The organism is Streptomyces sp. NBC_00667 (assembly GCF_036226825.1).
GTDB lineage: Bacteria > Actinomycetota > Actinomycetes > Streptomycetales > Streptomycetaceae > Streptomyces.
The window spans coordinates 1,799,568-1,856,865 of the sequence record NZ_CP109022.1 but is presented as its reverse complement, the minus strand read 5'-3'; the positions used below and the strand labels follow the sequence as shown (position 1 = coordinate 1,856,865).

Genomic DNA, 57,298 nt, shown 5'->3' with positions numbered 1-57,298 from the left:
TGGAGTCCGGGCAGGCCGGAGGCGGCCGGGTGGACGCCGCGGGCACCACCTTGCGGCCGATCCTCGGCCCCGTGCTCGACGGCAACGGCTTCGCGAGCATCAGTGACACCGACGGGGGCGCGTACGACGGCGACGCCCGCTACGACCGGGCCGTCGGGCCGATGCAGTTCATCCCGTCCACCTGGGCGACCTGGGGCCAGGACGGCAACGGCGACGGCCGGCGGGACCCGAACAACGTGTACGACGCGGCGCTGGCCGCCGGGCGCTACCTGTGCGCGGGCGGCCGTGACCTGCGGGTGGGCGCCGACCTGGACCGGGCGGTGCTGTCGTACAACCAGTCCGGGGAGTACCTGAGGACGGTGCGGTCCTGGTTCACGTACTACCTCGACGGTACGCGGGAGGTCCCGGACGAAGCCGGCCCGGGCGCGGGGACCCCCACGCCCGCGCAACCCGAGCCCACGCCGACGCCCACCCCGACACCCAAGCCGACGCCGACGCCGGTACCCACCCCGACGCCCACCCCCACCCCCACCCCCACCCCCACGCCCACGCCCACGCCGACGCCGACGCCGAGGCCGACTCCCACCCCCAGCCCGACGCCGACCCCGAAGCCCACGCCGACGCCTAGCCCTACCCCCACGCCGACCCCGACCCCGACCCCGACTGCGAAGCCCACGCCGGCGCCCACCCCCACGCCGACGCCGAAGCCCTCCGCCACCGCGAAGCCGTCCGCCACCCCCACCCCGAAGACCGGCTCCACCCAGGCCCCCACCCCCCGCCCGAGCCGCTCCGGAACCCTCTAGCCGAACGGTTCTCATCTCCGCCCGGCGTTGCTACGGTGCCCCCTCTCTGACACCCCATCAGATCCGGAGGCCCCGTATGCGCGCACTCGTCGCCGCCGCCGTCGGGCTGGCCGCCGCGCTGGCCCTCGTCTTCGCCGTCACGGCGCTCGGGGTGCCCGAAGGCACGACCTCGCCCAGACCCCTGCTCACCACCGCGCCCGCCGCGCCCGGAAAGTAGAGGAGGGCCGGCCGTGCGACGCAGAGCGAGCCTCGTCCTGCTTGCCGTAGCCGTGTTCTGCGCAGCCTTCGCACCGCTGCTGCGCTGGTACGCGTACCCCCGCCTCGCCAAGATCCCGCCGAACCAGTACCAGGAGATGGTCCTGGAGGCGAAGGATGCGACCCTGCTCGACTACACCGCCGGCATGCAGCCCAAGAAGGTCGACAAGGTCACCATCGTCCAGACGCTCAAGGGCAACGTCGAGGCGTCCCGGCAGATCGAGGCGAGCGCCGGCAAGGACGTCGTCGTCTGGGACACGCTGTCCTACATCATGGGCCCCGACGGCAAGATGGTCTCCCAGATCCCCGAGCGGTACGTCTTCGACGCCCACACCCAGGACCCGGTGCACGCCACCGGCGAAATGGTCGACGGGGACCCGGTCAGGCGCGAGGGCATCGAGTTCAAGTGGCCGTTCTTCACCGAACCGCGCGACTACCTCTACTTCGACGCCCAGACGCGCAGCTCCTCACCCATCCACTACGTCGGCCCGCGCACGTTCAAGGGCATGGACGTCTACTACTTCGAGCAGACCGTCCCGTGGACGAAGGTCCCCCTGCCGAAGAAGATGCCGATCGAGGGCATCGACCCCAAGACGTTCGAAGAGAGCACCGGCACCAGCCTCTGGTACACGGTCAAGGCCATGTTCTGGGTGGACCCGGTGACCGGCGCGCCCGTCAACGCCGAGCAGCAGATCCAGCAGGAGATGCGCGGCGGGATCGCGGCCGGAGCGCCCGACGGCAGGCTGACCGTCTTCGCCGGGGACGTGAGGATACGCCCGGACTACTCCGCGTACACCGTGGACCTGGTGCGGTCGAACCGCGTCAAGGTCCTCGCCCTGCACACCTACGCCCCCCTCGGGCTGACGGTCGGCGGACTCGCCTTCCTCGGGCTCGCCCTGTGGCTGGAGGCGCGCGGCCGGCGCCGCGACGCGGACCTCACCGCCTGAGCCGGGCGTTGGTGTGCCGGGTCGGCTCGGCGGTCGCGGGGTCTTCGGGCCAGGGGTGCTTGGGGTAGCGGCCGCGCAACTCGGCGCGGACGGCGCGGTAGCCGCCCTGCCAGAAGGAGGCGAGGTCGGCCGTGACGGCGGCGGGCCGCCCGGCCGGAGACAGGAGGTGGACGAGTACGGGAACCCCCGCCACCCGCGGGGTGTCGGCCAGCCCGAACAGCTCCTGGAGCTTCACGGCGAGTACGGGCTGCCCGTGCTCCGCGGTGTAGTCGAGGCGGATCCGCGAACCGCTGGGCACCTCCAGGCGCTCCGGGGCCAGTTCGTCGAGGCGGGCCGCCTCGCCGGTCGCCCAGGGCAGCAGCCGGTTCAGGGCCTGGCCCGCGTCGATCCTGCCCAGGTCGGCGCGGCGCCGGGCGCGCGACAGCTCGGGCTCCAGCCAGTCGTCGGCCCGCTCCAGCAGTGCCGCGTCGTCCGTCACGTCGGGCCACGCGCCGCCCAGCGTGCGGTGCAGGAAGCCGAGCCGGGCCCGCAACGCCCGCGCGTCCGGGGACCAGCGCAGCAACCCGAGCCCCTCGGTGCGCAGCCCGTCGAGGAGGGCGTCGCGGACCAGCGAGGGGTCGGGGTCGCGCAGGGGCCGGGTGACCAGCTCGACCGCCCCGAGCCGCTCCACCGCCCGGGCCACCACGTCCCCGCCCTCCCAGCGCACCTCCTCCCCGGAAGTCAGCAGATGTGCGGCGGCGGCCAGGGCGGTGTCCTCGTCCAGGGCCGCGGCGAGGCGGACCCGCGCGGAGGCGGAGTGCGGGCCCCGGTCTGCGACGGCCACGGCCAGCCAGGGCGCGGTGCGCAGCGGCGAGCCGTCCCCGACCTCGGCCGCCGTGCCGCCGGCCATGAGGAAACCTCCGGCCCCCTTGGCCTTCGCCACCCGCTCGGGAAACGCCAGCGCCGCGACGAGCCCGGCGGCGGCCTGGTCGGCGGGCTCTCCTGCCCCCGTCCCAGCCCTTCCCGAAACCGGGGCCGCACCCCGGGCCCCTTCGGGGGCTCCGTCCCCGGACCCCCGCGCCTCCGGCGCCCGCGCAGGCCCCGCGGGCTCGCCCAGAGCGCGCTCCAGACGCTTGGCCTCCGCCCGCCAGCGGGGCGCGTAGCCGTCGCAGCCACGGCGGGCGGCCCGCCAGGCGGCCGCCAGATCGTCCCCGTACTCCCGTGGCGGCTCCTCGCTGAGCAGGGCCACCAGCTGCGCGGCCCGCCGCGCGCCCAGCGCCGACGCGCCGTCCAGCAGTGCGCGCGCCAGCCGGGGGTGCAGCCCCAGCCGGGCCATCCGCAGCCCGCGCGGGGTCGGCCGCCCGGCCTCGTCCACCGCGCCGACCGCCCGCAGTACCTCCCGCGCGGCGGCCATCGCCCCGGCGGGCGGCGCGTCCAGGAGGGCGAGTCCCGACGCATCGGGCTCACCCCAGCAGGCGGCCTGGAGCGCGAACGCCGCCAGGTCCGCGAGCCGGATCTCCGGGGAGGGGTACGCCGTCAGCCGCGCGTCCTCGGCCTCCGACCAGCAGCGGTACACCGTCCCCGGTGCCTCACGCCCGGCCCGCCCGGCCCGCTGGCGGCCCGCCGCGCGGGACGCCCGTACGGTCGCCAGGGCGCCCAGACCCCGGGCGTGGTCCACCCGGGGCTCGCGGGCCAGCCCCGAGTCCACGACCACCCGCACCCCCGGCACCGTCAGGCTGGACTCCGCGACCGCCGTCGCCAGGATCACCCGGCGGTGCGGGGCCGGCGTCAGCGCCGCCTCCTGGACGGACGCCGGTGCCCGGCCGTGGAGCTGGAGCACCTGCGCGTCCACGCCGTCCAGCTGCCCGGCGACCCGGGCCATCTCGCCGACGCCGGGCAGGAAGCAGAGCACGTCGCCGGAACGTTCCGTCAGCGCCCGTCGCACCACCGAGGCCACGTGCGTCAGCTGCGCCGGATCCACCCGCATCCCGTGCGGCGGCCGCACCGGCCGGGCCGGGGGCGCCCACACGGCTTCCACCGGGTACGAGGCGCCCCGGGCCTCCACCACCGGCGCGTCCCCCAGCAGGCGGGCCCAGCCGGCCGCGTCCGTCGTCGCCGACGCGGCGACCAGGCGCAGCTCCGGGCGCAGGGTCGCGCGTACGTCCAGGAGGAACGCGGCGGCCGTGTCGGCGTCCAGGTGCCGCTCGTGACACTCATCCAGGACGACCACGTCCACGCCGGCCAGCTCCTGGTCCCGCTGGAGCCGCTGGAGCAGGACGCCGGTGGTCACCACCTCCACCGCCGTGCGGGGGCCGGCCACCCGTTCCCCGCGCACCGTGAAGCCGACCGACTCCCCGACGGCCTCGCCCAGCAGCCACGCCATCCGCCGCGCCGCCGCCCGGGCGGCGATCCGCCGGGGCTCGGCCACCACGACCCGGCGCCGCTCGCCGGCCCCCAGCAGCCCCGCCAGCACCAGCGGCACCAGCGTGGTCTTGCCGGTCCCGGGCGGGGCGCACAGTACGGCGGCGCCGCGCGCCTCCAGCGCCGAGACGAGCGCGGGCACGGCCTCCCGTACGGGAAGGGCGTCGAGGTCGGCGGTGCGGATCAAGGGCTCAGTCCCTCTCGCACACGAAGATCGCGGTGCCGGGGATCAGGTTCCCGCGCAGGGGGGACCAGCCGCCCCACTCCTGGCTGTTCCAGGCGGGCCACTCCGGCTCCACCAGGTCCACCAGGCGGAAACCGCCCGCGACCACGTCCCGGACCCGGTCGCCGATCGTGCGGTGGTGCTCCACGTAGACCGCGCGGCCCTGTTCGTCCTGCTCGACGTACGGCGTCCGGTCGAAGTAGGAGGCCGCCACGGACAGACCTTCGGGGCCGGGCTCGTCGGGGAACGCCCAGCGGATGGGGTGGGTGACGGAGAACACCCAGCGCCCGCCGGGGCGCAGCACGCGGTGGACCTCGCGCATGACGTTCACGGGGTCGGCGACGAAGGGGACGGCGCCGTAGGCGGAGCAGGCCAGGTCGAAGGAGGCGTCACGGAAGGGCAGCCGGCCGGCGTCGGCCTCCACGAGCCCGACCCCCGGCACGTCGCCGCCGCCGATGCGCAGCGCGTGCTGGAGCTGGCGGTGCGAGAGGTCGAGGGCCACGGGGCGGGCGCCCCGGGCGGCCAGCCAGCGCGAGCACTGGGCGGCGCCGGCGCCGATCTCCAGGACGTCCTTGCCGGCGAGGGAGGCGGCCGGGCCCAGGAGGGCCGCCTCGGCCTCGTCCAGCCCTTCGGGCCCCCAGACGAAGCGGTCGTCGCCGAGGAACGCGCCGTGCTCGCTCTGGTACTCGTCGGCGTTGCGGTCCCACCAGCCCCGGCTCGCCCGGCTGCTCTCGGCTTCGCCGGCCTCACGCCGGGTGGCCTCGGCGTCGTCACCGTCGTCCGCGCCGTCGGGGTCACCGCCCGGCTCGGTGATTTCGAACGCGTCTTCGGGGAGGTAGTCCTCTTGGTTCATGGGGCCCGTCGTCGTAGTCTGCGAGAAGTCGGGAGGCGGAGCCCATAGGGCCTTCCCCGCCCACGATTTGTGCCGGTAATGCGGCGATCCGCCCGGGGTGTGCGCCTTCGCGCATTGACCCTGTCCGGCTGCCCCCGTATGCTACAAGTTGCGCTGCGAGCCTGTGCTCCTCAGACCTAGCAGGCTGCGCTTGCTTCTGTTGATGTCCCCTCGGTTTTCGAGGCCCTACCGCTTCTGTGGATTCGGGGCTTCCTTGGCTGTCCGGCTTCGGCAGTTGCCGATAAGGGCTCCCGGCGTAGCAGTACCTACGACTTTCTGTCCGTAACCGGAGCCCTTTCCCACATGACGAGCAGCACCGAGACCACCGCCACCACCCCTCCGCAGGTAGCGGTCAACGACATCGGCGACGCGGACGCGTTCCTCGCGGCGATCGACGAGACGATCAAGTACTTCAACGACGGCGACATCGTCGACGGCGTCATCGTCAAGGTGGACCGGGACGAGGTTCTCCTCGACATCGGTTACAAGACGGAAGGCGTGATCCCGAGCCGTGAGCTCTCGATCAAGCACGACGTCGACCCGAACGAGGTCGTCAAGGTCGGCGACGAGATCGAGGCCCTGGTTCTCCAGAAGGAGGACAAGGAAGGCCGTCTGATCCTGTCCAAGAAGCGCGCTCAGTACGAGCGTGCCTGGGGCACGATCGAGAAGATCAAGGAAGAAGACGGCATCGTCACCGGTACCGTCATCGAGGTCGTCAAGGGTGGTCTCATCCTCGACATCGGCCTCCGTGGCTTCCTGCCGGCCTCTCTCGTCGAGATGCGTCGCGTCCGCGACCTCCAGCCCTACGTGGGCAAGGAGCTCGAGGCGAAGATCATCGAGCTGGACAAGAACCGCAACAACGTGGTCCTGTCCCGCCGTGCCTGGCTCGAGCAGACCCAGTCCGAGGTTCGCCAGACGTTCCTCACCACCCTGCAGAAGGGTCAGGTCCGCTCCGGCGTCGTTTCCTCGATCGTCAACTTCGGTGCCTTCGTGGACCTGGGTGGCGTCGACGGTCTCGTCCACGTCTCCGAGCTGTCCTGGAAGCACATCGACCACCCCTCCGAGGTTGTCGAGGTCGGCCAGGAAGTCACCGTCGAGGTCCTCGACGTCGACATGGACCGCGAGCGCGTCTCCCTGTCGCTGAAGGCGACGCAGGAAGACCCGTGGCAGCAGTTCGCCCGGACCCACCAGATCGGCCAGGTCGTCCCGGGTAAGGTCACCAAGCTGGTTCCGTTCGGTGCGTTCGTCCGCGTGGACGAGGGCATCGAGGGTCTGGTCCACATCTCCGAGCTGGCCGAGCGCCACGTGGAGATCCCGGAGCAGGTCGTCCAGGTCAACGACGAGATCTTCGTCAAGGTCATCGACATCGACCTCGAGCGTCGCCGGATCTCGCTGTCCCTCAAGCAGGCCAACGAGTCCTTCGGTGCCGACCCGGCGTCGGTCGAGTTCGACCCGACCCTGTACGGCATGGCCGCGTCCTACGACGACCAGGGCAACTACATCTACCCCGAGGGCTTCGACCCCGAGACCAACGACTGGCTCGAGGGCTACGAGACCCAGCGCGAGACGTGGGAGCGCCAGTACGCCGAGGCGCAGGTCCGCTTCGAGCAGCACCAGGCGCAGGTCATCAAGAGCCGCGAGGCCGACGAGGCCGCTGCTGCCGAGGGCGCTGCCGCCCCGGCCGCCGGTGGCAACGCCGGTGCGGGCAACATCTCGGGTGGCTCCTACTCCTCCGAGGGCTCGGACGAGACCTCCGGCGCCCTGGCGTCGGACGAGGCCCTCGCCGCGCTCCGCGAGAAGCTGGCCGGCGGCCAGAGCTGATCGCAGCAGCGCGTCACGCTCCGCGCCCCGGCGCACGAGAGTGAGCTGAGCTGAACGGTAAGGCCCGTCCCCTCCGGGGGGCGGGCCTTACCGCGTTCAGGGGCGGGTCCGGGTGGTCCCGCCGCGGGCAGCGGCCGGTGCGGGTGGGCCCACCGCGCTCCGCCTGCCGGGCCGATTACCGTGAAAGCCCTCAACTGGGGAATGGTGGCGCCACCTTGGGCGTTCTTGATGAGAACGCGGCGAGGAGGAGTGGTGGCGGTGCTTGATCCACAGGGTTTGTACGAATGGGACGCCAAGGGTCTGGCGGTGGCCGACCTGGCGCTCGCCCAGGATTCGGCCGGGCTGGTCATGCTCTATCACCTCGAGGGGTACATCGACGCGGGCGAGGCCGGTGAGCAGATCGTCGAGCGGCTCCTGGACACCCTGCCCCACCAGGTCGTCGCCCGTTTCGACGCCGACCGGCTCGTGGACTACCGGGCCCGGCGCCCGCTGCTGACGTTCCAGCGCGACCACTGGACGGACTTCGAAGAGCCCAGGCTGGAGGTGCGCCTCGTACAGGACGCCACCGGCGCGCCGTTCCTGCTGCTGTCCGGCCCCGAGCCGGACGTGGAGTGGGAGCGCTTCGCCGTCGCCGTCCGGCAGATCGTCGAGCGCCTGGGCGTGCGGCTCTCGGTCAACTTCCACGGCATCCCGATGGGCGTCCCGCACACCCGGCCCGTCGGCATCACCCCGCACGGCAACCGGACCGACCTGATGCCCGGGCACCGCAGCCCGTTCGACGAGGCCCAGGTGCCGGGCAGCGCGGAGTCGCTGGTCGAGTTCAGGCTGGGCCAGGCCGGGCACGACGTGCTCGGCGTCGCGGCGCACGTGCCGCACTACGTGGCCCGCTCCCCGTACCCGGACGCGGCGCTGACGGTCCTGGAGGCGATCACCGCGGCGACGGGTCTCGTCCTGCCGGCCGTGGCGCACGCCCTGCGCACCGAGGCGCACCGCACGCAGACGGAGATCGACCGGCAGATCCGGGAGGGCGACGAGGAACTGGTCGCCCTGGTGCAGGGGCTGGAGCACCAGTACGACGCGGCGGCCGGGGCCGAAAGCCGCGGGAACATGATCGCGGAGCCCGCCGAGATCCCCTCGGCGGAGGAACTGGGGCGCGAGTTCGAGCGGTTCCTCGCGGAACGCGAGGGCGAGGGCTGAGCCGCCGGCGCCCGCGGTCTAGGCTGCCGGGCATGCTGAAAGTGGGCCTGACGGGCGGAATCGGAGCCGGCAAGAGCGAAGTGTCGCGGCTGCTGGCGGGGTACGGGGCGGTCATCGTGGACGCCGATCGCATCGCGCGGGAGGTCGTGGAGCCCGGGACGCCCGGGCTCGCGGCCGTCGTCGCGGCGTTCGGGGAGTCGGTGCTGGGCGAGGGCGGGGCGCTGGACCGGCCCAAGCTGGGGTCGATCGTCTTCTCCGACCCGGAGAAACTGCGGATACTGAACGCGATCGTGCATCCCCTGGTCGGGGCCCGGTCCGCCGAGCTGGAGAGCGCGGCGGGCGCCGACGCGATCGTGGTGCACGACGTACCGCTGCTCGCGGAGAACGGCCTGGCGCCGCTGTACGACCTGGTCGTGGTGGTGGACGCGGCGCCGGAGACCCAGCTGGCGCGGCTGACCGGGCTGCGGGGGATGGCCGAGGGAGAGGCGCGGGCCCGGATGGCGGCGCAGGCCACGCGGGAGCAGCGGCTGGCAGTGGCGACCCTGGTGATCGACAACGACGGACCGCTGGAGGCACTGGAGCCGCAGGTCCGCAAGGTCTGGGAGACCCTGACCGAACGGGCGGCCGCGACCGGCGCCTGAGGCGGGCGGGGCGGCACGGGCAAGGGGCGTGAAGGCGCCCGGAGAGGGAAGGAAAAACAACGTGTCCGACACCACGCCTCCGTCGCAGCCGCCGTCGTCGGGACCGCCCGGCTCCTCGGGGCCGCCCGGCTCCTCGGGTGCTCCGGGTGCGGGCCCCGACTCCTCCGGCGCCACCAGCCCTGAGACGCACGTCATCGACTTCCGGGCCGCCGAGCAGCTCCTGGCCGCCCGTGACCCGCGGGGCGCCGTCAAGCTGCTGGACTCCGTGATAGCCGCCCACCCCGAGAACACGGCGGCCCGGTTGCTCCGGGCCCGGGCCTTCTTCGCCGCCGCGCAACTGCGCCCGGCGGCGCTGGAGTTCGAGCTGGTGCTGGAGCGCGAACCGGACAACGCCTACGCCCACTTCGCGCTCGCCCGGACCCATGAGCGGTCCGGGCGGCGCGCGCAGGCCCGCAAGCACTTCCGGCTGGCCGCCGCGCTCGACCCGCAGCCCGAGTACCTGGCCGCCGCGCGCTTCGAGGACTGAGACCGGCACGACGGTCGCCACTGGGGCGCCGCCGGCCGCAGCGGACACGGGAGGGGTCGGACGGGGCCCCGCCGGCCTCAGCGGAAGTGCGGCGGTTCGTACGGGGGCACGTCCCGGCCGGGCTGGTAGTGCGGGCCCTGACGGATGTGGTGGACGACCACGAGCGAGTCCACCGCCGCGAGCACCGCGACCACCGCGCAGGCGGCGGCCCACCCCGGACGCTCACCCAGCGAGAAGAGGGCCGCCCCGCCGGCGGCCCAGATCAGGCCCCACAGACTGAGCCACAACCGCAGCCGCAGCGGACTGCGGGCGGTCACCGGCTCGTTTCCGGTACGCATGACCATCGCCTCGGATCACCGTAGTCCTCAGCTCCATGGTCCCACCGCCGGGCCCGACCGGAGCCGGAGCGGGAGGCGCCGCGGCTACGGGTTCAGCTTGTCCACGGCCGTCGTGGTCGTTTTCCCGAAGGCGGCCACGGGCGCGTCGGGGAGCGTGCCCATCTGCCCCCACTTCACGACGGTGACCGTCGCGCCGTCCCGGCCGATGCCGAAGAGGTGCACGCCGGGTTCGGAGTCCGGGACCGCGGTGTGGACCCCGTAGACGTGAGCGCCCTCCTCGACGGGCAGCTTGCCGAAGTCCTGCCAGGAGGCGGTGCCGCCGGGCGTCGTACGCAGCCAGTCGGCGGCGCAGGCGGCGACCTTGCGCTCCAGGGACGCGGCCAAGGTGGCTGCCGCGGCGCCGGAGGCGGTACGGACGGAGAGCTGCGTGGCGCCGGTGTCGTAGTCGGTGCCGAAGGCGCGGTGCCAGCTGCCCGCGGCCGGGAGCGCCCCCTCCAGGCAGAACGGTGCGCTCTCGGGCAGGCCCTTGGTCACCTTTCCGGCGTGCCACGGCGAGGAGGGGTGCGCAGGGAGGTCGGTGCCGTCGAGGAAGCCGGGCGCGGTGGCGGCCGAGGCGGTGGCCGGGCCGGCGAGCAGGAGGGCGGCGGCCGCGGTGGCGGCGCACGCGAGGACGGTGGTGAAGCGTCGGAGCATGTCGGTTGGTCCCCGTTTCCGGTCGGTGGGTGGTCGCGGTGTACCTACCCCGGTGGGGACCTCGGGGCGCGGATCGGGACGGACCCGGGACACGGGAAGGTGAAGGGGCCGGTCCGCGACCCGGCCGGACCGGTAAAGACGCAGGTCGGGGGCGTTGTCAGCGGGCACACCTAGACTCGGCGGCAGAGGAACATCCGACCGCCGACCATCCGACCGCCGATCATCCGAGCGACCACCGGTCATCCGACCGCCGACCATCCGACCGCGTGAAGGGAGGGCCACCGTGGGCACCGCGACGTCCCGGCCGTACGCACCGCAGCCGGCGCCGGCACATCCGCACGCGCGGACACCGTCGTCGGGACCGCCGGACGCGCTGCTGCGTCATGCCGCCGTGTTCCTTCCCGCGGCCGTCCCGCGCCAGGGGCGGGTGGCCTTCTGGTGCCCGGAAGGGGATGCGCTGCCCGAAACCGGGACGGCGGCGCCGCTCGACGTGGTCCGGCCGCACGGTGAAGGCGTCCGTACCCGTACCGTTCCCTCCGTCAGCCTGCCGGTCAGTGCCGCGCTGCCGCTGCTGCTCCGGGCGGCCCGCAGCCCGGCCGCCCACCCCGCCACCCGTGCCTGGGGCACCGCCGCCGCGCAGGCGCTCACCCTGGTCGCCCGGGGTCGGCTGCTCCCGGGGCTCACCCCCGACGGCATCGACGCCTGGCGGGTCGGACCGCTCGATGCCGATGACGTGGCCCACCTGCGCGCGATCGCCGCCGCCCTGCCCCACGAGGGGTACGCCACCCCGCTCGCCGGTCGCCGCCCGCTCCAGCTGCCCGAACCCGAGGCCCTGGTCCGGGCCTTCCTCGACGCCGCCGCCGACGGCCTGCCCCGCACCCCGGCCGCGCCGGTGGCAGCCGGGCGGCCGTACGCGGCGCGGGAACCGCAGCAGGTCCCCGGGATACGGGAATGGGCCGCCCAGGTCGCGGCCGGAGCGGATACCGGGGTCGGGATCTCCCTGCGGCTGGACCTGTCCTCCTTCCGCCTCTTCGACGAGGCCGAGCCGCAGGACACCCGCCGCGCCGGCGCCGCCGTGGTCCAGGTGCACAGCCTCGCCGATCCGACGCTGGTCACGGATGCCGAACAGCTCTGGGCGGGGGCGGCCGCCGCCGGGTTCGGGCCGCGCGCCCGCATCGATGCCGTGCTCGCGCTGCGTCGGGCCGCGCGGGTGTGGCCGCCGCTGTTGCGCCTGCTGGACCAGCCCGTCCCCGACGTGCTGTCCCTCTCCGATCCGGAGCTGGGGGACCTGCTGGGTGTCGCCGCGACCCGGCTGGCGGAGGCCGGGGTCACCGTCCACTGGCCGCGCGAGTTGGCTCGTACGCTGTCCGCGACCGCCGTCGTACGGTCGGCGGCGCCCGGGTCCGCGATCGAGGGCACCGCGTTCTTCGACGCGGAGAACCTCTTCGCCTTCTCCTGGGAGCTGGCGCTCGGCAGCGACCGGCTCACCCCGAAGGAGATGGACGCGCTGGCGCAGGCCCACCGGCCCGTGGTGCGGCTGCGCGACCAGTGGGTGCGGGTGGACCCGGGCCTGGTGCGCAAGGCCCGCAAGCGGCAGTTGGGGCTGCTGGACCCGGTGGACGCGCTGGCCACCGTACTGACCGGGACGGCCGAGGTGGACGGCGAGCCGGTCGAAGCGGTCCCGGTGGGGGCGCTGGCCGCGCTACGGGACCGGCTGACCGGCGATCCGGCGCCCCTGCCGCAACCCGCCGGGCTGAAGGCGACCTTGCGCGACTACCAGGCCCGGGGCCTGGCGTGGCTGGACCTGATGACCTCCCTCGGCCTCGGCGCCTGTCTCGCCGACGACATGGGCCTGGGCAAGACCGTCACGCTGATCGCGCTGCACCTGCACCGGGACCGGCCCGAGCCGACGCTGGTCGTGTGCCCGGCGTCGCTGCTGGGGAACTGGCAGCGGGAGATCGAGAAGTTCGCCCCGGGGACAGCGGTGCGCCGTTTCCACGGCGGCGGCCGCAGTCTGGAGGGCCTGGACGGCGGGTTCGTCCTGACCACGTACGGGACGATGCGCGCCAGCGCAGCCAAGCTGGCGCAGCACAGCTGGGGCATGGTCGTCGCGGACGAGGCACAGCACGTCAAGAACCCGCACTCGGCGACGGCGAAGGCGCTGCGCACCATCCCGGCCCCGGCCAGGGTGGCGCTGACCGGCACCCCGGTGGAGAACAACCTCTCCGAGCTGTGGGCGCTGCTCGACTGGACCACGCCGGGCCTGCTGGGCCCGCTGACCACGTTCCGGGCCCGCCACGCGCGTCCGGTGGAGCACCAGAGCGAGGAGGACGGCGGCAACGAGGAGGCCGTCGCCCGACTGGCGGCCCTGGTCCGCCCGTTCCTGCTGCGCCGCAAGAAGTCCGACCCGGGCATCGCCCCGGAGCTGCCGCCGAAGACCGAGACCGACCACCCGGTGTCCCTCACCCGCGAGCAGGCCTCGCTGTACCAGGCCGCGGTGGATGAGGCGATGGCGGTGATCGCGTCGAGCGAGGGGATCCGACGACGCGGCATGATCATGAAGCTGCTGATGTCGCTCAAGCAGATCTGCAACCACCCTGCGCAGTATTTGAACGAGCCCAGCCTGAGCGGGCACAGCCTGAACGAGCCCAGCCTGAGCGGGCACAGCCTGAACGAGCCCAGCCTGAGCGGGCACAGCGTGAGCGGGCGCAGCGCGGCGCACCGCTCCGGGAAGCTGGCGCTGCTCGACGAGCTGCTCGACACGATCCTGTCCGAGGGCGGCTCGGTGCTGGTGTTCACCCAGTACGTGACGATGGCCCGCATCATCGAGCAGCACCTCGCCGCCCGCGGGATCTCCCACCAACTGCTGCACGGGGGGACGCCCGTCGCCACCCGGGAGCAGTTGGTCGACCGGTTCCAGGCGGGGGAAGTGCCCGTGTTCCTGCTCTCCTTGAAGGCGGCGGGCACCGGACTGAACCTGACCCGGGCCGGGCACGTCATCCACTTCGACCGCTGGTGGAACCCGGCCGTCGAGGAGCAGGCCACCGACCGGGCCTACCGGATCGGGCAGACCCAGCCCGTGCAGGTGCACCGGATCATCGCCGAGGGCACCGTCGAGGACCGGATCGCCGAGATGCTGGAGGCGAAGCGGGCGCTGGCCGAAGCCGTCCTCGGTTCGGGCGAGTCGGCGCTGACGGAGCTGACCGACCGCGAGCTGGCCGACCTCGTCTCGCTGCGGAGGCCGACGTGATCACCGCACGGGACGACCGCCGCCGTACCTTCGAGACCGTACCGCCCGGCGTCGAGGCCGAGACCTGGTGGGGGCGTGCGTGGGTGGCCGCGCTGGAGGAGCGCTCGCACGACGCGGCCCGGCTGGGGCGCGGGCGGGTGTACGCGGCCGAAGGCCATGTGGACGCGGTGACGATCACCCCGGGCCGGATCGTGGCGTACGTCCGGGGCAGCCGGGCGCGCCCGTACCGCACCGAGCTGGCGCTGCCGGCTTTCGAGGACTCCGAGTGGCGTGAGGTGCTGGAGGGCGTGGCGGCCGATCCGGCGGCGCTGGCCGGGCTGCTGGAGGGCGAGGTCCCGCAGTCCCTGGCGGACACGGTCCTGCCGGGCGCGGGCGAGCTGGTCCCGCGCTGCTCCTGCCCGGACGTGGGCCGACCGCCCTGCAAGCACGCCGCGGCCCTCTGCTACCGGGCGGCCCGGCTCCTGGACGAGGACCCGTTCGTGCTGCTGCTCCTGCGCGGGCGCGGTGAGCGGGAACTGCTCGCGGAGCTGGCCCGGCGCAATGCCGCACATGCCGCGCGCGAACGGCCCGATGCCGCGCCCGCCTTCCCCGGCGTCCCGGCACGCGGGGCGCTGGCCCGGACCGGCCTGCCGCCGCTGCCGGCCCCGCAGCGGGCGCCGGGCGCCGTGGGCCTGCCGCCCGCGTACCCGTCGGACCCCGCAGCACCGGATCCGCTGGCGCTGGACCAGCTCGCCTCGGACGCCGCCGCGCGGGCGCTGGCCCTGCTCCGGACCGGTGAGGATCCCCTCGCCGGGCTCACCGTGTGGCAGGACGCCGTCCGGCTGGCCTCCGCGCACGCGACGGCCGGGCTCACCGGTGCGGCCCGCGCCCTCTACCGCGACCTGGCCCGGGCGACCGGCCGCACCACCACCGACCTCGCGCGGGGTGCGGCGGCCTGGCGCCAGGGGGGCCTGGCCGCCCTGGTCGTCCTCGAAGAGGCCTGGGACCCGCCGGCCGGTCCCTTCGACCGGGCCCGGCCCGCCCTCGCCGCCGCCGGCTGCGGCTCGTTCCGGCCCGACCGCAACCGCCTCAGCACCCGTAGCCGGCAGCTCCGGCTGGGACGCCAGGGCCTGTGGTACGCGTACGAGTCCAGGTCGGACGAGGAGGACTGGTGGCCGACCGGCACTCCCTCCACGGATCCGGTCGCCGCATTGCGCGGATGAGCTCCCGTCATCGAGGCCGAGGTCAGCCCGGCTGCGATCATTCAATGCGTGTTACCCAGTACACGATGGAGTGAAATTCGTACCGGCTCTACAACTCGTATGGGCCCACGGCGTTGTTTCCGGTGCGGGCGGGTTGCCCGTGAACTCCTCCGGAAGGCAGGGAACTCATGCGTCACAGTCGTCGGAACGGCTTGATCGCGGCGGTGGTCGCGGGAGGTGGAGTGGCGGTCGTGGGGGTGAGCGGCTTCGCTTACGCCGATGCGGACGCGGGCGGCGCCGCCCAGCAGTCGCCGGGCCTGCTCTCGGGCAACCTGGTGCAGTTGCCCGTGCACACGCCGGTCAACGTGTGCGGCAACACCGTGAGTGTCGTCGGAGTACTCAACTCGGCCACGGGGAACCGCTGCGTCAACGACGCGCACGTCGACGGCGGCGGTCATCAGGGGTCGGGGGCATCCCGGTCCGGGACCTCCGCGCACGGCTCGGCACCCGGGGCCGGAAACGGTTCGGGTGCGGTCGCCCAGGGGCGCGGAAAGGATTCTCCGGGGGTGCTGTCCGGCAATGGCATCCAGCTTCCCGTCGACCTGCCCCTGAACATCAGCGGCAACTCCGTGAGCGCGGTCGGCGTCGGCAACGCAGCCGTCGGCAACACCTCCGTCAACGGCGGGCCCAGCGGGAGCGAGCCCGTCCAGCCGCCCGCTGCCCAGCCGCCCGCTGCCCAGCCTCCGGTCACCCCCCGGCCGATCATCGCGCCGGCCCCGCAGCAGCCCGCAGGCGCGCTGGCCCACACCGGCGCCGACGCCGTCGGCTACCTGCTGCCCGGCGGTGGCGCGCTCCTGCTCGGCGGGGTACTCCTCTACCGCCGTTTCCGCGTCGGCTGAGACAGGACGGAGCCCTGTCCCGGGCTCAGCCGGTCTGTTCCGGCAGGAGCGCCCCGGCCGCTGACTCCGGCCGAGCGCGCCAGCCGCCCAGGATCGCGTCGATCCGCGGCGCCAGGCGGGCCCGCGCCGTGAAGCGGGGGACCCCCGCCATCAGCAGCGCGTCGTACTCGGTGTCGGTGTGGCGCACGGCCGCCCGGACCGCCACCGACACCGCCTGCTCGTCGAGGGCGCGGCCGGCCGCCGTGCGACCCACCCGGCCGCTTCCCCGCAGGGAGGCGTGCGCGGCGATCGCACGCGCGCGGTCGGCGGGGATCCCGGGGAACAAGCGCAGGATCTCGGAGGCGAAGGCCGCCGTGAACCGGGTGTCCTCGGCCGCGCGGCGCACGCGGTCCCGTTCCCGGCGGCGGGCCCGCGCATCGGCGTCGGCCAGACAGGCCCGCTCCGCGCGCGCCAGGGCCTCCTCCTCCACCAGCAGCCCCTGGCGTTCGTAGCGGTGGCGCCGCTTGTGGAGGCGCACCACGACGGCCGACAGTGAACTGGCCTCCCTGGCCCGCCGGGTGAGCGCCGCGTTACCTCGCGGCAGGTACACCAGGTGCCCGAGGTCGGCGCAGTCGAGACAACGGGGTACACCCGCCTCGCGGACGAGGTGCCGCAGCGGCCCCCGTCGGCACTCGGCGCACTGGATGTGCTTCTGCGACTCGAAGACGACGAGACTCATGACGGAGTGATACCGCCGTTCGGTGCGCATATCACCTTACGGATAGCGGTTGTTGGCTTTTCATTAATTCGGTCTGGACGTCATCAGGTCCGCCTAACGTGACTCGGATGGGCCGTTCGGCCCCTGGAGGAGGGGTACATGGGTGGGTGGCAGGCGACGGTACGGCGTCCGAGACGGACCGAGGCTTCGGACCTCACGGGCCGGGAGATCGTCATAGGGCCCGGGGAGTGCACGGGGTGGCACTACCACGACGTGCCGCTGATGGCGGTCGTCAAGTCCGGGACGCTGACCCGGATCCTGCACGACGACACGGTCGAGGTGCACCCGGCCGGGACCACCTTCGTGGAGCCGCCGGGGTCCGACCACATCCACCTGGGCCGCAACCTCGGCACCGAACCGGTCGTGCTCCAGGTGACCTGTTCCCTCGCCGAGGACGCCCCCTGGTCGGTAGCGACCCCGGCCCCGGCCGCCGCCACGCCCTGCGGCTGCCCGGGCCACGCCGGGTGAGGGGGCCCGCCGCGCCCGGTCGCCCTGCCGGTCACACCAGTCGGCGTATCTCCCCGCGCACCCGGTAGAAGCCCCCCGGCGAAGCGTGCAGCCCGTCCACCACGTACCGGGCGCCGGCCTCCCGTATGCCGCGCGGGAACTGCACGTTCCACGAGGGGTCGAAGCCCCCCGACACCACCTGGACCCGGACCCGGCTCCCCTGGCGTACGCACTCCACCACCACGCCGTCCGCCGGCGCGCAGGCCACCGAGACGGTCGCCACCGCAGCGGGCGACGCCGCCGGGGCGAAGACGGGCAGAGCAGCAGCCGACTTCACATCCACCGCGGCCGGGACCGATCCCTGCTGGGCCGCCGTGATCGCCGCCTCGCTCGCGTCCACGCACACCAGCGAACCGTCCGTGGTCACCAGGTACAGCCGCTCGTCCAGGTACTGCATGGACAGCGCGGCGCCGCTGCCCGTGCCCAGCTTCCACAGCCGCCGCCCCGACGCGTCGAAGCAGTAGACGGAGGAGGACAGGTCGCCGGCGAACACGTGGCGGCCGTCCGGGGAGGTCGCGCACGAGTACACCGCCGCGTCACACCGGTAGGAGGCCTCCACCGCGCCCGTCGCCTTCGACAGCCGCTGCACGGTGTTGCGGCCGGTGCCCGCGTACACCGCGGTGTCCTCCTGCCAGCCGAACAGCACCGATCCGTCGGTCGTGGTGTGCCACAACTCGCCCCCGCCGTCGGCGGCGTAGGCCGTGACGCCTGCGGTGTGGCCGTGGTAGACCGCCCGCTCGTCCGCCCGGACCATCCAGGCGTTGGACCCGGCCGACCGGCGCGACCACTGGAACTCCTCCTCGTGGTCGATGACGGTCAGCCCACCGCTGCGGTCCGAGACGTTCAGGACGCCCTCACGGATGTCCAGCCAGAAGATGTCCACATCGGCGGCTATGTCGTACGCCCCGAACGGCACCTTCGAAGACAGGTCGTACACCGTGCCGTCATCACAGCCGGCGTAGATCCAGAACTCGTCCGCCACCAGGCACTTCACGCCGTCCGGCAGCGAGTACCGGGCCAGCACCTCACCGCCGTGGCTCAGCGTGTAGACGTCCCCCGCCTGATTGCCCACCCAGCAGCGGTCCTCGTCCACATGGATGCCGAAGGCGGAGGAACCCGTACGGAAGCGCCACAGCACCGGAGCCACCGCACGCGCCGTCGACGGGGCCGAGGTCACCTGTCTGCGGGTCACCGACCGCGCCGCGCGGGCTCCCCGTACCGCAGGGGCGTAGCCCTTGCGGATCTTCTCGCCTATCTTCTTCGCTGCGGCCGCCCGGGCCTTCTCCGCCGTGGGGAAGGAGGAGTTCTGGAGCTGGCCGTCCGCGCCGATGCGGCCGTACCGCACGCAGACGGCCGTGCCGTCCACGGTCACCTCGTAGAACTTGTGCGCACCCGCGCCGTCCTGCGACAGCTCCAGGTACGTCGTCTCCCGCGTCATGACAGACCCCTCCCCAAGGCCGGGCCGACGGCTTCCGTTCGCGTCGGTGATCCCTCGTGAAAAACGCTACGGGCCACCACTGACAATGGGCTCGTGCAGCTGGAACCGATCACCTGGCAGCGGCTGGCCGAGCGGCTCGCCGATCACCTCGACGCCCGCGGACCCGCCGGGGAGGAGGCGAACCGGCTGCGGGTCGGCATCGACGGCGCGCCCGCCGCCGGCACCGGTTCGGCGGCGGAGGACCTCGCCGAGGCGCTGCGTGCGCGCGGCCGCCCGGTCCTCGTGGTCGCCGCCGACGGCTTCCTGCGACCGGCCTCGCTGCGCTTCGAGTTCGGGCGCGAGGACGTGGACGCGTTCCTCGGCGGCTGGTACGACACGGCCGCGCTGTGGCGCGAGGTGTTCGGCCCCACCGACCCGGGCGGGTCCGGCAGGGTGCTGCCCGACCTGTGGGACCCCGTGACCGACCGGGCGACGCGCAGCCCGTACACCGCACTTCCGCCGGGCGGCGTGCTCATCGTGCACGGCCCGCTGCTGCTGGGCCACTGGTTCCCCTTCGACCTCAGCGTGCACATCCGGCTCTCCCCGGGGGCGCTCGCCCGCCGCACCGAGGAGTCCGCGCGCTGGACCCTGCCGGCCTTCGCCCGCTACGAGGCCGAGACCGACCCGGCAGCGCAGGCCGATGCCGTCGTCCGGGCGGACGACCCCCGCCACCCCGCCTGGACCGGTGTCCGAGGAGCGGCCGGCTGACGGGCTCCGGCCCCGCGCCGTGCCGCACCGTCACGGACGTCCCTACTCTGCAACAGCCCCGTCCGCGCCCGGTGACGAACCGGATCAGGCCATCGTCGTGGCCGATAAGCGCGGGCTACGTTGATGAGGACGCTTCAACGGCTGCCCTCACACGGCGCCTTGGCAGAGGGAGACGGCAATGAGCAGAGGCCCCAAGGCAGCGGCACTGACCGCGCTGGCCCTGTGCGCGACCCTGGCCCTGACGGGCTGCAACGGGGACACGGACGCGGGGGCCGCCGGCTCGACGCCCGGCAGCACCCCCAGCGCCACCCCCGCCCTGCCCTCCGCCCCGGCCGGCGGTGCGCTGCCCTCCCCGGCGAAGCCCACGGCGAAGGCGACACCGGCCGCGTCCGCGTCCGCCACCGCGCCCGGCAAGCCCAAGCCGTCGCCTCCCGCACCCGCCTGCGCCTCCAAGGACGCAATCTCGCCGAACGAGATCGCCGTCTACCGCTACACCCCCGAGGGCGGCCAGTACAGCCTGATCATCAAGCGCGGCCACTGGGGCTGCCCGGTCGCCGGCGGCGCCACCCCCTTCGTGACCGTCGGCGAGGAGACCTGGATCCCGATCGCCGAAGACGCCGGGATCGGCGTCCACGCCCCCATCCTCTCCGGCTCCGCGAACAAGCCGATCACCACGCACGAGCTCATGTCCTGGCTGGAGACCCACCCGAACAAGGGCCTGGTCTTCCACTACGACGTGAACAAGGCGGGCGTGATCGTCACCCTCGGCCAGGAGGAGTACACCTCCTAGGCCCGCCCGAGGCCGAAGACGCCTCCTGCGGGCGCCCGCCCAGCCGGGTCACCGCACGCGCGGCTGCCCGGCACCCGGCCCGTGCCGCGTCCGCAGGGCCCGCGCCCGCGAGCCGGGCCGCCAGGAACCCGCCGGTGAACGCGTCCCCGGCCCCCGTCGAGTCCACGGCCTCGGCCGGCTCCGCCGACACCTCGGCGGTCACTCGGCCCGCCTCCGCCACCAGCGCCCCGGCCGCACCCCGGGTGACCACCACCAGCGGTATCCGCCGGCTCAGTTCCGCCGCCGCGCGCGCCACCCCGGCCGGCTCCGGCAGCCCGGCCAGCAGCCCGGCCTCGTCCTCGTTGGGCAGCAGTACGCCCGCCCCCGCCACGGCGGCCATGAAGCGCTCCGGGCCCAGCGCGGCCAGGAACCCCGCCGAGGCCGGGTCCACGCTCACCGGCACGCCCCGGGTGCGCGCCGCCCGCAGTGCGACCAGGGCCAGCTCCCGGCTGGAGTCGGCGAAGAAGAGGTACCCCGACAGGTGCAGGTGCGAGGCACCGTCGAGCAGGGCGGGCGCCCAGTCGGCGGGGGACAGGCGCAGCGAAGCACCGCTGTCGGTGAGGAACGTGCGCTCCGCGTCCTTGCCGACCAGCGCCACCACCGTGCCCGTCGGCTCCTCCCGGTCGATCACCAGCTTCGGCCGCACGCCGGCGTCGACCAGGGCGCGCTCGTGCCAGCGCGCCGATTCCGCCCCGACCCGCGCGAGGAGGCGTACCTCCGCCGTACCGGTGCGGGCCGCCCAGCAGGCCGCGTTCGCCCCGGCGCCGCCGGGCAGGGTCCTGATCCGCGCCGCCGTGTCGGTGGCCGGCGCCAGCGGCTGCGGATGCACCGCGACCACGTCCGTCACCACGTCCCCGACGACCAGCAGCGCACCGGCCCGGACCGGCCGTTCGCCGGTCATGCCCGGGCCGCCCAGGCCCGGGCGATGCGGGCGCCGAGCCGGACGTTTCCGCGTACCGCCGCCAGGTTGGCCTCCAGAGAGGCCCCGCCCGTCGCCCGCACCAAGAACCCCAGCAGGAACGGGGTCACCGCCTGCCCCGTGAGCCCCCGCTCCCGGCATTCCGCGAGGGCCTCGGCCAGCACCCGGTCGTGGAGCTCCGGATCCAACTGCTCCGCCTCCGCCACCGGATTGGCCACCAGCAGCGCGGACTCCGGACCGCCGAGGGCGTCCTGGGCGGCCATCACCTGCGCCACCTCCTCCGGGCGGTACACCGTCCAGTCCACCGGCTCGCCGGAGCTGGCGAGGTAGAAGCCGGGGAACCGGTCCGTCCCGTAGCCGAGCACGCCCACGCCCAGGGTCTCCAGCCGCTCCAAGGTCGCCGGGACGTCCAGGATCGACTTCACCCCCGCGCACACCACCGTCACGCGCGTGCGGGCCAGCAGCGAGAGGTCCGCCGACTCGTCCTGGCTCTGTGTCCACTGCCGGTGTACGCCGCCCAGCCCGCCCGTGGCGAAGACCCGCAGCCCCGCCCGCGCGGCGAGGAACGCCGTCGCGGACACCGTCGTCGCCCCGGTCGCGCCCGTCGCGAGGGCGGGCGCCAGGTCGCGGTGGCCGAGCTTGCGCACGCCCTCGCCGCTCGCGATCCGCTCCAGCCCGGCCTTGTCGAGGCCCGCGTACGCCACTCCGTCCAGGACGGCGACCGTCGCCGGAACCGCGCCCTCCGCCCGGACCAGGGCCTCCAGTTCCAGGCCCACCGCCAGATTGCGGGGACGGGGCAGGCCGTGGGCGATGATCGTCGACTCCAGGGCGACGACGGGCCGCCCCGCTTCGAGCGCTTCGCGCACCTCTTCGGACAGGACCGGTACCCCGGGCGACGCGGCTGCTGTGTGCGGTGACATGTCCCCATCCATGGCACGGGAGCGCCACCCGCAAACGCGCGCCTTCGCGTCCGTACCCGCGCCCTGGACAGGATGACGCGTTCCGTACGCCCGCGCTGGACGCTCTGGCCACCCCGCGGGCCCCGGCACCGGCCCTACGCTTGCGCCCCATGAGCACCAGTGACCACAGCGCCCGCCCCGCTTCCTTCGCCGTTTGCCTGCCGGACGTCCCGGACGCCGAACTGGAGGTGGAGGAGCTGGATCCGGCCCGGATCGTCTCCGGTGAGCCGGTCGTGACCGGCAAGGTGCTGTGGGAGGCCGAGGACGGCTCGCAGATCCGCGGGATCTGGCAGATCACCCCCGGAGTGGTCACCGACACCGAGGCCGACGAGCTGTTCGTGGTCGTCAGCGGCCGCGCCACCATCGAGGTCGAGGGCGGCGCGACCCTGGAGGTCGGCCCCGGCTCCGCCTGCGTGCTCCGCGAGGGCGACCGGACGACCTGGACCGTCCACGAGACGCTGCGCAAGGCCTACCACATCAACTGCTGAGCGCCGCCGTGGAGCCTCGTCCTACGCGTCCGCCTTCGCCGGTCCGGGGTACCGGCGGGCCGTGAACAGGCCGAGCGCCGCCACCGGCAGCAGCAGCGCTGCGCCGATCGCGTTGAGCCAGCCGTAGCCGGCCTGGGACATGACCAGACCTGCCGCCGCGCCGCCCACCCCCGCGGCGGTGTTCATCGTCAGGTCGCTCAGCCCCTGTACGGCGGCCCGCGCACCCTGCGGAACCGAGTCGGTCAGCAGCGCCGAGCCGGACACCATCCCGGCGGACCAGCCGAGCCCGAGCACGAACAGGCCCAGCGCGCTCTGGCCGTGGCGGTCGCCCGCCGTGCCCGCGAGCAGCGCGGCGAGCGACAGCAGCCCGGCCCCGAGCCCGATCACGGACAGCCGGCCGATCCGGTCCGCGAGCCACCCCATGAGCGGGGAGAAGGCGAACATGCCCGCGATGTGGCCACTGATCACCAGGCCCACCAGTTTCAGGTCGGCGCCGTGGTGACCGAGGTCCATCGGGGTCATCACCATGATCGACACCATGGTGGTGTGGGACACCGCGACGGCGAGCAGGCCCAGGCGGGCCCGCGGTGAGGCCTTGACGGCGGCGAACCCGGCGCGCAGCGAGCGGCCCGCGGCGGGGCCGGCCGCCGGCGCCGACAGCGCACGCGCCGTCAGCAGCGGGTCGGGCCGCAGGAAGACGGCGAGCAGCGTGCCGGTGAGGACGAAGACGACGGCGGCCCACAGGAAGGGGCCCGCCGTCCGGGGTATGGAGGTGCCGGCGAAGGCGGCGCTGGCCGGGGCGGAGAGGTTCGGTCCGGCGACGGCCCCGATGGTGGAGGCCCACACGACGACGGAGATCGCCCGCGCACGGCGGTCGGGGGCCGCGAGGTCGGCGGCGGCGAAACGGGCCTGGAGGTTGGCGGAGGAGGCCGCGCCGAAGGCGGCCATGCCCAGCATCAGCAGCGGGAAGCTCTTCACCGACGCGGCCAGCACCACGAGGAGGGCGCCGCAGGCACCGATCCCGTAGGCCAGCACCAGTCCGGGGCGGCGCCCGCGCGCGGTCATGAACGCGGCGAGCGGCAGCGAGACCAGGGCGGTGCCGATCACGGCGGCGGTGGAGGCGAAGCCGGACAGGGACTCCGTGCCGCCGACCTCGGTGGCCAGAACCGGCGCCAGGGCGATGCTGATGGGCACGCCCAGACCGCCCAGCATCTGACTGGCGATCAGCACGCCGGTGATCCGCCGCCGCAGCCGGGGCAGCTCCGCCGCCGTGACCGGCGCGTCGGTGCGCTCCGTTCCGAGGGACGCCGTCACGCCCGACACCCCCCTCGCGGCAGCAGAACGCGCACGGCAGGGGCGAGGTGACCGCGAGCGGCAGGGGCGGGGCCACCGCCCACGGCGGCAGGGGCGAGGTAACCGCGAGCGGCGGCAGAAGTAGTCACCGCGGCAGTTTCCCACCCCTTACCGGATGGCGGAACCCGGCGGGAACCGACCCCTGGGCAGCGGCTCGGGCAACCCGTCAGAACAGCGGTTCGGGCAGCACGCCCTCCAACGCGAGCAGGATCCGCTTGGCCTCCACCCCGCCCCCGAAGCCCCCGATACCGCCATCGTTCTCCACGACCCGGTGACAGGCGACCACCACCGGCAGCGGATTGGAGCCCATGGCGTTGCCCACCGCCTGCGCCGCACCCGGCTGCCCGACCCGGGCGGCCAGTTCCCCGTACCCGACGACCTGGCCGTAGGGCACCGACCGGTCGAGCTCCAGCAGCACCTGGCGGTTGAACCCGGAGCTGAGCCGCCAGTCCAGCGGCAGTTCGAAGCGCCGCAGGGAACCGGCGAAGTACGCCTCCACCTGGCGTATCGGCTCCGCGAGCAGCACTTCCCGGCCCGGCCGCGGCCGCCAGGGGTCCGCGCCGAGCCGGGAGACCAGCGAGCCGATCATCCGGTCGATCCGGTCCGGCCCGGCATGGAAGCCGACCCGGACCAGGCCCTCCGGGGTCGCGGCAAGGAGCAGGGGGCCGACGCCGCCCGCGACGACCGTCCATTCGAGGTGCGGCCCGCGGGGCCGCTCGGAGCTGTCCACCCGTCCACCGTACGGCCCGCCACCGACAGCCCGGGCCCGGCGCGGACCACGGCCTGCGGATCAGAACCAGCCCACCGCGTCCCGGACGACGTCGGGCGCGTTGGTGATGATCCCGTCCACGCCCATGCCCTGGACCTTGCGGGCCGTCGCCGCGTCGTCCACGATCCAGGTGTCCACCTCCATCGCCTTGCCGTGCGCGCCCCGCAGCCGGTGCACCGCCGCGACCCAGTCGGCCGAGATCGTGGTGTGCCACGGGTTGATCCGGTCGGTGAAGGCGGCGTAACGGGGCAGGTCGGCGACCTTCGGGGTGCCCAGGAAGGCCGTCACGATGTCCGGGCGCATGCCGTGCACGACGCGGATGGAGTCGGCGCTGAAGCTCTGCACCACCAGCCGGCGCCCGACGTGCGCCTCGTCGAGCCAGCCGAGGCGGTCCAGCAGGTCGAGGGTCTGCGCTTCGATGCCCGGGTAGAGCTCCGGCTTCTTGATCTCCAGCAGCAGCCGCTGCCGGTTGCGCTGGACCCGGTTCATGTAGTCCTTGAGGGTCGGTACGCGGGCACCCGCGTACTCCTCGCTGAACCAGCTGCCCGCGTCCAGCCGGGCGATCTCCGCGGCCGTGAAGTCCTTCACCAGCCACGGCTTGCGGCCGGGAAAGACCTGCTCGACATTGGTGGTGCGGGCCAGGCTGTCGTCGTGGATCACCACGAGTTCGCCGTCCTTGGTGCGCTGGACGTCGTTCTCGACCCAGGCGATGCCCAGCCGCATGGCGAGGTCGATCGACTCCAGGGTGTTCTCCGGGGCGTACGCCGAAGCCCCCCGGTGGGCGTACACGACGGGCGCGGACAGGCCGAGCGGGCCACCGCCCCCGGCGGGCCGGGGCGCGGGACCGGCGGCGGACGCGGCCGTCGTGCCGAGCACGGTGAGGGTCAGGCCCAAGAAGGCGGCTGCGGCCGCGGCGGCGGGTCGGACGACGTACATGCGTTCTCCTCGGGTCGTGAGCCCCTGCCCCTGCCTCAAACAGGCGCGAAGCGACAGACGTTGCGGCGATGCACTTCACGGCTATGCAGTTGACGGCGATGCACTTCACGGAGATCTGCCCCATGGAGATCCGCTGTATGGCGATCATGGGTGTGAAGATCACCGGGCCGCCACCGAACTACGACAAACGGACCAGGCCGCAGGGGCCCGGACGAGTACGGCGCACGGCCGGGCCGCCCCGGCCGGGTCCCCGCCGAGCCCCGCCCGGCCCGCGCCCGCAGGCGCGAATGCGTGAGTGTCAGTGCGGGGTCGTACGGTGGAGTCATGCGGCCCGTATCGAAGATCGAACGCACGGTGGCGCCTTTCGAGGTCGTCAGCCCCTACCAGCCCAGCGGCGACCAGCCGGCGGCCATCGCCGAGCTGGAGAAGCGCATCCGTGCGGGTGAGAAGGACGTCGTACTCCTGGGTGCGACCGGCACCGGCAAGTCGGCGACCACCGCCTGGATGATCGAGCGCCTCCAGCGCCCCACCCTGGTGATGGCCCCGAACAAGACCCTCGCCGCGCAGCTGGCGAACGAGTTCCGCGAGCTGCTGCCCAACAACGCCGTCGAGTACTTCGTCTCGTACTACGACTACTACCAGCCCGAGGCGTACGTCCCGCAGTCGGACACCTACATCGAGAAGGACTCCTCGATCAACGAGGAGGTGGAGCGGCTGCGCCACTCCGCGACCAACTCGCTGCTGACCCGGCGCGACGTCGTCGTCGTCGCGTCCGTGTCCTGCATCTACGGCCTCGGCACCCCGCAGGAGTACGTCGACCGGATGGTGGCCCTCAAGGTCGGCGAGGAGATCGACCGGGACCAGCTGCTGCGCCGCTTCGTCGACATCCAGTACACGCGCAACGACCTGGCCTTCACCCGCGGCACCTTCCGGGTGCGCGGCGACACCATCGAGATCTTCCCGGTCTACGAGGAACTGGCCGTACGCATCGAAATGTTCGGCGACGAGATCGAGGCGCTGTCCACCCTGCACCCGCTGACCGGCGAGGTCATCAGCGAGGACCGCGAGCTGTACGTGTTCCCCGCCAGCCACTACGTCGCCGGCCCCGAGCGCATGGAGAAGGCGATCATCGGGATCGAGGCCGAGCTGACCGAGCGCCTCGCCGAGCTGGAGAAGCAGGGCAAGCTGCTGGAGGCGCAGCGGCTGCGCATGCGCACCACCTACGACTTGGAGATGATGCGCCAGATCGGGTCCTGCTCCGGCATCGAGAACTACTCGCTGCACATGGACGACCGCGCGCCCGGCTCCGCCCCCAACACCCTCATCGACTACTTCCCCGAGGACTTCCTCCTCGTCATCGACGAGTCCCACGTCACCGTGCCGCAGATCGGCGCGATGTACGAGGGCGACGCCTCGCGCAAGCGGACCCTGGTCGACCACGGCTTCCGGCTGCCGTCGGCGCTGGACAACCGGCCGCTCAAGTGGGAGGAGTTCCAGGAGCGGATCGGCCAGACGGTGTACCTGTCGGCCACCCCCGGGAAGTACGAGCTCTCGCGCGGCGACGGCTTCGTCGAGCAGATCATCCGCCCCACCGGCCTCATCGACCCCGAAGTGGTGGTCAAGCCGACCGAGGGCCAGATCGACGACCTGGTGCACGAGATCCGGCAGCGGACGGAGAAGGACGAACGCGTCCTGGTCACCACCCTCACCAAGAAGATGGCCGAGGACCTCACCGACTACTTCCTGGAGCTCGGCATCCAGGTCCGCTACCTGCACAGCGACGTCGACACGCTGCGCCGCATCGAGCTGCTGCGCGAGCTGCGCGCCGGCGAGTACGACGTGCTGGTCGGCATCAACCTGCTGCGCGAGGGCCTCGACCTGCCCGAGGTGTCCCTGGTGGCGATCCTCGACGCCGACAAGGAGGGCTTCCTGCGCTCGGGGACCTCCCTCATCCAGACCATCGGCCGCGCGGCGCGCAACGTCTCGGGCCAGGTCCACATGTACGCGGACAAGATGACCCCGGCGATGGAGAAGGCCATCGACGAGACCAACCGGCGCCGCGAGAAGCAGATCGCCTACAACACGGCCAACGGCATCGACCCCCAGCCGCTGCGCAAGAAGATCAACGACATCGTCGCCACCATCGCCCGCGAGGAGCTCGACACCGAGCAGCTGCTCGGGACCGGCTACCGCCAGGCACGGGACGGCAAGGGTGCGAAGACGCCGGTGCCCGCCCTGGGCGGGGCGGCGTCCGTCGCCGGCGCCAAGGGGAGCAAGGCGAAGGGTGCCAAGGGCGCGAAGGCGGCCGAGGTGCTGACCGACCGTCCGGCGGCCGAACTGGCCGCGCTCATCGAGGAGATGACGCAGCGGATGCGGGCCGCGGCGGCCGAGCTCCAGTTCGAGGTCGCGGCCCGGATCCGGGACGAGGTCGGCGAGCTCAAGAAGGAGCTTCGCCAGATGAGGGAAGCGGGCCTCGCCTGACCCGGGGCCGGTCAGTAGGGTTGGGCCAAGGGTGGCCGCGGGTACGTTCCGCGGGCCCTCATCGGGGCGGGTAGAAGGAGAGGGGACAGCGCGTGACGGTCAACATGACCAAGGGTCAGGCCATCAGTCTGGAGAAGCGGGGCGGGGGCAGCCTGACCGCGGTCCGGATGGGCCTCGGCTGGCAGGCGGCCAAGCGCCGCGGCCTGTTCGGCTCGCGGACCCGCGAGATCGACCTGGACGCGTCGGCGGTGCTCTTCGCCGACAAGCAGCCGGTGGACGTGGTGTTCTTCCGGCACCTGCAGAGCGACGACGGCTCCGTGCGCCACACCGGCGACAACCTCGTCGGCGGCGTCGGCCAGGGCGGGGACGACGAGGCGATCCTCGTGGACCTCCAGCGCGTGCCGGTCCACATCGACCAGATCGTCTTCACGGTGAACTCCTTCACCGGGCAGACCTTCCAGGAGGTGCAGAACGCCTTCTGCCGCATCGTCGACGAGACCAACGGCCAGGAACTGGCCCGGTACACCCTCGACGGCGGCGGCGCGTACACCGCGCAGATCATGGCGAAGGTGTCGCGCGTCGGCGCGGGCTGGCAGATGACGGCCCTGGGCAACCCGGCGAACGGCCGGACCTTCCAGGACCTGATGCCGGCGATCCTGCCGCACCTGTAAGAAGCACGCAGGACGCCTGCAGGCAGCCTGCAAGAGGCGGCGCCCACGGGCGCGGACGGCCAACAGCACAGAGCGCACGGGACAGAAGGCACGGGGGAGGGCTGCACGATGACGGCCGAATTGGTCCGGGGGCAGAACCACCCCCTGTCCCGGCACCAGGTGGAGATCAGGGTCACGGCGGGTACCCCCGTACTGGCCCTGGTCTCGGCCGGAGACGACGAGGGCCGACTGCCCGGTCCCGAGGCGCTGGCGCACCCCGGCGCCCGGGTCCTTCCGGGGCTCGAGGCACCGGGGGCGGCGGCCGAGCGGCACCGGTTCCCCCTGGACCTCGACGCCGTGGGGGCGGCCGTGCACCGGGTCCGCGTGGTGCTCGCCCTGCCGCCCGGCGGACCGGCGCGCTTCGGCGCGGTCCCGGCGCCGCACGTGGCGGTGGCCGGACCCGACGGCGCCGAGGCCGCCGCCTACACGATGACGGGGCTGGACCCGGAGAGCGCCGTCGTCGCCCTGGAGCTGTACCGCAGGCAGGACGCCTGGAAGGTCCGCGCCGTCGGCCAGGGCTATGCCGAGGGGCTGGGCGCCCTGCTCGCAGACGCCGGACTGCCCGGCCCGGCCGCCACCGCACTGGCCGCGGCGGCCCTGGCGGTGGACACCCCCCTGGTGACGGCCGCACCCGCCGCACCGCGCGACCTGCCCGGCCGGGACGCAGACCCGGCCGCAGCCCCCGCGCCGACGGCCATCGACTACGCGCACCCGCGCCGGCGTCGCACCACCACCGAGCCGCCCGAGCCGGCGCCCGCGCCCGAGGCTCCCGAACAACCCGGGACGGCGCCGCGCCCCGTCGCGGGGGACGCCAGCGGCTGGTCCATGGAGGAGCGGCTCTACAACCAGGTCTGGGGCATGTTCGAGGACCTGGCGCGCACGGTGGCCGCCTACCGCAGCGCCGTCGACTTCGCCGACTCCCGGCTCGACCGGGAACTGGACGACGCCCTGTCCGACCCCCGCGCCCGCCTCGCCGGCAACGCGGCGCGGGACGCCGCGCGCGCCCGCCGTGACGAACTCGTCGCCCGGGCCCAAGCCGTGCTCGACCGGGACCTCGCCCAGCTGCGCGCCGAGTCCGAGGTCGTCGAACCCGCGCTGCCCGCCGCGTACGCCCGCTGGGACAACCCCGTGTGGCACGGCGCGGGCGCGCCGGACGAAGACCCGCTCGCGCTGCGCCTGGGCGACCTGAGCCTGCCCGAGGCGCCGGGCCTGCGGGTGCCGATGCTGATGCGGCTCCCGCTGGAGCGCGGCCTGTGGATCGACAACGGCCGTACCGGCTCCGAGGCCGCCATGACCATGGACACCGACCGGCTGCGCCGTCTCGCCATGGACATGGCCGTGGCGCACGCGGTGCGGCTGCTCGCCGTCCACCCGGGCGGCCGGTTCTCCGTCCACGTCATCGACGCGGCCGGGGCCGGGGCCGCCGCCCTGGCGCCCCTCGTCCGCTCGGGCGTGCTGGCCGCCCCGCCCGCCGCGGGCGCGGCGGGCGTCACCGAGACCCTGGAGCGGCTGACCCGACGGGTGGACCTCGTGCAGATGGCGGTGCGCGCCGGGGCGCCCGAGGAGCTGCCCCCGGATGTGGATCCGGCCGACCAGCTGCTGATCGTGCACGACTTCCCGCACGGCTTCGACGACCGCGCCGTGACCCGGCTGCGCTACCTGGCCGACGAGGGGCCGTCGGTCGGCGTGCACCTGCTGATGGTGGCCGACCGCGACGAGGCCTCGGCGTACGGGCCGTTGCTCGACCCCCTGTGGCGGGCGCTGATGCGCCTGTCGCCCGTACCGGACCACCACCTGGCCGACCCGTGGGTCCACCACGCCTGGACCTTCGAACCGGACCTTCCGCCGCAGCACAGCGCGGTCCTGGACCGGGCGCTGGAGCAGGCGGTCCAGCGGATGGGGGAGGCGCGGCGCGGCGCCCGGCCCTGAGGTGCGTCCGGCCCGAGGTGCCCGCCCTATGCCCTGCGGTGTACCCGGCCTGCGGTGTACCCGGTCCGGCCATGACCTCCGGGTGACCCTTCGCTGACCTTTTCTTGGGTTCCTCTTTACCTTCACCCCCTCCGGCGGCTAACCTGGGAAGCGCGGAGGGGAGTATTCCTGCTTTCCTGCTACGGCGTGCCCGTCAATACGGACCCTGCCCGGTCAAGGGACCGGAGCCGGTCCCGGGGCGTCGGCCCGCGGCCTCCAGGCCGCCCGGGTGGAAGAGACCTCCGGCAGCGATGACGCTGACGCAGTGCTGAGCCATCCCGCCGGAGGCGTGTAGACAATGGACGTTTCAACGACCCTCTGGGTGCTGACCATCTTGGGTCTCGGAATCCTCATCGGAGCCGACTTCCTCATCGGCCGCAAACCCCATGACGTGACCATCAAGGAAGCCGGCATCTGGACGGTCGTCTGGATCGTCCTCGCCGTGCTCTTCGGTCTCGGCCTGCTGTTCTTCGGCAACGGCCAGGCCTCCCAGGAGTTCTTCGCGGGCTTCGTCACCGAGAAGTCCCTGAGTGTGGACAACCTCTTCGTCTTCGTCCTGATCATGGCGAAGTTCGCCGTGCCGTCCCACCTCCAGCAGCGCGTCCTGCTGGTCGGCGTACTGATCGCCCTGGTGCTCCGCGCGGTCTTCATCGCGGCCGGCGCCGCGATCATCGCGAGCTTCTCGTGGATCTTCTTCCTCTTCGGCGCCTTCCTGATCTACACCGCCTGGAAGCTGATCCAGGAGGCGCGCAAGGACGAAGAGGAGGAGGAGTTCGAGGAGAACCGCCTCCTCAAGTCGGTCGAGAAGAAGTTCGGCGTCGCCGACAGGTACCACGGTACGAAGCTCTTCATCCGCAGCAACGGCAAGCGCGTCCTGACCCCGCTGATGGTCGTCATGCTCGCCATCGGCACCACCGACGTGCTGTTCGCCCTCGACTCGATCCCCGCGATCTTCGGCCTCACCCAGGATCCGTACATCGTCTTCACCGCCAACGCCTTCGCGCTGATGGGTCTGCGCCAGCTGTACTTCCTCATCGGCGGCCTGCTCAAGAAGCTGGTCCACCTCAGCTACGGCCTGTCCGTCATCCTCGGGTTCATCGGCGTCAAGCTGCTGCTGCACGCGCTGCACGAGTCGGGGGTGCACGTCCCGCAGATCTCCATCCCGGTCTCCCTGGGCGTCATCTGCGGTGTCCTGGCCGTCACCACGGTCACCAGCCTGATCGCCTCCAAGAAGCAGGCGGCCGCCGAGGAGGCCGCCCGCCCGCAGAGCGTCGACGCCTGATCCCCGGCGGCTACACGGGGGCGGCCGCTCCGGCCGCCCCCTCCTGCGTACCCGCGCCCGGGGCCGCGGCCGGCCCCGCGACGGCGGGGTTCGTCTCCGGCAGGAGCGCGAAGCAGGCCAGGCTCACCAGGGCCATACCGCTCAGGTACAGGGCCACGCCCCACGGCGGGCCGGCGCCGTCCGCCAGCGCCGTCGCCACGATCGGGGTCAGGGCGCCGCCCAGCACGCCGCCCAGGTTGTAGCCGACGGCCGCCCCGGTGCACCGCACGTGCGGGGCGTACAGCTCGGGAAGGTACGCCCCCACCACCGCGAAGGTCGTCACCATGCCCAACAGGCCGCCCAGTAGCCCCAGCGTCATCAGCAGCGGATCCGACGTGCACAGCAGCGCGACGAAGGGCGGCATCCACACCGCGCAGACCGCGCAGCCGGTCAGGCACAGGGGCTTGCGGCCGTAGCGGTCGCCCAGCACCGCCAGCAGCGGGGTCAGCAGGCCCTGGAGCACGACGGCCGTCATGATGCAGGCCAGCACCACCGTGCGGTCCACCCCGAGGTGCCCCGTCGCGTAGGCCAGGGACCAGGTGGTGGCCGCGTAGAAGACGGCGTATCCGCAGGCGAGGGCGCCACCGGTCAGCAGGAGCAGCCGCCAGTGACCGCGGACCACGTCGGACAGCGGTGCCTTCGCGCGCCGCCCGGTCTCCGCGAGCGCCCGGAACTGCGGGGTCTCCTCCACGGAGCGGCGCAGCCACAGCCCGGTCAGGGCCAGCAGCCCGGCGGCCCAGAACGGCACCCGCCAGCCCCAGGCGGTGAACTGCTCCTCGGTCAGGGCGGCCGACAGGGCCAGCACCATCCCGTTGGCCAGTACGAAACCCACCGGCGGCCCCGTCTGCGGGAAGCTCGACCACAGCCCGCGCCGGCCCGGCGGGGCGTGCTCGGCGGTCAGCAGCACCGCGCCGCCCCACTCGCCGCCCAGCCCGAGCCCCTGGAGGAAGCGCAGCAGGAGCAGCAGGACGGGCGCGGCCGTGCCGATGGAGGCGTAGGGGGGCACGCAGCCGACCGCCACGGTGGCCAGGCCGGTGAGCAGCAGCGAGCCGAGCAGCACGGGGCGGCGCCCGTAGCGGTCGCCGATGTGGCCGAAGACGGCGGAGCCCAGGGGGCGGGCGAGGAAGCCGACGCCGAAGGTGCCGAAGGCGGCGAGGGTCCCGGCGAGGGGTGAGAAGGACGGGAAGAAGAGCGGGCCGAGCACCAGGGCGGCGGCCGTGCCGTAGACGAAGAAGTCGTAGAACTCCACGGCGGTCCCGGCGAGGGAGGCCAGAGCGAGCCGCGGCATCGAGGGGGAGCGGCCCGGGGAGGGGTCTTGTTGCATGGTGCAGCAATTACCCCGCCCCGGGGACGAAGGGCGCGCGTCCGGCCATGATCGACCGGAAGGAGTGCTCGCGCGCCCCGTGTTGACCCGCCCCGCAGGTGAGTGCGGTACTACCAGCCGCGCTCGCGCCACTCGGCCAGGTGGGGCCGCTCGGCGCCGAGCGAGGTGTCGTTTCCGTGGCCCGGGTAGACCCAGGTCTCGTCCGGCAGGCGCGCGAAGAGCTTCTCCTCCACGTCGTCGAGCAGCCGGACGAAGGCCTGCGGGTCGCCCCAGGTGTTGCCGACGCCGCCCGGGAACAGGCAGTCGCCGGTGAACACGTGCGGGTGCCCGTGCGGGTCGTCGTAGACCAGCGCGATCGAGCCGGGGGTGTGCCCGACCAGGTGGCGGGCGGTCAGCGTGACCCGCCCCACCGTGACCGTGTCGCCGTCCTCGACCAGGACGTCGGTCGGGACCGGGATCCCCTCGGCGTCGTGCGCGCCCGCGTACGTCCGCGCACCCGTCGCCTCGACCACGGCCGCGAGCGCGCCCCAGTGGTCGCCGTGGCGGTGGGTGGTGACGACGGAGGCGATGCCGTCGTCACCGATCAGGCCCAGCAGCGTGTCCGCCTCGGCGGCCGCGTCGATCAGCAGCTGCTCGCCGGTGGCCCGGCAGCGCAGCAGGTAGGCGTTGTTGTTCATCTCGCCCACCGCGACCTTGGAAATCATCAGGTCCGCGAGTTCGTGCACGTCGGCAGGACCGCCGACCTTGACCGCTCCGCTGTACGTCATGACCCGATCCTAGAGCGGGGGGAGGGCCGGCAGGGCCCCGCCGTCGACGGTCAGGCGGGCGCCCTTGGACTCGCGGCCCGCGAGCCAGCCCAGGAGCTCGGCCGGCGGCCCGGTCAGGGTCACGGCCTCACCTGCGGCGGAGCCGGTGTGCCAGACGCCGTCGTCATGGGGCGTCCGGAGGGTGACCGGCGGTACGTCCGGGCGTCCGGCCCAGCGGTCGGCGAGGAACGCGATCTCGCGCCGGGTGAACTCCTCGGGCAGGTCCGCCAGGCCGTAGCCGGCGTCCAGGTCCACGTGGTGCAGCTCCACCTCCACGAGCCGGCGGAACGGCACGTTGGAGGCGAGGTCGGTGACGCCGCCCCGCAGCTCGACGGTCTGCGACCAGTCCTGGACGGCGTCTGCGACGGCCTGGAAGCGGTCCGCGGAATTACGGACGTCCTCCAGCTGTTCCACCAGGAGCCTGCCCGAACCGCTCTCGATGTCCGCGTCCCGTGCTTCGGCGCTCGCGTACATCGGCCGGCCCTCGAGGACGTTGACGAGGGCGTCGGCGTTGCGGGCGAGGTGGGCCAGCACGTGGCCACGGGTCCAGCCGGGCAGATGTGACTGCTCGGCGAGGGCGGCGTTGTCCAGTTTCGCGACCGCGGTCAGCAGCCGCTCCGTGGCTTCACGTACAGATCGCAGGTCGTGCACATGATCAGTCATAGGGCCGAGCCTAGTGCGCGCGGGGCGTCGGCCACACGATCGGGTGAAGCCGTCTTGCGCGTGCCGTAAATCGAATGCGCGTGCTATACGCTCGGAAGTCAAGCACCACCCCACCGCTAAGGCGCCCCCCATACCCTGGGACGGGGGCCCGTGCCCCCCGCTCTCTCAAGAAAGGTGCGGACCGGCGTGACCGACCGTCTCATCGTTCGTGGCGCTCGCGAGCACAACCTGAAGAACGTCTCGCTCGACCTGCCCCGCGACTCCCTCATCGTCTTCACCGGACTCTCCGGCTCGGGCAAGTCCTCCCTGGCCTTCGACACGATCTTCGCCGAGGGCCAGCGCCGCTACGTCGAGTCGCTCTCGTCCTACGCCCGGCAGTTCCTCGGGCAGATGGACAAGCCCGACGTCGACTTCATCGAGGGCCTCTCCCCGGCCGTCTCGATCGACCAGAAGTCCACCTCGCGCAACCCGCGCTCCACCGTCGGCACGATCACCGAGGTCTACGACTACCTGCGCCTGCTGTTCGCCCGCATCGGCAAGCCGCACTGCCCCGAGTGCCGCCGTCCGATCTCGCGCCAGTCGCCGCAGGCGATCGTCGACAAGGTGCTCGGGCTGCCCGAGGGCAGCCGCTTCCAGGTGCTCTCGCCGCTGGTGCGCGAGCGCAAGGGCGAGTTCGTCGACCTCTTCGCCGACCTCCAGACCAAGGGCTACAGCCGCGCCCGGGTGGACGGGCAGACGATCCAGCTCTCCGAGCCGCCCACGCTCAAGAAGCAGGAGAAGCACACCATCGAGGTGGTCATCGACCGCCTCACCGTCAAGGACTCCGCCAAGCGCCGGCTCACGGACTCGGTGGAGACGGCCCTCGGCCTCTCCGGCGGCATGGTGATCCTGGACTTCGTCGACCTCGCCGAGGACGACCCCGAGCGTGAGCGGATGTTCTCCGAGCACCTCTACTGCCCGTACGACGACTTGTCCTTCGAGGAGCTGGAGCCGCGCTCCTTCTCCTTCAACTCCCCCTTCGGCGCCTGCCCCGAGTGCACGGGCATCGGCACGCGCATGGAGGTGGACCCCGATCTGATCGTTCCGGACGAGGACAAGTCCCTGGACGAGGGCGCGGTCTCCCCGTGGTCGCTCGGCCACACCAAGGACTATTTCCAGCGGCTGATCGGTGCGCTCGCGGCCGAGCTGGGGTTCCGTACGGACATCCCGTGGGCCGGGCTGCCGCAGCGCGCCAAGAAGGCGCTGCTGTACGGCCACCGCACCCAGATCGAGGTCCGCTACCGCAACCGGTACGGGCGCGAGCGGGCGTACACGACCGCCTTCGAGGGCGCCGTGCCGTTCGTCAAGCGGCGGCACGCGGAATCCGAGAGCGACGCGAGCCGAGAGCGCTTCGAGGGCTACATGCGCGAGGTGCCCTGCCCGACCTGTGAAGGCACGCGGCTCAAGCCGATCGTGCTCGCGGTGACGGTGATGGAGAAGTCCATCGCCGAGGTCGCCGCGATGTCGATCAGCGAGTGCGCCGACTTCCTGGGGCAGATGCGGCTCGACGCCCGCGACAAGAAGATCGCCGAGCGGGTCCTCAAGGAGGTCAACGAGCGGCTGCGCTTCCTCGTGGACGTCGGCCTGGACTACCTGTCGCTGAACCGCGCCGCCGGCACCCTCTCGGGGGGCGAGGCCCAGCGCATCCGGCTGGCCACGCAGATCGGCTCCGGTCTGGTGGGCGTGCTGTACGTACTGGACGAGCCCTCCATCGGCCTGCACCAGCGGGACAACCACCGGCTGATCGAGACCCTCGTGCGGCTGCGCGACATGGGCAACACCCTGATCGTGGTCGAGCACGACGAGGACACCATCAAGGTGGCCGACTGGGTCGTGGACATCGGTCCGGGCGCGGGCGAGCACGGCGGCAAGGTGGTGCACAGCGGCTCCCTCAAGGACCTGTTGAAGAACAACGAGTCGATGACGGGGCAGTACCTGGCGGGCAAGCGGTCCATCCCGCTGCCGGACGTGCGGCGTCCTGTGAACGGGGAGCGGAAGCTGACCGTCCACGGCGCGAAGGAGAACAACCTGCGGGACATCGACGTGTCCTTCCCGCTGGGCGTGCTCACGGCCGTGACCGGTGTGTCCGGCTCCGGCAAGTCGACGCTGGTCAACGACATCCTGTACACGCACCTGGCGCGCGAGCTGAACGGCGCCCGGTCGGTTCCGGGCCGGCACACCCGGGTCGAGGGTGACGACCTGGTCGACAAGGTCGTGCATGTGGACCAGTCGCCGATCGGGCGGACCCCGCGGTCCAACCCGGCGACGTACACCGGTGTCTTCGACCACGTGCGCAAGCTGTTCGCGGAGACGATGGAGGCGAAGGTGCGCGGCTACCTGCCGGGCCGCTTCTCCTTCAACGTCAAGGGCGGCCGGTGCGAGAACTGCTCCGGTGACGGCACGATCAAGATCGAGATGAACTTCCTGCCGGACGTCTACGTCCCGTGCGAGGTGTGCCACGGCGACCGGTACAACCGGGAGACGCTGGAGGTCCACTACAAGGGCAAGTCCATCGCCGAGGTCCTGAACATGCCGATCGAGGAGGCCCTGGACTTCTTCGAGGCGGTGCCGACGATCGCGCGGCACCTGCGGACGCTGAACGAGGTGGGGCTCGGCTACGTCCGGCTCGGCCAGTCGGCGCCGACGCTGTCGGGTGGTGAGGCGCAGCGCGTGAAGCTGGCGTCGGAGCTGCAGAAGCGGTCGACGGGCCGGACGGTGTACGTGCTGGACGAGCCGACGACGGGGCTGCACTTCGAGGACATCTCGAAGCTGATCAAGGTGCTGTCGGGACTGGTGGACAAGGGGAACTCGGTGATCGTCATCGAGCACAACCTCGACGTCATCAAGACGGCGGACTGGGTCGTCGACATGGGTCCGGAGGGCGGTTACGGCGGCGGCCTCGTCGTCGCCGAGGGCACGCCGGAGCAGGTCGCCTCCGTGGGAGCCAGCCACACGGGCAAGTTCCTCCGGGACATCCTGGGCGCGGACCGCATCTCGGACGCCGCCCCGACGGCGACGCCGGCCCGCAAGCGGGCCCCGGCCAAGAAGGCGGCCGCCCCGGCCAAGAAGGCGACGCCCCCCGCGAAGAAGGCGGTGGCCAAGGCCCGCAAGGCGTAGGGGCGAACCCGGCGGGGCCGGCTGACAGCCGGCCCCGCCGGCGCTTCAGGACGCCACGCCCACCGCGCGGTCGAAGGTGGCCGGGTCCGTGAGGGAGGCCAGCAGGGCGTCCGCGACGTCCGCGCGGGGGATGGTGCGGGCGCCGGGGACGTTGGCGCCGATGACCCGGCGGTAGCGCCCGGTCCCGGGCCGGTTCAGCAGGCGCGGCGGTCGGACCACCGTCCACCGCGTACCGCTCGTACGTATCACCGTCTCCATGACGGCCAGGTCCGCGTACAGGTCCCGCAGCGCCCGTCGCAGCAGCGGGAGGAAGACCTTCCGGGCCAGCACCCCGTCCTGCGGCACGTCCGGTCCCACCGGAGCCGCGCTGACCGCCGCGAGGCGGTCCACCCCCGCCCGGTCCATGGCCGACACGATGGCCCGCAGCGCCGGACCGGTGACCGGGTTCAGCCGCGCCTGCTTGTTGCTCGGCGAGCCCAGCGCCGAGATGACCGCCGACCGCCCGGTGAGGACGGGTACCAGCGCCTCCTCGTCCGTCAGGTCGCGCACCACCGCCACCCGGAGCCGTTCGTGCGCCGGCACCGGCAGCCGCGCCGGGTCGCGGACCACCGCCGTCACCTCATGGCCGGCATCGAGGGCCTGGCGGACGACCTCCAGGCCGACGCCGCCCGTGGCTCCGAACACCGTGAGTTTCATGACCGGCTCCCGCCTCCCCGTGGGTGGGTGAGTATTCACTCACCCCTGAACACCCTTAGAGTGAGTGAATGCTCACCTCGAAGTCAAGCCGTCCCACCCCCGAGCGGCTGCTCGACGCGGCGGAGACGCTCATGCGCACCGTCGGCCTGGCCAACACCACCACCAAGGCCATCGCCCGCGAGGCGGGCTGCTCGGAGGCCGCGCTCTACAAGCACTACGCCAACAAGGAGGAACTTTTCGTACGCGTCCTCATGGAGCGCACGCCCAACGCCGCGCCGCTCATGGCCGAGCTCGGGGCGGAGCACGACGAACGCCCGGTCGAGGAGGGCCTCCTCGCCATCGCGCGCCACGCCTCGCTGTTCTACGCCGACGCCATGCCCATGGCCGCTTCCCTCTTCGCCGAGCCCGCCCTGCTGACCCGGCACCGCGAGGGCGTCCAGCAGATCGGCACCGGGCCCCACGTCATCCGCGACGCCCTCGCCGGGCACCTGCGCCGCGAGCGCGAGCGCGGCAGGCTGCGCCCGGACGCCGATCCCGAAGCCGCCGCCGCGCTGCTGCTCGGCGCATGCTTCCAACGGGCGTTCTTCCTGCACTTCTCGGGAGAGGAAGTGGTGCGGCCGGTCGAGGAGTTCGCCTCCTCCGTGGCCGGCACCCTCTGGGCCGCTATGCGCTGAGCTCCGCCGCGTACGGGGGTTCCGCTCCCGCCCGGGTGCAGGTCAGCGCCGCCGCACGCGCCGCGTAGGCCAGTACGTCCGGCCAGTCCACGCCCCGCAGGGCCGCGTCCGGCCCGCCCGCCGACCCGCTGACGCCCGCCCCCGTCAGGCGGTGCAGGAGTGCCGCGTTGACGGTGTCGCCGGCGCCGATCGTGTCGGTGACGGTCACCGGACGGGCCGCCACCGTGTGCTCCGCGCCCTCCCGCGTCCATGCCGTGAGTCCGGCGGCGCCCCGGGTCAGCACCACCGCCGAGGGCCCCGCAGCCAGCCAGTCGCAGATCCGGCCGCCGAGCCACGCCGCGTCCTCCTCCGAGAGCTTCAAGACACAGACGTACGGGAGCATGCGCAGGAAGCGCTCGCGGTACGCGCCCGGGTCCGCGATCAGCGCCGGGCGGATGTTGGGGTCGAGCAGGGTCAGCAGCCCGCGCCCGGACTCCCGGCGCAGCAGGGCCTCGTACGCGCTCGCGCCGGGCTCCAGCACCAGCGAGCAGGTCCCGAGCGCGAGGGCCCGTGCAGCGGAGGGGAGCGCGGGCGGCAGGCTGAACAGCCGGTCGGCCGTGCCCTCGACGTAGAAGCGGTACGCGGCCGAGCCGTCCGGTGCCAGCGAGGGCACGGCGAGCGTCGTCGGCTCCGGCCCGCGCTGCACCAGCGAGAGGTCCACCCCGGCGGCCCGCAGCCCGGCCAGCAGGCTCTCGCCGAACCCGTCGGCGGAGACCCTGGAACAGAAGGCGACCCGCTCACCGAGCCGCCCCAGCGCCAGCGCGGTGTTGTACGGCCCGCCGCCCGGCCGGGGCGCGAGGGCGCCCGGCGGCTCCGCGAGGGGCACCAGGTCGATCAGGGCTTCTCCACCGACGACGATCACGCGGGGAAAGTACCCCATCGGGCGGCGGTATCGTCGGGTGGGCCCGGCCGGCCGCCGGCCCCCACGACACCAGGAGCACCGCATGTCCGCGTCCCCGCCCGCCGCCCGCCGCACCGTGCTCAAGGGCGCGGCCGCCCTCGCCGGGGCTGCCGGCGCCGGACCGGCCCTCGCGGCCTGCTCCCCCGGGGCGAGCGGCGCGGCGGGCTCCCCGGCGGTCCCGGCCGAGCCGGTCGAGCTCGGCGCGGTCGCGGAGGTCCCGGTCGGGGGCGCGAAGCTCTACCGGGAGCACAAGCTCGTCGTCAGCTGCCCGGCGGAGGGCCGGTACAAGGCGTTCAGCGCCCAGTGCACGCACGCGGGCTGCATCCTGGACAAAATCGTCGAAGGGCAGGGCAACTGCCCCTGCCACGGCAGCCGCTTCGACGTGAGCACCGGCAAGGTGCTGCGCGGCCCGGCCGCCGACCCGCTGTCGCCGGTCCCCGTCAAGGCGGAGGGCGGCAAGCTGATCGCCGGCTGAGTGCGAAGGGCGGCCGGGCGCACGGCCCGGCTCAGTCCCAGTCCCAGGCGATGCCCAGGATGCCGCGCCGGACCGACTCCTCCACGAGGTGCACGGCCCGGTGGCGCCCGCTCGGGGTCAGATCCGCCAGTGCGGTGCGCGGCGCGCCCGGGCTGCTGCGGGCGAAGCGCCGGCAGCGCACCGGCAGCGCCGCCTCGTCGAAGCGGACCTGGAGCACGTACTGGCCGCCGGTGTAGGTGAACCCGCGTACGTACTCGGTGCAGCGGCCGCCCGTGCCGTCTTCGAAGCCGTAGCCGAAGAGGTACGTGTCGCCGCTGCGCAGCCGGGCGTCGAAGAGCAGCTCGGCGACCATCACCCCGGCCTCGCGGTGCCACCGCACCCGGCCGGTCCGGCAGTTCTCGCCCGCGCGGACCCGGATCCGCTCGGGGTCGCAGCCCGGGTCGCCGTGGTGGACGGCGAGGTAGCGGTCGACGCCGTCGCGGTGGGCCCGTACGACGTGCTGCGAGGCGCGGTCCAGCAGCTCGCCACCCGCGCCGACGCGCACCCGCTCGTGGTGGCCGACCGTGTGGAGGCCGCCGTCGGCGGGCAGTTCCAGGCCGGCCAGCAGCTCGTCCACCGCGGCACCCGCGCTGACCAGGGCCCGGTACGAGCGGGCGGGCGGACGGTTGGGGGCGGACCGGGCGCCCTGGGGTGCGGACAGCAGTCGCAGTAACGTTCCCTCGGGCAGTTCCAGGATCTGCTCCAGGGCGCGTACGGCCCTCAGCGACTCGGGCCGCTGCGGGCGCCGGGCGCCCTGCTGCCAGTAGCTGAGGCTGGTCACGCCGACCTTGATGCCCTGGGCCGCGAGCCGGTGCTGCACCCGGTGCAGGGGCAGGCCACGGGCGGTGAGCGCGGCGCGCAGCGCGAGGTGGAAGGGGCCGCCGCGCAGCAGTCGCGGCAGGTCCGGGTCGCTTTCGGGGCTCGGCGGCACCGGTCCTCCCTCCTGTGAACGTTCACGTGTGGCGGGGCGGGGGACCGCGCCGGTGACGTCTGTGGTCCAGGTGACGGGACGGCCGCCGTTCACACCGGCGCCCCGCCGTTCACACCGCGATGTCACCGTGCATTGAAGCCTGTTGACCTGATCGCGACAACACCCTGATGCTCCCCTCAGCGTCCGGACGCGCTCCTCCATCCCCACTCCCCCCCACGGGAGGAACGCGATGCGCAACCCCAACCGGCGGCTTTCCCTGGCCGCCTTCCTCACCGCCCTGCTGTTCGCACTGCCCGCCGGCACCGCCACCGCCGCCGATGCCGGCACGGAATCCGCACTGTCCTACAACCGCCTGGACATCACGATGCAGGCGCAGCAGAAGACCAACTGGTGCTGGGCCGCCTCGGGCAACACCATCGCCACCTGGTTCGGCCGCAACTACAGCCAGAACCAGTTCTGCAACGCCGCCTTCAACCGCCAGCAGGGCACGGAATGCCCCAACAACCAAGCCACCTTGGGCAACGTCCAGACCGCCCTGCGCTGGGCCGGCATCAACTCCGGCTCGTACGTCACCGGATGGCTCCAGTACTCGACCGTCCAGAGCGAGATCAACGCCAACCGGCCGGTGGAGACCCGCATCCAGTGGTCCAACGGGGGCGGTCACATGCACGTCCTGTACGGCTACGACACCGCCAGCAGCTGGGTGTACTGGGGCGACCCCTGGCCCTCCAACAACCGCTACAACTGGGCCTCCCACGCCTGGTACGTCGACAACAGCACCTTCTCCTGGACCCACTCCCTCTACCGGATCGGAGCGTGACCGCGTGAACGCCGACCAGTTGCGTACCGCCGCCGTCGCGGTCCTCGCCACCGCCGCCGCCTGCCTGGCGCTGGCACCCCAGGCGCAGGCGGCCCCCGTGCCGCAGCCGCAGTCCGCTACCGCCGAGGTCAAGGCGGCGGCCGGACAGGCGGCCGCCGCGCCCGCGACGATGGCCACCCTGTCCCGGTTCTTCGCGCGGGAGGGCAAGGTCGCGGTGACCGCCGCGCAGCCGCGGGTGGAGGGCGAGGCGATCGGGGTGAACTACCTCTCGCCGGACTTCGTGGCCGGCAAGGCCGGGGCGCCGGTCGCCCGGCTGGAGTTCCTCGCCAGCAAGGCGGTCTCCTCGGACGGTCAGCAGGCCGCGCTGTGGACGGCGCGGACGGAGGCCGGATGGCAGGTGGTGAACATCGCCACCGGCGACGACGAGTTCCGCTACGCGCGGCTCGGCGCGGAGAAACTGCCGGGCGGGACGGTGTTCCGGGAGCCGCAGATCGACGCGTGGTACGTGGCCCGGGGAGCGGAGGTGTTGCCGCTGGACGAGGACGCGGAGCGGGCCGTCGGCGCCGGGGGAACGAGCCTGGCCGCGTACCGGGCGCGGGTCGCCCGGGCGTACGGGGACAAGCTGCCGGGATCGGCGTACGCGAAGGCCGGTAAGGCCGGGGGCTACGCGGGTGGCTCCGCCGGCAGCTCCCCGGACATCCCGGCCGGTGCCGCTGCCGGGGGCCTGGCCTTGGCGGGGGCCGGAGTCGGCGCCCTGATCCGCCGCCGCCGGGCCCTGCGCCCCTAGTTCCGCCGGGCCCTGGGCCCCCAGCCCCGCCGGGCCCTGCCGCCCCGCCAGGCGGCAGGGCTCGGCGGGGCCCGCCCAGGCCCCGTCCCGCTGCCCGGCCCCCCGGGACGGGGGTGCGAGCCCGGCCGGGTCGGGTGCGGCGCCCTGGCCGGGCCCGCTGCGCGGCCAGGGCCCTCCCCGCCCCTTCCCGAAACCGGCGGCGAGCCCCCGGCCCCCCGGTCGTGCGCCCCCGAGCCCCCGACCGCCGCGCGCGCATGGCGGTCGGGGGCTCCGCCCCGTCCCGCCTCCGGCGGCAAGCCCCCGCGGCCCCGCCCTCCCCGGGACGGCCGCCCCGCGCCCGCCCGCGCCCGCCCGCCCGCGCCCGCCCGGGCCCGTCCGCCCGGGCCCCCGCCCCGGCCCGTCATGCCGGGCAGGCGGTGCGGCAGGGGCCCGGGGGCCGTTCACGGCGGGGCGGGGGAACGTTCCCGGCCGGGGTGCCCCCGGGATCCGGTGCAGCAGCCCCGGCCGGGGGAGAGGCGTGGGGGTGGGTTGTCCGTCGGCGACAGTAGGGTGGTTGGCATGGCCGACCCCTCCAGCTACCGCCCCCAGCCGGGGCAGGTCCCCGAGTCCCCGGGCGTCTACAAGTTCCGCGACGAGCACCGCCGGGTGATCTACGTCGGGAAGGCCAAGAGCCTGCGCCAACGCCTGGCCAGCTACTTCCAGGACGTCGCGAACCTGCACCCCCGTACCGCCACCATGGTGACGACCGCCGCCTCCGTCGAATGGACCGTCGTCTCCACCGAGGTCGAGGCGCTCCAGCTCGAATACTCCTGGATCAAGGAGTTCGACCCCCGGTTCAACGTCAAGTACCGGGACGACAAGAGCTACCCCTCCCTCGCCGTGACGATGAACGAGGAGTACCCCCGGGTCCAGGTCATGCGCGGCCCCAAGAAGAAGGGCGTGCGTTACTTCGGGCCCTACGGCCACGCCTGGGCGATCCGCGAGACCGTCGACCTGATGCTCCGGGTGTTCCCCGTGCGGACCTGCTCCGCCGGGGTGTTCAAGCGGTCCGCCCAGATCGGCCGGCCCTGCCTGCTCGGCTACATCGGCAAGTGCTCCGCCCCCTGCGTCGGCCGCGTCACCCCCGAGGAGCACCGCGAACTCGCCGGGGACTTCTGCGACTTCATGGCGGGACGCACCGGCACCTACCTCTCCCGCCTGGAGAAGGACATGCACGAGGCGGCCGAGGAGATGGAGTACGAGAAGGCCGCCCGGCTGCGCGACGACATAGGGGCCCTGCGCCGGGCCATGGAGAAGAACGCCGTCGTGCTCGCCGACGCCACCGACGCCGACCTCATCGCGGTCGCCGAGGACGAGCTGGAAGCCGCCGTGCAGATCTTCCACGTGCGCGGCGGCCGGGTCCGCGGCCAGCGCGGATGGGTCACCGACAAGGTGGAGGCCGTCGACACGGCGGGCCTGGTCGAGCACGCCCTCCAGCAGCTGTACGGCGAGGAGAAGGGCGAGGCCGTCCCCAAGGAGGTGCTGGTGCCCGCCCTGCCCGAGGACACGCCGGTGCTCGGCCAGTGGCTCGCCGAGCGGCGCGGTTCGCAGGTCAGCCTGCGCATCCCACAGCGCGGGGACAAGAAGGCCCTCATGGAGACCGTCCACCGCAACGCGCAGCAGTCCCTCGCCCTGCACAAGACCAAGCGGGCCGCCGACCTCACCACCCGCTCCCGCGCCCTGGAGGAGATCGCCGAGGCCCTGGAGCTGGACGGCGCGCCGCTGCGCATCGAGTGCTTCGACATCTCGCACCTCCAGGGCGACGACGTCGTGGCCTCCATGGTCGTCTTCGAGGACGGTCTGGCCCGCAAGAGCGAGTACCGGCGCTTCCAGATCAAGTCGTTCGAAGGGCAGGACGACGTCCGCTCCATGCACGAGGTGGTCTCCCGGCGCTTCAGGCGCTACCTCCAGGAGAAGTTGAAGACGGGCGAGTGGTCCCCGGAAGACGGGGAGACGAACGGCCCCGAAGAGGACGACGGGCGCCCCAAGCGCTTCGCGTACCCGCCGCAGCTCGTCGTGGTCGACGGCGGCCGGCCGCAGGTCACCGCAGCCAAGCGGGCCCTGGAGGAGCTGGGGATCGACGACGTGGCGGTGTGCGGCCTCGCCAAGCGGCTGGAGGAGGTGTGGCTGCCCGGCGAGGACGACCCGGTGGTGCTGCCCCGCACCAGCGAGGGCCTCTACCTGCTCCAGCGGGTGCGTGACGAAGCCCACCGCTTCGCCATCCAGTACCAGCGCAACAAGCGCGGAAAGCGGTTCAAGGCGGGCCCGCTGGACGAGGTGCCCGGTCTCGGCGAGAGCCGCAAGCAGGCCCTGATCAAGCACTTCGGTTCGGTGAAGAAGCTGAGAGCGGCGACAATCAACCAGATCTGCGAGGTCCCCGGCATAGGCCGCAAGACGGCCGAGACCGTGGCCGCCGCGCTCGCCCAGGCCGTCCCCGCCCGTCCTGCCGTCAACATGGCGACAGGAGAGATCATCGAAGACGAGTCCGAACGGGGGACAACGCCATGACCGAGCGACCGGCGAACGACCACGCGGCGAACGAAGCCGCGGCGAACGCAGCTGACCAGAACGACACCGAGTACGACCGAGACGGAGCACAGGTGAGTACGGGCACGACAGTGGAGCCCGGCGAGACCGCCGAGGCGGCCATCCCCGAGCTGGTGATCATCTCCGGGATGTCCGGGGCCGGCCGCAGTACCGCGGCCAAGTGCCTGGAGGACCTCGGCTGGTTCGTCGTGGACAACCTCCCGCCGGCGCTGATCCCCACCATGGTGGAGCTCGGCGCCCGCTCGCAGGGCAACGTGGCGCGCATCGCCGTCGTCGTGGACGTCCGCGGCCGCCAGTTCTTCGACGCCCTGCGCGAGTCCCTCGCCGACCTGGAGTCCCGCGGGGTCACCCGCCGCATCGTCTTCCTGGAGTCCTCCGACGACGCGCTGGTCCGCCGCTTCGAGTCGGTCCGCCGCCCGCACCCCCTCCAGGGCGACGGGCGCATCGTCGACGGCATCGCCGCCGAGCGCGACCTGCTGCGCGAGCTGCGCGGTGACGCCGACCTCGTCATCGACACCTCCAGCCTGAACGTGCACGAGCTGCGCGCCAAGATGGACGCCCGGTTCGCGGGTGACGAGGAGCCCGAGCTGCGGGCCACCGTCATGTCCTTCGGCTACAAGTACGGCCTCCCCGTCGACGCCGACCTCGTCGTCGACTGCCGGTTCATCCCCAACCCGCACTGGGTCCCGGAGCTGCGCCCCTTCACCGGGCTCAACCCGGAGGTGTCGGGGTACGTGTTCAGCCAGCCCGGCGCCAAGGAGTTCCTCGACCGGTACACCGAGCTGCTCCAGCTCATCGCCACCGGCTACCGCCGTGAGGGCAAGCGGTACGTGACCATCGCGGTCGGCTGCACGGGCGGCAAGCACCGCAGCGTGGCCATGTCCGAGAAGCTCGCGGCCCGCCTCGCCTCCGAGGGAGTAGAGACCGTCGTCGTCCACCGGGACATGGGGCGCGAGTGACCGGACGCTCCCTGCGCCTGCGCCGCCTGCGCCGTCTCGCCCCCGGCCGGGGTGAGGACGGCGCGGGCCGCACCGGGCGCCGCGCCGCCGCCAAGGTGGTCGCGCCCAAGGTCGTCGCCCTCGGCGGGGGCATGGGCCTGTCGGCCTCCCTGGCCGCGCTGCGCCGGATCACCGGCGAGCTCACGGCCGTGGTCACCGTCGCCGACGACGGCGGCTCCAGCGGCCGGCTCCGCGAGGAGCTCGGCGTGCTGCCGCCCGGGGACCTGCGCAAGGCGCTGGCCGCGCTGTGCGGGGACGACGAGTGGGGCCAGACCTGGGCCCGCGTCATCCAGCACCGGTTCCAGTCGGCGGGGGACCTGCACGAGCACGCGGTCGGCAACCTGCTGATCGTCGCCCTGTGGGAGCAGCTCGGCGACCCCGTGCAGGCGCTCGACCTGGTCGGCAAGCTGCTCGGCGCGCAGGGCAGGGTGCTGCCGATGTCGGCGGTCCCGCTGGAGCTCCAGGCACTGGTCAAGGGCCACGACCCGGCGCGCCCGCAGGACGTGGACACCGTGCGGGGGCAGGCCACGGTGGCCCTGACCCCGGGCGAGGTGCTGTCCGTACAGGTCGTCCCCGGCGATCCGCCGGCCGTGCCGGAGGCGGTCGCGGCCGTGCTCGACGCGGACTGGGTGGTGCTCGGGCCGGGGTCCTGGTTCTCCTCGGTGATCCCGCACCTGCTGGTGCCGGAACTGCTCGACGCGCTGATCACGACGAAGGCCCGCAGGGTGCTGTCGCTGAACCTCGCGCCGCAGCCCGGTGAAACAGAGGGCTTCTCTCCGCAGCGTCATTTGGAGGTTTTGGCCCGACACGCCCCTAAACTCGCCCTGGACGTGGTGTTGGCCGACGAGGCCGCCGTGCCCGACCGCGAGTCCCTGGCCGATGCCGCAAAACGGTTCGGCGCCGCGGTCGAGCTGGCGCCCGTGGCCAGGCAGGACGGGGCTCCGAAGCATGATCCGGAGCTGCTGGCCGCCGCGTACGACCGTATTTTTCGGATGCATGGAAGGATCGGCCCATGGCGATGACGCCCGCGGTGAAGGATGAGATCTCCCGCCTCCCCGTCACCCGGACCTGCTGCAGGAAGGCGGAGGTCTCGGCGATCCTTCGGTTCGCGGGCGGGCTGCACCTGGTGAGCGGCCGCATCGTCATCGAGGCGGAGCTCGATACCGGCATCGCCGCCCGGCGCCTGCGCAAGGACATCCTGGAGATCTTCGGGCACTCCTCGGACCTGGTGGTGATGGCCCCGGGCGGGCTGCGCCGCGGCAGCCGCTTCGTCGTCCGGGTCGTGGCCGGCGGGGACCAGCTGGCCCGCCAGACCGGCCTGGTGGACGGGCGCGGCCGCCCCATCCGGGGTCTGCCCCCGCAAGTGGTCTCCGGGGCCACCTGCGACGCCGAGGCGGCCTGGCGCGGCGCCTTCCTGGCCCACGGCTCGCTCACCGAGCCGGGCCGGTCCTCCTCCCTGGAGGTCACCTGCCCGGGACCGGAGGCCGCCCTGGCCCTGGTGGGCGCCGCCCGCAGGCTCTCGATCGCCGCGAAGGCGCGCGAGGTGCGCGGGGTGGACCGGGTCGTGGTCCGCGACGGCGACGCGATCGGCGCGCTGCTGACCCGGCTGGGTGCCCACGAGTCGGTTCTGGCGTGGGAGGAGCGGCGGATGCGGCGCGAGGTGCGCGCCACCGCCAACCGCCTCGCGAACTTCGACGACGCCAACCTGCGCCGCTCGGCGCGGGCCGCGGTGGCCGCCGGAGCGCGCGTGCAGCGCGCGCTGGAGATCCTCGGCGAGGAGGTCCCCGAGCACCTCGCCGCGGCCGGCCGGCTGCGCATGGAGCACAAGCAGGCCTCCCTCGAGGAGCTGGGCGCGCTCGCCGACCCGCCGCTGACCAAGGACGCGGTCGCGGGCCGGATCCGGCGGCTGCTGGCGATGGCCGACAAGCGGGCGCAGGACCTGGGCATCCCGGGCACGGAGTCGAACCTCGACCTCAGCGAGGAACTGGCCGACAACATGGCCGGCTGAACCCCCCTCGGCCCTCGGGCCGGTCTCCGTACGGAGCAGGGAAGACAGGGGCCCGCACGGGTGATCGTGCGGGCCCCGCGTCGTACGCCCCATTGACATGGGCATGGGCGATCGTGAGCCTGGCTCCCAACGCTTTCGTGGCAGACGACGCCCAGGGGGGCACATGAGGCACCGCGCGAGATCGATCCTCGCCGCTAGCGCACTCGTCATCGGAACCACACTCGCCGCCTCACCCGTAGCGGCGCACGCCCGGCCCGCGGCGGACGGCGGAGCCGGACCGGCCTCCGACGAGGTCCGGGTCTACGACGCCGACCTCACCAAGGAACAGATCCCGCTCGTCCTCGCCGCCGGCCAGGACGCCCACGAACTGGCCGCGCACCCGCCCGAGAGCGGGACGGCGAAGGCCGAACTGTTCCTCACCGCGGGGCAGGCAGGGGGACTCGCCGCACAAGGCGTCAAGATCGCCGAGCGCAAGACCGCCCCGAGCGCCCGCGCCGAAGCCCCTGGGGACGGCGTCTTCCGCCCGTACAGCGGCAAGGGCGGCCTCCAGGAGGAGATCCTCGCCACCGCGCGGGCCAACCCGTCCCTCACCAAGGTCGTCTCCATCGGCAAGACCGTCCGGGGCAAGGACATCCTCGCCCTGAAGGTCACCAAGGACGCCAAGAAGACCAAGGACGGCGCCAAGCCCTCGGTGCTCTACATGTCCAACCAGCACGCCCGCGAGTGGATCACCCCCGAGATGACCCGGCGGCTGATGCACCGGACGCTGGACACCTACGGCAAGGACCAGCGCATCACCAAGCTGGTGGACTCCACCGAACTGTGGTTCCTGCTCTCCGCCAACCCCGACGGCTACGACTACACGCACGCCCCCGACGGGCAGCGGCTGTGGCGCAAGAACCTGCGCGACAACGACGGCGACGGCAAGATCACCGCCGTCGACGGGGTCGACCCGAACCGGAACTTCGCCTACAGGTGGGGGTACGACGACGAGGGCTCCTCCGAGAGCCCGTCGAGCGAGACCTACCGCGGCCCGAAGGCGAACTCCGAGCCCGAGACCGTCGCCCTGGACGCCTTCGAGAAGCGCGTCGGCTTCGCGTACGCGATCAACTACCACTCGGCCGCCGAGCTGCTGCTCTACGGGGTGGGCTGGCAGGTCGCCACCCCCACCCCCGACGACGTGGCCTACAAGGCGCTCGCCGGCACCCCCGAGCACTCGGCCATCCCCGGCTACTACCCCCAGGTGTCCTCCGAGCTCTACACCACCAACGGCGAGGCCGACGGCCACGCGGCCAACGTCAACGGCGTCATGATGTTCACGCCGGAGATGAGCACCTGCCAGACGGCGTCCGCCGTCGATCCCGGCGACCGGTGGAAGCCCGAGGACTGCCGGTCCGTCTTCAACTTCCCCGACGACGAGAAGCTCATCCAGGCCGAGTTCGCCAAGAACGTCCCCTTCGCGCTGTCGGTCGCCGAGAGCGCCGCGCACCCGGACCGGCCGGTGTCCTCCGTCGGCCTGAGCGCCGCCGACTTCACCGTGGACCCCTTCACCACCTCCTACGTGCAGCGCGGCGAGGACCAGACCGTCTCCGTCACCGCCCGCAAGGCGCTGCGGGACAAGCAGCTCAAGTTCCGCGTCAACGGCGGCCGCACCCACGACGACGGGCTCAAGGCCTGGAAGGGCGGCGAGGTCTACGGCGGCGACGACAACAACTGGTTCGACGAGTACCGGGCCAAGGTGGACGGCGCCGAGCCGGGCGACAAGGTCGAGGTCTGGTTCACCGGCCGCGACCGGGGCAGGGAGATCTCCAGCGAGCACTTCACCTACACGGTGGCCGAACGGCCGCGCGACGCCGACGTCCTCGTGATCGCCGAGGAAGGCGCCAAGGCCACCCACGCCGAGGAGTACGTCGCCGCCCTGCGCGCCAACGGCAAGAAGGCGGCCGTCTGGGACGTCGCCACCCAGGGCGTCCCGCACCACCTCGGGGTGCTCTCCCACTTCCGCACGGCCGTCCACTACACCGGGGCCAAGAGCCCCGGCGGCGACACCCAGCTCGCGGTGCGCGACTTCCTCAACGAGGGCGGCAAACTCATCGAGGCCGGCGAGCTGGCGGGCGGCAACGCCCAGGTCGGCCGCGCCGCCACCGACGACTTCAGCCAGTACTACCTCGGCGCCTACGGCCGGGCCGACGTCAGCGGGCCCACCGCCTTCACCGGCGCGGGCGCCCTCAGCGGAGCCAAGGCAGCCCTCGGGAACGCGGCGGACAACCCGCTGGACCACCCCGGTTCCTACTCCGTGACCTCGCAAACCCTGCCACCGGCGCGGTTCCCGCAGTTCAAGAGCGCGCAGGCGGGCCAGTACGACGGGGTCGTGAACCCGTACGCCCCCTACGCGGGCACCGGGATGGCCTCGGCCACCCACGAGGACAACGAGTGGAAGCGGCTGACCCGCACCATCGACCTCACCGGCGTCACGGCCGCCGACCGGCCGCAGCTCAAGGCGGCCCTCAACTGGAACACCGAGCCGGGGTACGACCACGCCGTCCTGGAGGCGCACACCGTCGGGGCGGAGGACTGGACCACGCTGCCCGAGGCCGGCGGCCTCAGCAGCACCGCGGTCCCCGCCGAGTGCGAGGCCGGGTTCTTCATCAACGGACACCCCTTCCTGCGCCATTACCTCGACCTGACGGCCGGCGGCTGCACGCCGCACGGCAGCAGCGGGGCGTGGAACAGCTTCACCGGCTCCTCGGGCGGCTGGAAGCAGGTCTCCTTCGACCTGAGCGCCTACGCCGGAAAGTCCGTCGAGGTCTCGCTGTCCTACATCACCGACGGCGGGGCGGGCGGCCGCGGCGTCTTCGCCGACGAGGCGAGGCTGAACGTCGGCGGGGCGGACCGGGCCGTCGAGGGCTTCGAGACCTCGCTGGGGGCGTGGACGGCGCAGGGCGCACCGGCCGGGAGCCCCGTCGTCCCGGGTGATTGGTACAGGTCCGGGGAGCTCTTCAAGTCCTACGCCGCTGTCACTACGCGTGACACGGTCCTGCTCGGATTCGGCCTGGAACACGTCCCGACGGCGTCCGACCGTGCCGTACTCGTCGGTAGGGCACTCCGTTCACTGAACCACTGATTCCAGGCTTAGCGGGCCCTCACTCCGGGTAACGGGGACAAGGTCCCAGAGGTCCCGTGCCGGCACGTCCGGCACGGGGCCTCGCGGTGTCATTCCTGGGAAGCAGGGGAGTGTCAGCCGTCGGCCGATGTCACTCAGAAGCTCACGGAGAGGTAGGGTCGTAAGCGGTCGGGGACATCCCATACAGCTCGCCGGGGGACTTTTACCGGCGCACCAACGAGGAGATCGGTTCGTGACGATCCGCGTAGGCATCAATGGTTTTGGTCGTATTGGCCGCAACTACTTCCGGGCGCTCCTTGAGCAGGGAGCGGACATCGAGATCGTCGGTGTCAACGACCTGACTGACAACGCCACTCTGGTGCACCTGCTCAAGTACGACACCATCCTCGGCCGCCTCAAGGCCGAGGTCTCCCACACCGACGACACCATCACCGTCAACGGCAACACCTTCAAGACGTTCGCCGAGCGCGACCCCGCCAACCTGCCCTGGGGCGAGCTGGGCGCCGACATCGTCATCGAGTCGACCGGCATCTTCACCAAGAAGGCCGACGCCGCCAAGCACATCGCGGCCGGCGCGAAGAAGGTCCTCATCTCGGCCCCGGCCAAGGACGAGGACATCACGATCGTGATGGGTGTCAACCAGGACAAGTACGACGCGGCCAACCACCACGTCATCTCCAACGCCTCCTGCACCACCAACTGCGTGGCACCGATGGCCAAGGTCCTCGACGAGAACTTCGGCATCGTCAAGGGCATGATGACGACGGTCCACGCGTACACCAACGACCAGCGCATCCTCGACTTCCCGCACTCGGACCTGCGCCGCGCCCGTGCCGCCGCCGAGAACATCATCCCGACCTCGACCGGTGCCGCCAAGGCCACCGCGCTGGTCCTCCCGCAGCTCAAGGGCAAGCTGGACGGGATGGCCATGCGCGTGCCGGTGCCGACGGGCTCGGTCACCGACCTCGTCCTGGAGCTCTCCCGCGAGACCACCAAGGAAGAGATCAACGCGGCGTTCCAGAAGGCCGCCGAGGGTCAGCTCAAGGGCATCCTCGACTACACCGAGGACGCGATCGTCTCCTCCGACATCGTGAACTGGCCCGCGTCCTGCACCTTCGACGCGTCCCTGACGATGGTTCAGGACGGCAACCAGGTCAAGGTCATCGGCTGGTACGACAACGAGTGGGGCTACTCCAACCGCCTCGTCGACCTGACGGTGTTCGTCGGCGGTCAGCTCTGATCGTCACGGCAGGCAGCACGATGTGAGGCACAGGGTCCGAGTGGCGCAACGAGGCGCCGCACGGGCCCTGTGGCTTGTCTCGTACCCTCTCACCCAGGTCGGGACGGAAACCCCGCGTGGGGATAAGGAGTAGAAACACATGAAGACGATCGACGAACTTCTCGCCGAGGGCGTCTTGGGCAAGCGGGTCTTCGTCCGCGCGGACCTCAACGTGCCGCTCGCCGGCACCGAGATCACCGACGACGGGCGCATCCGCGCCGTCCAGCCGACCATCGCCAAGCTCGCCGAAGCCGGCGCCCGCGTGATCGTCGCCTCGCACCTGGGCCGTCCCAAGGGCGCCCCGGACCCGGCGTTCTCGCTGGCCCCCGCCGCCGAGCGGCTCGGTGAGCTGCTCGGCACGGACGTCGCGTTCGCCACCGACACCGTCGGCCCGTCCGCCAGGGAGACCGTCGCGTCCCTCGCCGACGGCCAGGTCGCCGTCATCGAGAACCTGCGCTTCAACGCCGGCGAGACCTCGAAGGACGACGCCGAGCGCGGCGCCTTCGCCGACCAGCTCGCAGAGCTCGCCGACCTCTACGTCGGCGACGGCTTCGGCGCCGTCCACCGCAAGCACGCGTCGGTCTTCGACCTGCCCGCGCGCCTGCCCCACGCGGCCGGCTACCTCATCGCCACCGAGGTCGGCGTCCTCAAGAAGCTGACCGACGAGGTCAAGCGCCCGTACGTGGTCGTACTCGGCGGCGCCAAGGTCTCCGACAAGCTCGCCGTCATCGACCAGCTGCTCGGCAAGGCCGACCGCATCCTCATCGGCGGCGGCATGGCGTACACCTTCCTCTACGCCAAGGGCTTCGAGGTCGGCATCTCCCTGCTCCAGAAGGACCAGGTGGACGTCGTCAAGGAGTACATGGCCCGGGCCGAGAAGAGCGGCGTCGAGCTGGTCCTGCCGGTCGACATCCTCGCGTCCGCGGACTTCCCCGACCTCAAGGGCAAGACCCCGGCCGACTTCATCACCGTCGACGCGGACAAGATCCCCGCCGACAAGGAGGGTCTGGACATCGGTCCCAAGACCCGTGAGCTGTACGCGTCGAAGATCGCCGACGCGGAGACCGTGTTCTGGAACGGTCCCGTGGGCGTCTTCGAGCACCCCGACTACGCCGGAGGCACCCGCGCGATCGCGCAGGCCCTCGTCGACAGCGACGCGTTCACCGTCGTCGGCGGCGGGGACTCCGCCGCCGCGGTGCGCACGCTCGGCTTCGACGAGAACGCTTTCGGCCACATCTCGACCGGTGGCGGCGCCTCCCTCGAATACCTCGAGGGCAAGACGCTCCCCGGCCTCGCCGCACTGGAGGTCTGACACTCAATGACCACGCGCACCCCGCTCATGGCGGGCAACTGGAAGATGAACCTCAACCACATCGAGGCCATCGCCCACACCCAGAAGCTCGCCTTCTCGCTCGCCGACAAGGACTACGACGCCGTCGAGGTCGCGGTCCTGCCGCCCTTCGTCGACCTGCGCTCCGTCCAGACCCTCGTCGACGCCGACAAGCTGAAGATCAAGTACGGCGCCCAGGACATCTCGGCGCACGACTCCGGCGCCTACACCGGTGAGGTCTCCGGCCCGATGCTGGCCAAGCTGGCCTGCACGTTCGTGGCCGTGGGCCACAGCGAGCGCCGCCAGTACCACGGCGAGAGCGACGAGCTCTGCAACGCCAAGGTCAAGGCCGCCTACCGCCACGGGCTCACCCCGATCCTGTGCGTCGGGGAGGGCCTCGACGTCCGCAAGGCCGGCCGGCAGGTCGAGCACACGCTCGCCCAGGTCGACGGCGGCCTGGCCGGTGTCCCCGCCGAGCAGGTCGAGTCCATCGTGATCGCCTACGAGCCCGTCTGGGCCATCGGGACCGGCGAGGTCGCCACCCCCGAGGACGCCCAGGAGGTCTGCGGGGCGATCCGCGGCCGCCTGGCCGAGCTGTACTCGCAGGAGCTGGCCGACAAGGTCCGCATCCAGTACGGCGGCTCCGTCAAGTCCGGCAACATCGCCGCGATCATGGCCCAGCCCGACGTCGACGGCGCCCTGATCGGCGGCGCGGCACTGGACGTGGAAGAGTTCGTCAAGATCGTCCGCTTCCGGGACCAGTAGGGCCCGGCCGTCCCCGCAGCGAGTATGCGCCAGGACGGATCCGTCGTACCCTTGCGGGGGCCAGGAGGCTGTACCACCAGCCACTGGCCCCCGCGCCCGGCACAATCGGATGGCCGGAACAGCCAGGAAAGTAGGAACCAGCCGTGATTCTGGGGTTCTCGATCGCCCTGATCGTCTTCAGCGCCCTGCTGATGCTGCTCGTGCTGATGCACAAGGGCAAGGGCGGTGGCCTTTCCGACATGTTCGGCGGCGGCATGCAGTCGTCGGTGGGCGGCTCCTCGGTCGCCGAGCGCAACCTGGACCGCATCACCGTCGTGATCGGTCTCCTGTGGTTCGCCTGCATCGTCGCGCTCGGCCTGCTGAGGAAGTAACCCGCGAGCCGAGCGTTCCGGCCATAGTGCCGGTCCGCCGCGCCCCCTGCGGCCTATCATGGGCTCCTGCGGGGGCGCCCCCTGCAGTTGCTGGACGGCCGCCCGGCCTTACGTAGACTTGGGCGCCCGCAGCGGAAAACCCCTCACGCTCCGCGGCACCATCAGGCAGGGAGTTACGACCGTGGCAAGTGGCAACGCGATCCGTGGAAGTCGGGTCGGAGCGGGGCCGATGGGCGAGGCCGAGCGCGGCGAATCCGCGCCCCGCCTGCGCATCTCCTTCTGGTGCTCGAACGGGCACGAGACGCAGCCGAGCTTCGCCAGCGACGCACAGGTACCGGACACTTGGGACTGCCCGCGCTGCGGCTTCCCCGCCGGCCAGGACCGGGACAACCCGCCTGCGCCGCCGCGCACCGAACCGTACAAGACGCACCTGGCCTACGTGCGGGAGCGGCGTACCGATGCCGACGGCGAGGCGATCCTCGCCGAGGCGCTCGCCAAACTCCGGGGCGAGATCTGAGAGTCGGCCCTCGCCGGTCCACTCAAGAGTGACTGGGGGCCCGGCCCGCGGGAGAGAACAATCCCGCGGGCCGGGCCCCTTTGTGCGCGTTGTCCCCCTTCGGATCCCTTAGGTTGGGGCGTGGCGGGGCACAACAGGACGGAAGAAGTGGGTTGATGTCCGAGATGAACGCAGACAGCCGTAAGACGAGGCTCAACCGGACGCCCGAGTGGCTGGCACTCGGAAAGCACCGGGAAGCGCTGGGGCAGACGCATCTGCGGGAGCTGTTCGAGACGAATCCCGGCCGGGGCGCCGGCTACACCCTGCGGGTCGGCGACCTGCACATCGACTATTCGAAGCACCTCGTCACCGACGAGACGCTCGCACTCCTGCGTGAACTGGCGTCGGCCACCGGCGTGGCCGAGCTGCGCGACGCGATGTTCCGCGGTGAGAAGATCAACACGACGGAGGACCGGGCGGTCCTGCACACCGCGCTGCGCGCGCCCCGGGACGCGGTGGTCGAGGTGGACGGGGAGAACGTCGTGCCCGCCGTCCACGCCGTGCTCGACAAGATGGCCGCCTTCTCCGAGCAGGTGAGGTCGGGGGAGTGGACCGGGTTCACCGGCAAGCGCATCAAGAACGTCGTCAACATCGGCATCGGCGGCTCCGACCTCGGTCCGGCGATGGCCTACGAGGCGCTGCGCGCCTTCACCGACCGCGGGCTGACCCTGCGCTTCGTGTCCAACGTGGACGGCGCCGACCTGCACGAGGCGCTGCGGGGA

51 protein-coding genes (2 of these 51 only partly in view) are annotated in these 57,298 nt (G+C 72.8%); 34 read left to right on the top strand and 17 right to left on the bottom strand.

The features are described from left to right. From OHA81_RS08840 to OHA81_RS08830, 3 genes are all read left to right on the top strand, one after another. Positions 1-803: the 3' portion of a lytic transglycosylase domain-containing protein gene (locus tag OHA81_RS08840; protein ID WP_329194374.1), read on the top strand. Its footprint begins 433 nt before the window's first position; only the last 803 of its 1,236 coding nucleotides appear in the window; its start codon lies beyond the left edge, outside the window; its stop codon occupies positions 801-803. A gap of 76 nt (positions 804-879) precedes the next feature. Next, positions 880-1,020: an SPW_0924 family protein gene (locus tag OHA81_RS08835; RefSeq protein WP_329194372.1), complete on the top strand. Its 141-nt coding sequence runs from the start codon at positions 880-882 to the stop codon at positions 1,018-1,020. A 13-nt stretch (positions 1,021-1,033) separates the two neighbouring features. Continuing rightward, a complete protein-coding gene (locus OHA81_RS08830; protein ID WP_329194370.1) occupies positions 1,034-2,005 on the top strand; it encodes a DUF3068 domain-containing protein in 972 nt (323 codons plus the stop codon). On the opposite strand, the gene hrpB is transcribed toward OHA81_RS08830, so the two are convergent. Further along, positions 1,995-4,592 (bottom strand): ATP-dependent helicase HrpB, encoded by a 2,598-nt coding sequence (gene hrpB / locus OHA81_RS08825; RefSeq protein ID WP_329194368.1) that lies wholly within the window; start codon positions 4,590-4,592, stop codon positions 1,995-1,997. The genes OHA81_RS08830 and hrpB overlap by 11 nt on opposite strands. A gap of 4 nt (positions 4,593-4,596) precedes the next feature. Further along, complete coding sequence (locus OHA81_RS08820) at positions 4,597-5,481, bottom strand: class I SAM-dependent methyltransferase (RefSeq protein WP_329194366.1); 885 nt, start codon at positions 5,479-5,481, stop codon at positions 4,597-4,599. 342 nt (positions 5,482-5,823) lie between these two features. Here OHA81_RS08820 and rpsA point away from each other — a divergent pair, with 342 nt between their 5' ends. The 4 genes from rpsA (at position 5,824) to OHA81_RS08800 (ending at position 9,705) form a co-directional block, all read left to right on the top strand. Further along, positions 5,824-7,341, top strand: coding sequence for a 30S ribosomal protein S1 (gene rpsA, locus OHA81_RS08815; RefSeq protein WP_329194365.1), 1,518 nt, complete (start codon positions 5,824-5,826; stop codon positions 7,339-7,341). A gap of 258 nt (positions 7,342-7,599) precedes the next feature. Next, complete coding sequence (locus tag OHA81_RS08810; protein WP_329194363.1) at positions 7,600-8,538, top strand: PAC2 family protein; 939 nt, start codon at positions 7,600-7,602, stop codon at positions 8,536-8,538. A 32-nt stretch (positions 8,539-8,570) separates the two neighbouring features. Beyond that, on the top strand, positions 8,571-9,179 hold the full coding sequence (gene coaE, locus OHA81_RS08805; protein WP_329194361.1) for a dephospho-CoA kinase: 609 nt from the start codon (positions 8,571-8,573) through the stop codon (positions 9,177-9,179). A 193-nt stretch (positions 9,180-9,372) separates the two neighbouring features. Further along, positions 9,373-9,705: a tetratricopeptide repeat protein gene (locus tag OHA81_RS08800; RefSeq protein WP_329202110.1), complete on the top strand. Its 333-nt coding sequence runs from the start codon at positions 9,373-9,375 to the stop codon at positions 9,703-9,705. 77 nt (positions 9,706-9,782) lie between these two features. Here the strand turns inward: OHA81_RS08800 and OHA81_RS08795 are convergent, their stop codons facing one another. Then, positions 9,783-10,043 carry a DUF6343 family protein gene (locus tag OHA81_RS08795; protein ID WP_329194359.1) on the bottom strand — a complete coding sequence of 87 codons (261 nt, stop codon included), beginning with the start codon at positions 10,041-10,043 and terminating at the stop codon, positions 9,783-9,785. Between the two features lie 84 nt (positions 10,044-10,127). Then, positions 10,128-10,736, bottom strand: a complete 609-nt coding sequence (locus OHA81_RS08790) for a hypothetical protein (RefSeq protein ID WP_329194357.1) — start codon at positions 10,734-10,736, stop codon at positions 10,128-10,130. A gap of 373 nt (positions 10,737-11,109) precedes the next feature. Between OHA81_RS08790 and OHA81_RS08785 the strand changes: the two genes are divergently transcribed. The 3 genes from OHA81_RS08785 (at position 11,110) to OHA81_RS08775 (ending at position 16,066) form a co-directional block, all read left to right on the top strand. Continuing rightward, positions 11,110-13,986 carry a DEAD/DEAH box helicase gene (locus tag OHA81_RS08785; RefSeq protein WP_329202108.1) on the top strand — a complete coding sequence of 959 codons (2,877 nt, stop codon included), beginning with the start codon at positions 11,110-11,112 and terminating at the stop codon, positions 13,984-13,986. Beyond that, positions 13,983-15,188 carry an SWIM zinc finger family protein gene (locus OHA81_RS08780; RefSeq protein WP_329194355.1) on the top strand — a complete coding sequence of 402 codons (1,206 nt, stop codon included), beginning with the start codon at positions 13,983-13,985 and terminating at the stop codon, positions 15,186-15,188. Before OHA81_RS08785 ends, OHA81_RS08780 begins: the two co-directional genes overlap by 4 nt. A gap of 167 nt (positions 15,189-15,355) precedes the next feature. Then, on the top strand, positions 15,356-16,066 hold the full coding sequence (locus OHA81_RS08775; RefSeq protein ID WP_329194353.1) for a chaplin: 711 nt from the start codon (positions 15,356-15,358) through the stop codon (positions 16,064-16,066). Between the two features lie 25 nt (positions 16,067-16,091). On the opposite strand, the gene OHA81_RS08770 is transcribed toward OHA81_RS08775, so the two are convergent. Next, complete coding sequence (locus OHA81_RS08770; RefSeq protein WP_329194351.1) at positions 16,092-16,784, bottom strand: DUF2293 domain-containing protein; 693 nt, start codon at positions 16,782-16,784, stop codon at positions 16,092-16,094. A gap of 138 nt (positions 16,785-16,922) precedes the next feature. On the opposite strand from OHA81_RS08770, the gene OHA81_RS08765 reads away from it, so the two are divergent. Beyond that, on the top strand, positions 16,923-17,291 hold the full coding sequence (locus OHA81_RS08765) for a cupin domain-containing protein (RefSeq protein ID WP_329194349.1): 369 nt from the start codon (positions 16,923-16,925) through the stop codon (positions 17,289-17,291). 31 nt (positions 17,292-17,322) lie between these two features. Here OHA81_RS08765 and OHA81_RS08760 read toward each other — a convergent pair whose 3' ends face one another. Continuing rightward, positions 17,323-18,768, bottom strand: a complete 1,446-nt coding sequence (locus OHA81_RS08760) for a WGR domain-containing protein (RefSeq protein ID WP_329194347.1) — start codon at positions 18,766-18,768, stop codon at positions 17,323-17,325. Positions 18,769-18,861: 93 nt separating this feature from the next. Between OHA81_RS08760 and OHA81_RS08755 the strand changes: the two genes are divergently transcribed. Next, positions 18,862-19,515 (top strand): uridine kinase, encoded by a 654-nt coding sequence (locus tag OHA81_RS08755; RefSeq protein WP_329194345.1) that lies wholly within the window; start codon positions 18,862-18,864, stop codon positions 19,513-19,515. A gap of 178 nt (positions 19,516-19,693) precedes the next feature. Next, entirely contained in the window at positions 19,694-20,305 is a 612-nt protein-coding gene (locus OHA81_RS08750; protein WP_329194343.1) for a hypothetical protein, read from the top strand. Here OHA81_RS08750 and OHA81_RS08745 read toward each other — a convergent pair. After that, a complete protein-coding gene (locus tag OHA81_RS08745) occupies positions 20,274-21,245 on the bottom strand; it encodes a carbohydrate kinase family protein (protein ID WP_329194341.1) in 972 nt (323 codons plus the stop codon). The two genes, OHA81_RS08750 and OHA81_RS08745, sit on opposite strands and share 32 nt — an antisense overlap. Then, positions 21,242-22,183, bottom strand: coding sequence for a pseudouridine-5'-phosphate glycosidase (locus OHA81_RS08740; protein WP_329194339.1), 942 nt, complete (start codon positions 22,181-22,183; stop codon positions 21,242-21,244). Before OHA81_RS08740 ends, OHA81_RS08745 begins: the two co-directional genes overlap by 4 nt. 149 nt (positions 22,184-22,332) lie before the next feature. On the opposite strand from OHA81_RS08740, the gene OHA81_RS08735 reads away from it, so the two are divergent. Continuing rightward, on the top strand, positions 22,333-22,710 hold the full coding sequence (locus OHA81_RS08735; RefSeq protein WP_329194337.1) for a cupin domain-containing protein: 378 nt from the start codon (positions 22,333-22,335) through the stop codon (positions 22,708-22,710). Positions 22,711-22,731: 21 nt separating this feature from the next. Here the strand turns inward: OHA81_RS08735 and OHA81_RS08730 are convergent, their stop codons facing one another. From OHA81_RS08730 to OHA81_RS08720, 3 genes are all read right to left on the bottom strand, one after another. Next, on the bottom strand, positions 22,732-24,033 hold the full coding sequence (locus OHA81_RS08730) for an MFS transporter (RefSeq protein ID WP_443056476.1): 1,302 nt from the start codon (positions 24,031-24,033) through the stop codon (positions 22,732-22,734). A 196-nt stretch (positions 24,034-24,229) separates the two neighbouring features. Beyond that, positions 24,230-24,793: a methylated-DNA--[protein]-cysteine S-methyltransferase gene (locus tag OHA81_RS08725; RefSeq protein ID WP_329194334.1), complete on the bottom strand. Its 564-nt coding sequence runs from the start codon at positions 24,791-24,793 to the stop codon at positions 24,230-24,232. Between the two features lie 60 nt (positions 24,794-24,853). Next, entirely contained in the window at positions 24,854-25,768 is a 915-nt protein-coding gene (locus OHA81_RS08720; RefSeq protein WP_329194332.1) for a glycerophosphodiester phosphodiesterase, read from the bottom strand. A gap of 324 nt (positions 25,769-26,092) precedes the next feature. Here OHA81_RS08720 and uvrB point away from each other — a divergent pair, with 324 nt between their 5' ends. The 4 genes from uvrB to OHA81_RS08700 all read left to right on the top strand — a co-directional run bounded on the left by uvrB (position 26,093) and on the right by OHA81_RS08700 (position 32,209). Then, the gene (gene uvrB / locus OHA81_RS08715; protein WP_329194330.1) at positions 26,093-28,249 is read left to right on the top strand and encodes an excinuclease ABC subunit UvrB; all 2,157 of its coding nucleotides are present in this window, start codon (positions 26,093-26,095) and stop codon (positions 28,247-28,249) included. A 92-nt stretch (positions 28,250-28,341) separates the two neighbouring features. Beyond that, positions 28,342-28,920, top strand: coding sequence for a TerD family protein (locus OHA81_RS08710; protein WP_329194328.1), 579 nt, complete (start codon positions 28,342-28,344; stop codon positions 28,918-28,920). Between the two features lie 108 nt (positions 28,921-29,028). After that, the gene (locus OHA81_RS08705) at positions 29,029-30,888 is read left to right on the top strand and encodes a TerD family protein (RefSeq protein ID WP_329194326.1); all 1,860 of its coding nucleotides are present in this window, start codon (positions 29,029-29,031) and stop codon (positions 30,886-30,888) included. Positions 30,889-31,225: 337 nt separating this feature from the next. Beyond that, on the top strand, positions 31,226-32,209 hold the full coding sequence (locus OHA81_RS08700; protein WP_329194324.1) for a TerC/Alx family metal homeostasis membrane protein: 984 nt from the start codon (positions 31,226-31,228) through the stop codon (positions 32,207-32,209). A gap of 10 nt (positions 32,210-32,219) precedes the next feature. Here the strand turns inward: OHA81_RS08700 and OHA81_RS08695 are convergent, their stop codons facing one another. The 3 genes from OHA81_RS08695 to OHA81_RS08685 form a co-directional block, all read right to left on the bottom strand. After that, on the bottom strand, positions 32,220-33,536 hold the full coding sequence (locus tag OHA81_RS08695) for an MFS transporter (protein ID WP_329202106.1): 1,317 nt from the start codon (positions 33,534-33,536) through the stop codon (positions 32,220-32,222). Between the two features lie 146 nt (positions 33,537-33,682). Beyond that, on the bottom strand, positions 33,683-34,339 hold the full coding sequence (locus OHA81_RS08690) for an MBL fold metallo-hydrolase (RefSeq protein ID WP_329194322.1): 657 nt from the start codon (positions 34,337-34,339) through the stop codon (positions 33,683-33,685). A gap of 9 nt (positions 34,340-34,348) precedes the next feature. Then, the gene (locus OHA81_RS08685) at positions 34,349-35,041 is read right to left on the bottom strand and encodes a maleylpyruvate isomerase family mycothiol-dependent enzyme (RefSeq protein WP_329194320.1); all 693 of its coding nucleotides are present in this window, start codon (positions 35,039-35,041) and stop codon (positions 34,349-34,351) included. A 186-nt stretch (positions 35,042-35,227) separates the two neighbouring features. Between OHA81_RS08685 and uvrA the strand changes: the two genes are divergently transcribed. Beyond that, on the top strand, positions 35,228-38,197 hold the full coding sequence (gene uvrA, locus OHA81_RS08680) for an excinuclease ABC subunit UvrA (protein ID WP_329194318.1): 2,970 nt from the start codon (positions 35,228-35,230) through the stop codon (positions 38,195-38,197). A 45-nt stretch (positions 38,198-38,242) separates the two neighbouring features. Here uvrA and OHA81_RS08675 read toward each other — a convergent pair whose 3' ends face one another. Further along, the gene (locus tag OHA81_RS08675) at positions 38,243-38,893 is read right to left on the bottom strand and encodes an NAD(P)-dependent oxidoreductase (RefSeq protein ID WP_329194316.1); all 651 of its coding nucleotides are present in this window, start codon (positions 38,891-38,893) and stop codon (positions 38,243-38,245) included. 68 nt (positions 38,894-38,961) lie between these two features. Here OHA81_RS08675 and OHA81_RS08670 point away from each other — a divergent pair, with 68 nt between their 5' ends. Then, positions 38,962-39,567 carry a TetR/AcrR family transcriptional regulator gene (locus OHA81_RS08670; RefSeq protein ID WP_329194314.1) on the top strand — a complete coding sequence of 202 codons (606 nt, stop codon included), beginning with the start codon at positions 38,962-38,964 and terminating at the stop codon, positions 39,565-39,567. On the opposite strand, the gene OHA81_RS08665 is transcribed toward OHA81_RS08670, so the two are convergent. Then, a complete protein-coding gene (locus OHA81_RS08665) occupies positions 39,557-40,468 on the bottom strand; it encodes a carbohydrate kinase family protein (protein WP_329202104.1) in 912 nt (303 codons plus the stop codon). The genes OHA81_RS08670 and OHA81_RS08665 overlap by 11 nt on opposite strands. A gap of 82 nt (positions 40,469-40,550) precedes the next feature. On the opposite strand from OHA81_RS08665, the gene OHA81_RS08660 reads away from it, so the two are divergent. Beyond that, on the top strand, positions 40,551-40,982 hold the full coding sequence (locus OHA81_RS08660) for a Rieske (2Fe-2S) protein (protein ID WP_329194312.1): 432 nt from the start codon (positions 40,551-40,553) through the stop codon (positions 40,980-40,982). A gap of 31 nt (positions 40,983-41,013) precedes the next feature. Here OHA81_RS08660 and OHA81_RS08655 read toward each other — a convergent pair whose 3' ends face one another. Then, the gene (locus OHA81_RS08655) at positions 41,014-41,952 is read right to left on the bottom strand and encodes a hypothetical protein (RefSeq protein ID WP_329194310.1); all 939 of its coding nucleotides are present in this window, start codon (positions 41,950-41,952) and stop codon (positions 41,014-41,016) included. 229 nt (positions 41,953-42,181) lie between these two features. Between OHA81_RS08655 and OHA81_RS08650 the strand changes: the two genes are divergently transcribed. The 13 genes from OHA81_RS08650 to pgi form a co-directional block, all read left to right on the top strand. Continuing rightward, positions 42,182-42,772, top strand: coding sequence for a papain-like cysteine protease family protein (locus OHA81_RS08650; RefSeq protein ID WP_329194308.1), 591 nt, complete (start codon positions 42,182-42,184; stop codon positions 42,770-42,772). A gap of 4 nt (positions 42,773-42,776) precedes the next feature. Next, complete coding sequence (locus tag OHA81_RS08645) at positions 42,777-43,559, top strand: hypothetical protein (RefSeq protein WP_329194306.1); 783 nt, start codon at positions 42,777-42,779, stop codon at positions 43,557-43,559. Positions 43,560-44,117: 558 nt separating this feature from the next. Further along, positions 44,118-46,106, top strand: a complete 1,989-nt coding sequence (uvrC, locus tag OHA81_RS08640; protein WP_329194304.1) for an excinuclease ABC subunit UvrC — start codon at positions 44,118-44,120, stop codon at positions 46,104-46,106. Beyond that, positions 46,103-47,104: an RNase adapter RapZ gene (gene rapZ / locus OHA81_RS08635; RefSeq protein WP_329194302.1), complete on the top strand. Its 1,002-nt coding sequence runs from the start codon at positions 46,103-46,105 to the stop codon at positions 47,102-47,104. The genes uvrC and rapZ overlap by 4 nt, the downstream gene beginning before the upstream one ends. Continuing rightward, a complete protein-coding gene (locus OHA81_RS08630; RefSeq protein WP_329194300.1) occupies positions 47,101-48,165 on the top strand; it encodes a gluconeogenesis factor YvcK family protein in 1,065 nt (354 codons plus the stop codon). The genes rapZ and OHA81_RS08630 overlap by 4 nt, the downstream gene beginning before the upstream one ends. Beyond that, positions 48,156-49,151, top strand: a complete 996-nt coding sequence (gene whiA / locus OHA81_RS08625; RefSeq protein ID WP_030237199.1) for a DNA-binding protein WhiA — start codon at positions 48,156-48,158, stop codon at positions 49,149-49,151. The genes OHA81_RS08630 and whiA overlap by 10 nt, the downstream gene beginning before the upstream one ends. 163 nt (positions 49,152-49,314) lie before the next feature. Next, positions 49,315-52,275, top strand: coding sequence for a M14 family metallopeptidase (locus OHA81_RS08620; protein WP_329194295.1), 2,961 nt, complete (start codon positions 49,315-49,317; stop codon positions 52,273-52,275). 232 nt (positions 52,276-52,507) lie between these two features. Beyond that, positions 52,508-53,515, top strand: coding sequence for a type I glyceraldehyde-3-phosphate dehydrogenase (gap, locus tag OHA81_RS08615; protein WP_329194293.1), 1,008 nt, complete (start codon positions 52,508-52,510; stop codon positions 53,513-53,515). Positions 53,516-53,654: 139 nt separating this feature from the next. Continuing rightward, positions 53,655-54,866 (top strand): phosphoglycerate kinase, encoded by a 1,212-nt coding sequence (locus OHA81_RS08610; RefSeq protein WP_329194291.1) that lies wholly within the window; start codon positions 53,655-53,657, stop codon positions 54,864-54,866. A 6-nt stretch (positions 54,867-54,872) separates the two neighbouring features. Further along, complete coding sequence (gene tpiA / locus OHA81_RS08605; RefSeq protein WP_329194288.1) at positions 54,873-55,649, top strand: triose-phosphate isomerase; 777 nt, start codon at positions 54,873-54,875, stop codon at positions 55,647-55,649. Between the two features lie 149 nt (positions 55,650-55,798). After that, a complete protein-coding gene (gene secG / locus OHA81_RS08600; protein WP_190182709.1) occupies positions 55,799-56,020 on the top strand; it encodes a preprotein translocase subunit SecG in 222 nt (73 codons plus the stop codon). Positions 56,021-56,201: 181 nt separating this feature from the next. Beyond that, positions 56,202-56,537, top strand: coding sequence for an RNA polymerase-binding protein RbpA (locus OHA81_RS08595; protein WP_007263454.1), 336 nt, complete (start codon positions 56,202-56,204; stop codon positions 56,535-56,537). A 164-nt stretch (positions 56,538-56,701) separates the two neighbouring features. Next, positions 56,702-57,298, top strand: the start of a protein-coding gene (gene pgi / locus OHA81_RS08590; protein WP_329202102.1) for a glucose-6-phosphate isomerase. The gene runs 1,062 nt beyond the window's last position; only the first 597 of its 1,659 coding nucleotides appear in the window; its start codon is at positions 56,702-56,704; the stop codon falls past the right edge of the window.

Excerpts from the sequence above, each read along its gene's own strand:
- OHA81_RS08705 (WP_329194326.1), top strand. The coding sequence starts at position 29,029 with ATGACGGCCGAATTGGTCCGGGGGCAGAACCACCCCCTGTCCCGGCAC.
- OHA81_RS08750 (WP_329194343.1), top strand. The coding sequence starts at position 19,694 with ATGAGCAGAGGCCCCAAGGCAGCGGCACTGACCGCGCTGGCCCTGTGC.
- OHA81_RS08660 (WP_329194312.1), top strand. The coding sequence starts at position 40,551 with ATGTCCGCGTCCCCGCCCGCCGCCCGCCGCACCGTGCTCAAGGGCGCG.
- OHA81_RS08745 (WP_329194341.1), bottom strand. The coding sequence starts at position 21,245 with ATGACCGGCGAACGGCCGGTCCGGGCCGGTGCGCTGCTGGTCGTCGGG.
- OHA81_RS08610 (WP_329194291.1), top strand. The coding sequence starts at position 53,655 with ATGAAGACGATCGACGAACTTCTCGCCGAGGGCGTCTTGGGCAAGCGG.
- OHA81_RS08685 (WP_329194320.1), bottom strand. The coding sequence starts at position 35,041 with ATGACTGATCATGTGCACGACCTGCGATCTGTACGTGAAGCCACGGAG.
- uvrC (WP_329194304.1), top strand. The coding sequence starts at position 44,118 with ATGGCCGACCCCTCCAGCTACCGCCCCCAGCCGGGGCAGGTCCCCGAG.
- OHA81_RS08795 (WP_329194359.1), bottom strand. The coding sequence starts at position 10,043 with ATGCGTACCGGAAACGAGCCGGTGACCGCCCGCAGTCCGCTGCGGCTG.
- tpiA (WP_329194288.1), top strand. The coding sequence starts at position 54,873 with ATGACCACGCGCACCCCGCTCATGGCGGGCAACTGGAAGATGAACCTC.
- OHA81_RS08775 (WP_329194353.1), top strand. The coding sequence starts at position 15,356 with ATGCGTCACAGTCGTCGGAACGGCTTGATCGCGGCGGTGGTCGCGGGA.
- whiA (WP_030237199.1), top strand. The coding sequence starts at position 48,156 with ATGGCGATGACGCCCGCGGTGAAGGATGAGATCTCCCGCCTCCCCGTC.
- coaE (WP_329194361.1), top strand. The coding sequence starts at position 8,571 with ATGCTGAAAGTGGGCCTGACGGGCGGAATCGGAGCCGGCAAGAGCGAA.
- OHA81_RS08770 (WP_329194351.1), bottom strand. The coding sequence starts at position 16,784 with ATGAGTCTCGTCGTCTTCGAGTCGCAGAAGCACATCCAGTGCGCCGAG.
- OHA81_RS08700 (WP_329194324.1), top strand. The coding sequence starts at position 31,226 with ATGGACGTTTCAACGACCCTCTGGGTGCTGACCATCTTGGGTCTCGGA.
- OHA81_RS08735 (WP_329194337.1), top strand. The coding sequence starts at position 22,333 with ATGAGCACCAGTGACCACAGCGCCCGCCCCGCTTCCTTCGCCGTTTGC.
- OHA81_RS08720 (WP_329194332.1), bottom strand. The coding sequence starts at position 25,768 with ATGTACGTCGTCCGACCCGCCGCCGCGGCCGCAGCCGCCTTCTTGGGC.
- OHA81_RS08620 (WP_329194295.1), top strand. The coding sequence starts at position 49,315 with ATGAGGCACCGCGCGAGATCGATCCTCGCCGCTAGCGCACTCGTCATC.
- OHA81_RS08740 (WP_329194339.1), bottom strand. The coding sequence starts at position 22,183 with ATGTCACCGCACACAGCAGCCGCGTCGCCCGGGGTACCGGTCCTGTCC.
- OHA81_RS08690 (WP_329194322.1), bottom strand. The coding sequence starts at position 34,339 with ATGACGTACAGCGGAGCGGTCAAGGTCGGCGGTCCTGCCGACGTGCAC.
- OHA81_RS08790 (WP_329194357.1), bottom strand. The coding sequence starts at position 10,736 with ATGCTCCGACGCTTCACCACCGTCCTCGCGTGCGCCGCCACCGCGGCC.
- OHA81_RS08670 (WP_329194314.1), top strand. The coding sequence starts at position 38,962 with ATGCTCACCTCGAAGTCAAGCCGTCCCACCCCCGAGCGGCTGCTCGAC.
- OHA81_RS08765 (WP_329194349.1), top strand. The coding sequence starts at position 16,923 with ATGGGTGGGTGGCAGGCGACGGTACGGCGTCCGAGACGGACCGAGGCT.
- OHA81_RS08820 (WP_329194366.1), bottom strand. The coding sequence starts at position 5,481 with ATGAACCAAGAGGACTACCTCCCCGAAGACGCGTTCGAAATCACCGAG.
- rpsA (WP_329194365.1), top strand. The coding sequence starts at position 5,824 with ATGACGAGCAGCACCGAGACCACCGCCACCACCCCTCCGCAGGTAGCG.
- OHA81_RS08675 (WP_329194316.1), bottom strand. The coding sequence starts at position 38,893 with ATGAAACTCACGGTGTTCGGAGCCACGGGCGGCGTCGGCCTGGAGGTC.
- OHA81_RS08695 (WP_329202106.1), bottom strand. The coding sequence starts at position 33,536 with ATGCCGCGGCTCGCTCTGGCCTCCCTCGCCGGGACCGCCGTGGAGTTC.
- rapZ (WP_329194302.1), top strand. The coding sequence starts at position 46,103 with ATGACCGAGCGACCGGCGAACGACCACGCGGCGAACGAAGCCGCGGCG.
- OHA81_RS08760 (WP_329194347.1), bottom strand. The coding sequence starts at position 18,768 with ATGACGCGGGAGACGACGTACCTGGAGCTGTCGCAGGACGGCGCGGGT.
- OHA81_RS08650 (WP_329194308.1), top strand. The coding sequence starts at position 42,182 with ATGCGCAACCCCAACCGGCGGCTTTCCCTGGCCGCCTTCCTCACCGCC.
- OHA81_RS08835 (WP_329194372.1), top strand. The coding sequence starts at position 880 with ATGCGCGCACTCGTCGCCGCCGCCGTCGGGCTGGCCGCCGCGCTGGCC.
- uvrB (WP_329194330.1), top strand. The coding sequence starts at position 26,093 with ATGCGGCCCGTATCGAAGATCGAACGCACGGTGGCGCCTTTCGAGGTC.